This window comes from Streptococcus sp. 10F2 (assembly GCF_054331515.2).
Map to the genome: position 1 here is coordinate 1 of NZ_JBTGGE020000006.1, position 56,093 is coordinate 56,093.

Sequence of the window (56,093 nt, forward strand, 5' to 3'; positions counted from 1 at the left end):
TTTTTACGTTCTAAGTGACCGAGTTCTCGCTCTTGCTTTTCCCAACTGTATAAAGTATTGATGCTAATATTAAATAAAGCTGCTGTTTCTTTACGTGTATGTCCCTCTTTAACATATTCAAGGACACGTTTTCTAAAATCAATTCCGTATGCCATAAAAAATAGTATATCATATACAGTTTATAATCTAAAAGAGTATAAAAATTAAGGGCTCTTACCAAGCAAAGGCAGTGGTTGGTGCTAGTAAAGCGTTTAGGTAGTCGTTTGTTGGACAGAGGGTGACGGAGATACCCGCCATATCCAAGCTGCTCATGAAGCGCCCACTTTTGATGAGGGATGGATGGATTCCCTGGATATCTAGTAGTTGGAGTAGGTCATGGGTAAAGACTCCCATTTCTAATTCACTGGTAGTTCCCAGATTATTGATGAGAAGAATATAGGAATCTCCAGTTTTCCAATGAAAATGTAGTCGAAGCTTGTTGAGAATTTCGTTGGCTAGTTGCTCTGAACTTTCAAAAGCTTCTAGTCGGTAGCCTTCTTCTCCATGGATACCAATTCCATAGGAGATATGGTTTTTTGGTATGGTAAAAGTATTTCGTGTCTTTTCAAAGAGTGTACTTGTTTTGGAGGCAAAGCCAATGGTAGCTATTTGGCTGGATAGAGTTAATCCTAAACTTTCCAACTCTTGTAAGTTTGCTCCAGCTTGTGCGGCCTGTCCCAAGATTTTATGAAGAAGAATGGTTCCGGCGAGTCCCCTACCTCTGATATGGTACTTTTGTTTATTTTCAATTGAGATGTCATCGTGGGAGAGGATGTAGGATATTTGGTGGCCTGCTTGTCGAGCTTCTTGGATGGCACTCCTGAATTCAAGAAGGTCAGCAGGGAAATTTTTAATAATCAGAAAAATTCCCTGACCTTGGTCTAGAAACCGGATAGCTTCGAGGATTTCTGCTTTTTTGGGGGGAGTGAAGAGTTGTCCGTAAAGAGCTCCCGTCAGCATTCCTTCTCCCACATATCCCATATGGGCGGGTTCATGACCGGAACCGCCACCGGATAGAATGGGGATGAGTTTAGGGTCTCTCGCCTTCAGATAAATGAGAGGTAGCTTGGGATGCTTGGCTAAGTGTGGGTGTAAGGCAAGAGTTGTCTCGATATAGGCTGGAATAGCCTGATCTGTTTGATTTTGTATAGAGGTCATAATCATCTCCTATTTCAGTCCAGTGATTTCTGCTAAGATGTAGTCTGGATGGGGTTTGGGAATTTGGCCTTGGACCACTTGTTTGATGGTTTCTGCCAAGGCTAATGCTTGATAGTTTTTGTGAAAGCTGAGAAAGGTTTGGTCTGTAACGATACTAGGATGAGTAGGGTATTCTTTGAGGATTTTTTCGACAATGAGTTGGCAATAGTCTATGAAGTAGGTATAGAAATTATTTTGACCTTGAATCTCAAAAGCTTTTTGGTAAAAGGTTTCTTCCTCTTCGAGATAGCGGAACAATTCTTGGACGAGACGTTTTCCAGAAATGAAATCTAAATTGTCTGTGATTTGTTCTTTCAAGTCATTTTGGAAAATCCAATCTAGGAGTTGATGCTTATCTAGAAAGTGATTATAAAAGGTTTGCCGACGAATGCCTGCCTGATCCATGATGATGACAATGGATATTTTCTCGAAATCGTTTTCTGCTAGTAAATTTTTAAATGCTTTTGCGATACGTTTTTTTGTAATCAGGGATGATGCCATAGGATACCTCGCTTCTTCCTATTATTATTCTAGCAAATCTCCTTTTCGAACAGGGACAATTTTAGTATTTTGTCCCTTATCTTTTTTGCATTTTAAAATTATAATAAATGAAGAAAGTAAAGGAGGCTGATAGCTGATGAAAAAAATTATCAATGATCCACGGGCAGTAGTAGAAGAGATGATTCAAGGCTTGGTAGCAATCCATCCAGAGATTTTACATCGACATGAGGATTTTCAAGTTTTAGTGAGAAACTCGGAAAAATCAGGATGTGCTGGTCTAATTTCGGGAGGCGGATCTGGTCATGAGCCTTCGCATGCTGGTTTTGTTGGTCAAGGAATGTTATCAGCTGCGGTTTGTGGTGCTGTCTTTACATCGCCAACTCCAGACCAAATTTTAGAAGCTATCAAAGCTGCTGATGAAGGAGCTGGGGTTTTTATGGTTATTAAAAACTATTCTGGGGATATTATGAATTTCGAAATAGCTCAGGAGTTAGCAGAGCTGGAAGGAATTCAGGTTGCCAGTGTGGTAGTGGATGATGATATCGCTGTCGAAAATAGTTTGTATACGCAAGGGCGCAGGGGTGTAGCAGGGACAATTTTGGTTCACAAGATTTTGGGCCATGCAGCTCGTCAAGGCCAGAGTTTGACAGCTATTAAAGAGTTAGCGGATCGTATTGTTCCTCAGATCAAAACCATTGGTCTAGCTTTATCGGGAGCAACTCTACCGGAAGTTGGCAAGCCAGGATTTGTATTAGAGGATGATGAGTTTGAATACGGGGTCGGGATTCATGGAGAACCTGGTTATCGTAAGGAGCAGTTGAAACCATCAGCGAATCTGGCTCAAGAATTGGTTGATAAGTTGTTGGAAGACTTCCAAGCAGAAGTAGGTCAAGAATTTGCCTTGTTGATTAATGGTTTAGGGTCCACTCCTTTAATGGAGCAGTATATTTTTGCTCAGGATGTTATGAAACTTTTGGAAGCTAAAGGAGTCCGTGTATCCTTCCGTAAACTAGGAAATTATATGACTTCCTTGGACATGGCGGGTCTATCGTTGACCCTTATGCGTATAGAGCAGGAAGAAGAACTAGAGGCTTTAATGAGTCCAGTAGAAACGATTGCTTGGTAAGGAGGAGACTATGCAGACGGCAGATGCAAAAAAATGGATGCTTTTGTTTAATGAAAAAATACAAGACAAACAAGCCTTACTCAGTGATCTAGATACCCCTATTGGGGACGGTGATCACGGAGGAAATATGTCTAGAGGTATGCAGTCAGTAGTTGATGAATTGGAAACCCAGGACTTTGAATCAGCGGGTGCTCTCTTTAAGATGGTTGCAATGCAATTGTTGTCAAAAGTTGGAGGAGCTTCAGGACCTCTTTATGGATCTGCCTTTCTAGGATTAAGTCAGAAAATTGATAGTGATGACCTCGGAGGAGCGTTAGAAGCTGCTTTGGCTAATATCCAAAAAAGAGGCCAAGCTCAGCTAGGGGATAAGACCATGCTTGATGTTTGGATTCCAGTCTTAACAGACCTACAAGAGAATACCTTAACAGTTCAAAAAATCACAGACTATGTAGCAGCAACTAAAGATTTACAGGCTAAAAAAGGACGAGCTTCTTATGTTGGGGAGAGATCTGTGGGCCATGTGGATCCAGGTTCCTATTCATCAGGTTTGTTATTTGAAGCGATGCTTGAGGCGGAGGTGGTTTAATGGCCAACTTAGGAATTCTACTGGTTTCACATTCAAGTAAACTTGCGAATGGTTTGGCTGAACTGATTTCTCAAGTCACTTCGGACATCCCCTTCACCTATGTTGGCGGGACTCTTGATGGAGAAATTGGAACCAGCTTTGAAACTGTTTTCGAAGCAATTGAGCAAAATCCAGCCCAAAGACTCTTAGCATTCTATGACTTGGGGTCTGCTCGGATGAACTTAGAACTTGCGGCAGAAATGACCAGCAAAGATGTGCAGATTCAGTCAGTGCCAGTTGTTGAAGGGACTTACACAGCGGCTGCTCTTTTACAAGTAGGTGCCAGCGAGGAAGAAATCCTAGAACAATTAGAGGATTTGAATATTCGAAAATAATTTAAAAGAAGCTAGGTACAACCTTCATGATGATGTTCGGCCTAGCTTCTGTTTTTTTTATGATGCTCTGGTTTATTCTAGTGTCTGCTGTCTATTTGGCTTTTAAGTTTAAGATAATTATTTATTTGACAACGGGTTAAAACCTCATCTCAACCCTACTTTTATATTAGGAAATGAAATCAAAGAAAAAGTGAGAAGGAAATTTGCTTCTTAGGTATTGAACCTAATCCCTGTCTATTTAAAAAAGCGTATAATGAGATTTGAGAGGAGGTCTGTCTATGAAATTTTTAGTAGCCATTGATTCCTTTAAAGGATCTGCAACGTCGAATCAGTTGAACCAAGCTGCCAAGGCTGGGATTTTAGAAATATTACCAGATGCAGAAGTGATGACAATTCCCATCGCGGATGGGGGAGAGGGAACCTTGGATGCTCTGGCTCAGAGGTTAGATGGCTTTTGGGTGGATGTTGAGACGGTCGATTTATTGGAACGACCGATTGTGGCTTCTTACTTCATTAGTGGTCAAACAGCGTATGTGGAGTCGGCGCGTGTTATTGGAATTGATAAAATAACGCCATCATCAGAAACGGTGGAACGTGCGACAAGTGTGGGGCTATCCGTTCTATTGCGGGATGCTTTGTCACGGGGGTGTCAGGAGTTAGTCTTGACTCTTGGTGGGAGTGGCAGTTCGGACGGAGGCCGTGGTTTACTGAATGCGTTGACGGATGAGGAGCGTAGTCATCTCAGCCAGATTCGCTTACGGGGGTTAACGGATGTCTCTAATCCCTATGCTGGCTCTCAAGGGTATGCGGTGGTCTTTGGTCCTCAAAAAGGTGCCAGTCCGGAGCAAGTAAGAGCTATGGATTTAGTGGCTCAAGCTTTTGTCAAACAGATGAAACAGGAAACGGGAATAGATCTTCAGAAGATTCCAGGAACAGGAGCAGCAGGTGGTCTTGGAGGTGCTTTGGTACTCCTAGGTGGAGAATTGGAGGCTGGTTACCCTTTTATTGCTGAAAAATTAGGCTTAGCTCAAGCGATTCAGGGAGCGGATTTGATTTTCACAGGAGAAGGCCGTTTGGATCAACAGACTTTGAACGGGAAGGTTCCGATCGGAATCGCACAAATGGCAAAAAAAGCTGGTGTCCCTGTTATCGCTTTAGGTGGAAGTGTAGAAGAAGTTCAAGGATTTGAGGAGGCTTTCCTTGCAACCTTTTCTATTCAAAAAGAAGTTGTTTCTCTACAGCAGGCTATGGAAACTGAACGCACCCTAGTAAATCTTCAATCCCTTGTTAAAAATATCATCGCTGCTCGCTATCTCTTTTAAAAAAGGCAGAAGCTAACAAATCCTGTTGGCTTTTTGTCGTTAATCCTGACTTAGTTGTTTGGGCTAAGGTGGCACCTTCTTCCGAAAACATTTTTGAAAGGGAGCTAGAATTCTTGAAGTAATGAAAGTTGGAGTGAAAGCTATTTAATGACTATTTCATCACAGTGATCGGGAATTTTAATTAATGAAAATGAATCCGTTTTCAAAATTTATTGACAAATATTATTTAATATAGTATAGTTTGATATAGAAAGCACAATGGCGTGCAGTAATTGAATGAGCAACGAAGCTACAAGAAACAGTATTTCTTGTGGCTTATTTTTTTAGGAGGGGATATGAAACAGGTTATGATAGCTGCTCCATCTAGTGGAGTTGGAAAAACGACTGTGACCCTTGGCTTACTTCAGGCTTTAAAGAATCAGGGCTACAGGGTACAACCTTATAAAGTGGGACCAGATTATATTGATAGCGCTTACCATAGTCGGATTTGTCAGAGAGTTTCTCGGAATTTAGATCAGTTTATGATTGATGATCCGACACGCCTGTCGTACCTCTATCAGAAACAATTAGATGGAGTTGACGTAGCTTTGGTTGAGGGAGTAATGGGGCTGTTTGATGGCTTGGGAACTGATAAAGATTTTGCCTCCTCGGCCAGTATTGCCAAAATCCTGAAATTACCAGTTGTATTGGTCATTGATGGGAAGGCTACCTCTACTTCAGCGGCAGCCCTTGTTCACGGTTTTTCTACGTTTGATTCTGATCTCGACTTGGTTGGTGTTATTGTGAATCGAGTTGGCTCTCAGATGCATTTTGAGTTGATAAAAGGCGCGATTGAACGTTATACGGAGATACCTGTTTTAGGGTATTTGACTAAAAATCAGGAGCTAGTCTTGCCATCTAGGCATTTGGGTCTAATTCCTGATTTGGAATTGGATGCCATCGATCAACAGTTAGCTTATTTTGGTCAAGAGATTGAAAAGACTGTAGATCTGAATCGCCTGCTTGATGTGATAGAGCGTCCATTGACGAAGGCGAGTTTTTCTCTTCCGTCAACTGAGAAGAGTGCTCTACGTATTGGTTATGCATTAGATTCAGCTTTTCATTTTTATTATGAGGATAATCTGGAATTGTTGAGGGAGAAGGGAGTTACCTTAATTCCATTTAGTCCCCTAGCAGACAAAGAGTTACCGCCTGCTGATGCTTATTATTTTGGCGGTGGTTTTCCAGAAATATTTGCAGAAGAGTTAGAAGCCAATCACTCTTTTCGTAAATCTGTTTTCCGGGCACATGTTCAAGGAATTCCGATTTATGGAGAATGTGGGGGCTTAATGTACCTTGGTAAGGATTTGGAGAAAGATGGTCGGAAGTTTGAGATGGTCGGTATCTTCGATGGAAGCAGTAGGATGACTCAAAGACTTCAGCGTTTTGGGTATTGTCAGGCTAAAACCCTAGAGAGCAGTTTATTTGGTCCAGTAGGAACCTTATTAAAAGGGCATGAGTTTCATCATTCTACTTTTGAAACGAATGAGCCAACGATGCTGAATCTGGAAAAATATCGTGATGGTCAACAGGTTGCTGCTTGGTCAGGGGGCTATCAAAAAGGTCATACTTTTGCCTCTTATCTCCACCTTCATTTTTATCAACAACCAGAAATGGTGGATTCATGGTTAGATTGGATTGGTGAGGTTCATGCTTCAAACTGATTGGCTCATTTTGGGAGCCCTTATTCTAGATTGGCTACTTGGGGATCCTTATGATTGGCCTCATCCAGTAAAATGTATGGGGAATTATATCACATGGTTTAACAGTTTGCGGCATCGGATTCCAGTATCCGGGTACATATTTGGATTTTTCCTATGGATTAGTACCGTTGGTTTGAGTGTCTTTTTGACATGGTTGATTTTAGAAATTGCTAAATCTTTATCCGTCTATGTCTTTTCAATAGTGTGGATGTACTTAGCCTATACTTGTTTGGCAACTAAAAGTCTTGCATTAGAAGCTCAAAAAGTATACAGCACGTTATTGGAAGGAACGCTGCAAGAGGCTCGTCAACAGGTTGGAATGATTGTGGGGCGGGATACATCTGAATTAACTTCTGATGAAATCGTGAAAGCGACTGTTGAAACAGTTGCAGAAAACACAAGTGACGGTGTTATTGGTCCCTTATTTTTTCTAATTCTAGGAGGTCCCATTTGGGCAATTGGATACAAGGCTGTGAATACCTTGGATTCGATGGTGGGATATAAGACCGAAAAATATCGGGAAATCGGTTTTGTATCTGCTAAAATGGATGATTTGTTAAATTTGATTCCGGCACGTTTAACCTGGATATGTATGCTACTAGGAACCTGTCTTACAAATCTTGATTGGCAATCTGCTTGGAAAATTGGTTGGCGGGATCGTTATCAGCATGCGAGTCCAAATAGTGCCTTTTCGGAAGCTGTTGTGGCGGGGGCCTTGGGAATTAAATTAGGAGGACCGCATATTTATCATGGTCAATGGGTTGAAAAGCCCAGTATTGGTGAGGATAGGCGTCCTGCTCGAGCGAAGGATATCCTTGCCTCCGTTTACTTACTTTATCTAACAGTATGTATATTTTTTATATTCTATTTGCTCCTTCGTTTTTTCTTTGATTTTTAGGAGGTTCTATGACTTATATTAAGAATCCATCGTCTATCGAAGCAAAGAGTTTTCGATTAATTCAAGAACAGATTGACCGTGACTATCCGGGTTATCAGTTTCACAATGAGATGGAGGAGTCCATTATTAAGCGGGCTATCCATACTTCTGGAGATTTCGACTATCTTTTTAATTTGGAATTCTCTTCGGATATCTTGGAGAAGTTGATGTTTATTTTTCAAAATAAAGGAAAAATCATAACGGATTCTCCCTTATCTCTAAATGGGATAAACAAAAGGGTTTTAGATCAGTTAGAGGTATCCTATGAAAATCTATTGGAGCATGAGGTTATTGGTCGAGAACTACGGAGTGATGAGGAGGAACGGTTAGTTACAAAGATTCTGTCGATCTCAGATGAGAGACCGACTCTCTTGGCTTTGGGCACAGCGTCAGGAGTTCTAGAAGTACTATTACCTCATTTAGAGAAGAAGAAAACGTCTATTGAGGCTATATTGGCTTTAACGACAGGCTACTCCAGAGCACGGATGGATAAGGAATTGTTAACTGAGAGCACCTTTCCTTGGTTAAGGAGTCGTGGGGCTAAGGGAGGCTCTACAATTGTGGTTTCAACCATTAACGCGGTGCTCTATCAACTACAGCTGGTCGAGACGCAAGATTATAAACGTTATGCGACACCGGATAAAGAATTTTCTGTGGATACAGAGGCATCTGGAGACTATAAATATCAGCAATTAAATATTGGTGCAATTGATACGGGTGCGTTGACCAAGGCAATGGATCCTAGTCATGCAGCTATTGTTTCCAGAGTTATTAGTACTTCTGCGGATCAAGATTACGCGAATAATTTGGTGTTTAGCAAACAAGTTCTTGAAGCGATTCAATCTGTTATACGTCAGGGAGGCTATCTCTTTTCGGATACAACTATGGTATTGGCTGGACTAGACACAGAAGCTTTGGATAGCTGGGGAGTACGTTATGAGTGCTTGGTCAACCGACCGGAAATATTCGAAGAGGCCAAGCAAAAAAAGATTACTCGTTCAATGGCCGCAGTAGAGCACGCAGCTAAGATTGAAGGGCCTAAAATTTTTGTTTTTGGCAATGCTCCAACCTCAATATTTAAAGTGTTAGATATGGTTGAAGAAGGTCGCCTACATCCAGAAGCTGTTATTGGAGTCCCTGTTGGGTTTGTTGGAGCAGCTGAATCAAAACAGCAACTTCATGAAAGCGAGATACCATCCATTGCCGCATTAGGAGCTAAGGGAGGAAGTGGAATCGCAGCATCCATTGTCAATGCTATTCTGGAGCAAATGAAGTTGGAATAGGTGAAACTGATGGAAGATTATGTTTATGCCAATGGGAAGAAACTGAGAAAAGGTTATACCACAGGTACCTGTGCTACAGCGGCAAGTCTTGCTGCTACTCATATGATTCTACAACAAGAGTTGCTGGAAAAAGTGGAGGTAAAAACGGCTTCTGGTGTAGATTTGGTTCTACATGTGGAAGATGCCCAATTTTCTGATAAGTGGGCTCGGGCTGCTATTCGCAAAGATGGTGGAGATGATGCAGACGCTACTCATGGATTGCTGATATACTCTGAAGTCACGCTTAGAGAGGATTGTAACCTGATACAGATTGAAGGGGGAACAGGGGTTGGTCGTGTAACCAAGCCTGGATTAGCTCTGGAAATAGGAATGGCTGCGATCAATAAGACTCCTCGTCAGCAGATAGAAAAACAAGTTCGTGAAATTTTAGGGGCAGATTTAGGGGCAGATATTCTGATTTCAGTCCCTAAAGGAGAAGAAACTGCAAGGTTAACCTATAATTCACGACTAGGTATTGAAGGTGGTATATCAATACTTGGGACGACGGGGATTGTGAATCCGATGTCGGAGGATAGTTGGAAAGCAGCTATTACCGTCGAATTAACCATGCTTTTTAAAAATGGCTCAACTTCGGTGATTTTAGTTCCGGGAAATTATGGTGAAGATTTTGCTTGTACTATTTTAGGATTTTCCAAGCACAAAATAGTAAATATGAGTAATTTTATTGGACATGTTTTAAAAGAGGCCCAGCGGATTGGATTTGAGAGAATTCTGATGATTGGTCATATTGGTAAATTTGTCAAGGTTGCCTCAGGGACTTTTTCTACTCATAGCAAGGATGCAGACGCTAGGATTGAGACACTGATTGCGAATGTAGCGTTACTAGGGGCTCCCCTAGAGCTGTTAAGAGAGATAGATAGCTGCCTGACGACAGATGCTGCCTGCCAATTGATTGAGCAATATGGATTCCAAGAAGTTTACCAAGTCTTGGTAGACAAGATTCAAGCAAAATCTATGCGTCTATTGAGGAATCGAAATCCGCAGGTCACGATAGATGTTATTTTGTTTGGCTCTGCGAATACCTATTTAGCATCTAGTCAGCCCATGGAGAAGTTAATTGAGGAATGGTTATGATACGAGTAGTAGGAATTGGTCCTGGTGATTTACATTATGGTCTATTAGGTCAAGAGGCATGGTTTCAAGAGGCAGATTTGATTTTAGGCAGTCAGCGGCACTTAGACACCCTTCCCCAAAATTTCCGACAGAAGGGACAGGTTGCTCCTAAGAAACTGGCAGATTTGAAAGCTTACCTCCATCAACAGCCAGAGGGGAGGCGGATTGTCTTTTTGGTTTCAGGGGATCCATTGGTTTATGGATTGGGAAAATGGTTGACAGAGAACTTTCCGGGGCAGGTCTTATTGGAACCTGGGATTAGTTCAATGCAGTATTTAGCTAGTCGACTCGCTTTACCGATGAACGATGCTTATTTGAGTAGCAGTCATGCTAAGCAGCCGAATTTTGATTTTCTTCTTTCACTTCCAAAAGTGTTTTTGGTAACGGATCAACAACTTGGTCCTTATCAGATTGCACAAGAAGTGGTGAAGAGAGGATTAAGAAAAACGGTGGTTATTGGTGAAAATTTAAGTTATCCGGATGAAAAAGTTAGTATTTATTCTGCAGAACAGGTGGAAGATCGACCTTATAAGATGAATGTGGTGGTGATTATAGATGAAGGATTCGCTTTTTTTACGAACAAAAGTACCGATGACTAAGGAGGAAGTTCGGGCTATTACCTTGGATAAACTAGAATTGCGGGGAGCCAAGCGATTCCTGGATGTTGGTTCTGGAACAGGTAGTGTGAGCATCCAAGCGGCTCTGGAATTTCCAGATTTAGAAGTGACGGCAATCGAAAAAAATCCTGCTGCCCTAGATATTAGTCAACAGAATTTTCAGCATTTTCAGTGTCGAAACATACAATTATTGGAGGGGTTAGCTCCGATTCCAGTAGAGGGGAATTTTGATGCGATTTTTGTTGGTGGTTCCGGGGGGAATCTTCAAGAAATAGTCAGCTGGTCTCAGGAACTTTTGCTGCCGGGAGGTCGCTTAGTCTTGAATTTTATTCTGCTTGAGAATGCTTTGGAAGCGATAGGATATCTAGAGCATCTAGATTTTGTAGAAGTGGACATGATTTCGGTTCAATCTAGTCGTTGGACAGGGTTGGGAAAGGGGCACTATTTTAAACCTCAGAACCCAACTCTGATTATATCTTGTAGAAAGAAGGAAGAAACGGAATGAGTAAGGTACATTTTGTAGGTGCAGGTCCAGGGGATGTTGAATTAATTACTCTGAAAGGTTATAAGCAACTAGCAGCAGCAGATATTGTGATTTATGCAGGCTCATTAATTAATAAGGAGCTTTTGTCCTACTGTAAGCCCGAGGCAGCTCTCTATGATAGTGCCACAATGCATTTGATGGAGATTGTGGATGTGATGGAGGAAGGAACGAAGAAAGGGCTAGATGTCGTTCGATTACAAACGGGGGATTTCTCCATTTATGGTTCGATTCGAGAACAAACGGAGGAAATGAAAAAGAGAGGGATTGCCTTTGATTGCACACCTGGAGTCTCTTCTTTCTTGGGTGCCGCCTCTAGTATTGGTACGGAATACACGGTTCCGGAGGTTTCTCAGAGCCTCATTATTACGCGAATGGCAGGGCGGACCCCTGTTCCAGAACGGGAATCCTTGAGGCGGTTTGCTGAACATCGAACGTCAATGGCGATTTTCTTATCTGTTCAAGGGATTGAAGAAGTTGTGAAGGAGTTGTTAGTAGGAGGATATCCCTCTTCAACCCCTGTAGCGGTCATTTATAAAGCAACTTGGCCAGAAGAAAAGCAAGTGTTTGGAACTCTTGAAACCATTGCTCAGGCGGTGCAAGAGGCTGGAATCCGGAAAACTGCTTTAATTTTAGTGGGTGACTTTTTGGGAGAAGAGTTTTATTATTCAAAGCTCTACCATTCTCATTTTAGTCATGAATATAGAGAGGGAATCGAATGATCCCATTAAGAGGGAAGAAGTATGCCCTGGTTGCGATTACAGAGGCCGGTTGTCAATTGGCAGAGACACTAGAGTCTGCTATTGAGTTTGGATACGGAGCAGTTTATACGAGTCCTCGCTTGGCTACGGCTCATCGTAAAAACCTTTCAGAGAAAATTACAGCTGATATCGCAGTTCTCTTTCAAGAAGTTGATTACTTAATTTGTATTATGGCAACCGGAATTGTCATTCGTTCTTTGGCAGAGGTTATTCGAGACAAGGCTGCGGATCCAGCAGTTTTAGTGTTGGATGAGAAGGGGAGACATGTGATTAGTCTACTCAGTGGCCATCTAGGAGGAGCGAATCAACTTTGTCTTCAAGTGGCACAAGAGCTGGGAGCCTGTCCGGTTATCACAACAGCAACGGATACTCAAGGGGTACAAGCCTTAGATAGCTTAGCCCAATCTGTCAATGGTTGGCGTGATGATTTAAGACCTTTGGTGAAGGAGTTTAATGCTGCTCTTGCAGCTGGTCAACCAGTTTATCTTTATCAGGAAGAAGAATGGTTGGACGATTTGCGCGGTTTGACCTTGATTGAGGAAGGACAACTGGAAGAACATCTGCAGGCTGGTGATTTTGTAATTTATCTGGGCCAGGAGCGTGAGCTTAAGTCAGCTCCCCATTTAGCACAGATTCAGCCTAAACCCTATCTGTTGGGAGTAGGAGCTCGTAAGGGTCTTGCCTATGAAGATTTTGAGGAAGGTTTCTTGCTTTTTTGTCAAAAACAAAATATAAAAAAAGGTCAAATTGCTTTGTTAGCGAGTATTGATGTTAAAAAGAATGAAAGGGCTATCATTGAATTAGCTAAGGATATGGGGATTCCTTTTGTAACCTATAGCAAAGATGAGCTGTTAGAGGTGGCTGATAAGTATCCTCAATCTGAATTTGTAAAAAAACAAGTAGGAGTTGGAAGTGTAGCGTTGGCAGCTGCGGATTTGGCGAGTCAGGGTCAAGTATTGTCGGAGCGATTTTCTTGGAAAGGGGCAACTTTTGCCCTTGCGAAGTCATTTTAGAAAAGGGGAATAAGATGTTATATATTATTGGATTGGGACCAGGGAAAAAGGAATTGTTCTCCTTAGAAGCTTTGGAAGCGATTGAAGCTTGTGATATTATTGTTGGTTATTCAACCTACATGCGTCTCATTAAGGATTTGGTTAAGGATAAAGAACATGTGGCAACCGGGATGCGGCAAGAGATTGATCGCTGTAAGAAGGCGATTGAGTTGGCGGAGGAGACTGGTAAAAATGTAGGTGTTGTATCCAGTGGGGATGCAGGAGTCTACGGCATGGCAGGTTTAATTCTAGAGTTATTGGATGAATCGAGTGATTTAGAAGTTAAGGTCATTCCAGGAATTACAGCTAGTCTCGGTGCAGCAGCTAGTCTTGGTGCTCCTCTTATGAATGATTTTTGTCATATTAGTTTGAGTGATCTCATGACACCTTGGGAAATGATTGAAAAACGTCTTCATGCTGCTGGGATGGGCGATTTTGTCGTTTGTCTTTATAATCCTCGTAGCAAGGGAAGACCGAATCATTTAGCAAGAGCTTTGGATATTTTAGGACAGTATAAATCTCAAGATACGATTGTTGGAATCGGAAAAGACATTGGACGCTCCAAAGAGAAATTGATTCTGACAACGATTGGTGAATTAGATGAGAATCAAGTGGATATGACAACAATTGTCCTAATTGGTAATAAAGAAACGTATGTTAAACAAGGTCGTATGATTACTCCTCGAGGTTATAAATTATGAAAATTCTCTTATTAGGAGGAACCTCGGATAGTTTAAGGGTACTGGACTATCTAGGGGAAAGAGGGCATTCAGTTACTACGTCAGTAGTGACAGACTATGGTAGGATTTTAGCGGAGAAACATGGACAACCAGTGATTCAGGGCCGATTGACTGCCACCCAAATGGTTGAGTATATGAGGGAGCAGTCTGTGGAACTCTTGCTGGATGTCACTCATCCATTTGCAGACTTAGTTTCAAAAGAAGCTATGAAGGCTGCGAAGCAAGCAAAGCTTCCCTATCTTCGTTTTGAGAGACCAGCGACTGAGGATTTAAGTGGATCCATTCTTGTTCGTTCTTATCAAGAGGCTATTGATTGGATAAAAGAGCAAGGGCATCAAGTGGTTTATTTAGGGACAGGCAGTAAGACGTTGGGCCTCTTTGTAGAGGGAGTTCCTAGCTGTCGCTTTATTGCTAGGGTTTTACCTACTAGTCAAGTATTAGCTCATTGTGAATCCTTGGGTCTAGTGGCGGATCAGATTGATGCCTTAAAATCTCCGCTTAGTATAGAGCTTCAACGAGCCTTGTTAGAACGCTCTCAGGCAACGGTTTTTGTGACTAAGGAAAGTGGTCAGGTAGGAGGAATCCGTGAAAAAATAGATTTATGTGCAGAATTAGGAATGGAATGTTTGATTATCGGACGTCCTGAGTTAAGCTATCCTCGAATGGTTTCAACCTTAGAGGAATTAGAGGTCTATTTGGAAGAGAGGAGTTAGTATGAGTGGCTTTGTAAGTTTATTAGGAGCTGGTCCCGGAGATGAGGAACTTATCAGTGTCAAGGGAAAAAGACGCCTAGCAGAGGCAGAGGTTTTGGTTTATGATCGCTTAGTCAATCCTATTTTTCAAACATATGTACCAGAAGATTGCCAATTGATTGATGTTGGAAAAGTGGTTGGCAAGCCCTGTATTAAACAGGAAGAGATCATCGCTATTTTGATTGAAAAAGCCCAGCAAGGTTTGAGAGTTGTTCGTTTAAAAAGTGGAGATCCCTATATTTTTGGTCGTGGGGGTGAGGAAGCTTTGGCTTTACAGGAAGCAGGTATTTCTTTTGAGGTTGTTCCGGGGATTAGTTCCGCTACAGCAGCTCTTGCTTACGCTGGAATCCCTGTGACCCACCGGAATTTAGCAAGAAGTTTTCATGTTTTTACTGCTCATTTGGAGGATCCAAACCAAGATTTAGATTGGTCTGCTATCGCACAGCTAGAGGGAAGTTTGGTGTTCTTAATGGGGATGAAACATTTGGAAAAAATTCAACTAGGCCTTCTAGAAGCTGGTTATGATCCTAATAGCTCAGCGGCGATTGTTGAGTGGGGAACTTATCCTAAGCAACGAACCTTAACAAGTACATTAGAAAATCTTCTACATGAAGCTAGAGCAGCCCAATTTCAAGCACCGTGTATTATTGTCATTGGGGCTGTTGTTGACTTTAGGGAATCACTGAACTTTTTCGAATCTGGTCCATTATTTGGGAAAAAGATTTTAATTCAGGAATCGGAAAAAGGGAGATTACCACAGCTGCTTAAGGATGCAGGTGCAAACGTAGTTACCTTTCCTGCCAGAAATCAAGCTCAGGCATGTCCAGTTGACTTACCAGATTTTGCACAACTAACAGGCTTATTAGTGGCAGATTTAGCAAGCTGGTCATTTTTCCTCCAAGCGTTACAGGAGCAGTCCGTGGATATCCGGCAGTTAGGTCAGTTGAAGATAGCAGCTGTAGGGAACCACACTGCTCAGTCTATTGAAAAAACAGGGGTTATATTGGATGCCCAGGCAGCACATCTTGATGATGAAGGTTTTCAACGTGAATTGGAAGAAATGGGAAGTGATTGGTTAGTTTTAACCTCAGATAGCAAGCTAGCTTGGGTAGAGCAAGAGTACTCTTATCCGGTGATGATCACGCATCAATTGTCGAGAGGCAGTGAGGTGGATACCAGTCAATGGGATGATGTTGATGCGGTGTGTCTTCCAAATGTTTTAGCTGTTACAAACTTTCTTGAGATCAGCCAGGAAGGTGCTATTGATTGGGGAATTACGCCAATTCTTGTTATGGGAACAGCTGGGTATAACTATCTAGAGACAGCGGAACGGATGATTGTCCATCAGACTAGAGAGAATACCTTAGCTTCTCTTATTGAACTTTGCCAGGAGGTTTTAGAATGAAATCAGCCATTATAGCGGTAAGCTTTGGAACCAGTTATCCTGAGACGAGGGAGAAGACGATTGGTGCGTGTGAGGCTCGAATCGAAGAAGCCTTTCCTGACTATAATGTGTTTAGGGCTTTTACTTCTCAAAAAGTGATTCAGATTGTAGCCAAACAAGAGGGAATTCAGATTCCGAATGTTCAGGAAATTTTATCAGAATTAGCTCATAAAGGTGTTGAGGAGGTCTATCTACAGCCTCTCCATCTGATTGCTGGAGCAGAGTATGAAAAAATGCTAGAGCAAGCTCGGAAATTTGATACCGTCTTTAAAAAATTGGAGATTGGACGTCCACTTTTAGATTCTGAAGAGGATTTTCAAACAGTTGCAGAAATTTTGCTTCATGTGTATGGTCAGGATTCCCCTAAGCAGAGGAGTCTGTTGATGGGACATGGCAGTCAACATCCTCAACACAAATCATATGATCATCTTACGGACTATCTGCCAAAAGAAATGGTTCAAATAGCCTGTGTAGAAGGTAATGAAATAGATCCCCTTATGGCTCTCGAAGAGGAGTATCGAGCCGCAGGAGTTAAGCGGATTCTATTAGCTCCTTTGATGTTGGTGGCGGGTGATCATGCTAGTCATGATTTAGCTGGAGATGGGGAAGATTCTTGGGCAAGCTTTTTTAGAAATCATGGTTATGAAGTTGACATTCTATTACAGGGCTTGGGTCAAATTCCTGAGATTCAAGATCTTTATATTAGTCATGTTCAAGATTTGCTAGGAGGAGCCGTATGACTTGTTTTTATGGAATTGGAATTGGACCCGGTGATAGTGAACTCGTTACAGTAAAGGCGAGTCAATTACTAGGCCAGTTGGATATTCTCTATACGCCACAAGGAAAAAAAGGAGCTCAGAGTCTGGCCCTAAGTATTGCTCAGCCCTATTTGTCGGAAGAGGTAGAGATTAAGGTGAGACATTTTCCGATGACTCATTCTCTTGCTAAGAAGGAAAAAGAATGGATTCAAATTGCTCACGAAATTCAGGCTGATATTCTGGCAGGAAAAGAAGTTGGTTTTATTACTCTGGGAGATCCCATGGTTTATAGCACCTACAGTTATTTATTGAACTACCTAGCTCCAGAGGTTCCGACTAAAACGATACCTGGGATTACCTCTTTTACAAGTATGGCGGCAGAACTGGGACAACCTCTTGTACTAGATGAAGAATCGTTAGCTATTATTCCCGCGACAGCAGGTACAGAAAAAATTCGCCAAGCTCTTCAGATTCATGAAAATCTCGTTATCATGAAGGTAGCACCGAGATTGGAGGAGGTCCTTCTTCTTTTAAGGGAAGAAAATCTTCTCTCCAAAGCAAGTTTAGTGAGTCATGCTTCTCGCCCAGACCAAGTAATCATTTCGAATCTAGAGGACCTGGATCCCAATGCCTCTTTGAGTTATTTTACAAGTATGATTGTGAAAAAAACTCCGTTAAATTGAAAGTGGTGAAAACTATGAAAATGCTTCGTCTTTCTGTCCTTTTTGTATTGTTGTGTTGCTTCTGGATGAAGCCTGTTTCAGCTATGCATATTATGGAAGGCTATCTTCCACCAGCTATGGCAGCATTTTGGTTTGTATTGTTTATTCCTTTCTTTATTGCTGGCTTAGTGCAGATGAAACGTATGGTGGAAACAGAACAGCAAAGTAAGATATTTTTAGCCTTGGCAGGGGCATTTGTATTTATTCTTTCTGCTCTAAAAATTCCATCAGTAACAGGTTCAACTTCCCATCCGACCGGTGTAGGTTTGGGGACTTCCATGTTTGGTCCAAGTGTAATGAGTGTTTTAGGAGCTATTTGTCTCTTATTTCAAGCTCTTTTCTTAGCTCACGGTGGTTTGACTACATTAGGTGCAAATGCTTTTTCCATGGCAGTTGTAGGACCCTTTGTTGGTTATGCTTTTTATAAAATAGGACTCAAATTGAAATTACCAAAGACCTGGGCTATTTTCCTCTGTGCTTTTGTGGCGGATATGGCAACTTATTTGACGACATCACTCCAGTTGGCCTGGGCTTATCCAGATTCAATTAGTGGAATAATGGGCTCAGCCATTAAGTTTATGTCTGTATTTATGGTCACTCAGTTTCCGATTGCTGTGATTGAGGGATTATTGTCAGTTCTACTCTTCAATCTTCTAGCAGAAACGAAATCTATAAAGGGGGTATTTGAAGGATGAAAAAGCAAAATATGTTGCTAGTAGTCGCTTGCGTGGCTATTATTGGCTTATCTTTTTTATGGTCACCACAGGGAGCAGAGTATTCTGGAGCAGATAGTCAAGCTGAAACAGTCATTGAACAGGTGAATCCGGACTATCAGCCGTGGTTTCATTCAGTGTATGAGCCAGCAAGTGGAGAAATTGAAAGCCTGCTCTTTACACTTCAAGGTTCTATAGGTGCGGGAATTATTGCCTATTTCCTGGGCTATCAGAAGGGAAAACGGAGTGATGTTTCCCTTTGATCGTTACGCCTACCAGAATCGAATAGGCTTTCTAGATTCTCGTATTAAAGGTTTTATGTATTTGCTCTTATTGATAGCGGCATTTTCGAATAATAGAGGGATTCAACTTACTCTTTTGTTACTTTTACCTATTTTGACGTGTTATTTAGCGAAGCTTTCTTGGAAGACCTATCGTTTGTGGCTACTCTACCCCTTGCCTTTTATTCTGATGAGTTTTGTAACAATTCTCATCCAATATTCAAATAGTCCTTTGGATTTGACCGGCTCGATTCCTTTTTTGGGAGGCTTTCTTGGTTGGCAAGTTACTTCCTGGCCGATCATAGTTGCACTATTTCTCCGGATTTATACCAGCATTATGGCTAGCTACCTATTCATTGTATCTATTTCTTTTCATGATTTGATGAAGCTCCTAAGACAGCTTCGCCTCCCTCTTTTTTTAATAGAAATTATTGTTTTGATGCATCGTTTTATTTTTCTTTTACTAGAAGAATATATTTTGATGCGAGATACCCTAGATTTGAAATTTTCTTTTGGAAAATGGAATCAAAAAATTCAGATGACGGCCTTACTTTGGAAAACATTATTTATTCGGATGCTTGAAAAACAAGAACGGTTGCAGGAATTAATGGAATTACGTTTTGATAATCAGAGATAGAGGTTACGGATGGTGTTACAAGTAGAAGAGATGACAATCTGTTTTGATCAAAGTTTTGGAAATGTACTCCAAAATATTTCGATGGATTTTGGTCAAGCATCTATTACAGGTATCTTAGGGAGGAATGGTTCGGGTAAGTCAACTCTTATGAGAACTTTGATGGGCTTAAATCCATTGAAACAAGGGCGTATTCTTTATAATGGCAGAGAACTGGGGATAAGTAAAAAGGAATTGTATCGTTATCGCCAGGAGGTAGCCATGGTATTTCAAGATCCGGATCAGCAATTGTTTTCAACAATTGTTTGGGATGATGTAGCTTTGGCTTTAAGAAACTTGGGTGTTCCAGAGACAGAGTGTTCTTCTAGAGTGACGAAAGCCTTGGAAGCTATGGATATTCTGACTTTAAAGGATTATCCCATCGCCTATTTAAGTTATGGGCAAAAGAAGCGAGTTGCGATTGCTAGTATTTTGGCGTTACAGCCTCGCTACTTATTGTTAGATGAGCCTACTGCTGGTTTGGATCCAGAGGGACGGACTCAGATGTTAGCGTTGATTCAAAATTTAGCGCAAAAGGGCGTTAAGATTGTTTTGAGTAGTCATGATATGGATCTGATGTATGCTTGTTGTGATTATGCCTATGTTTTGGATCAAGGTCAGATCTGTTTAGCAGGGACCAAGGAAACCGTTTTTATGGCAAGAGAAAAATTGAGACAGGCAGGACTGGATTGTCCTTGGCTGGTTCGGCTTCATTTAGATTTAGGGCTTCCCCTATATCGCGATGAACAAGAATTTGAAAAAGAAAGTAGGAAAATTCAATGGCCCGATCACTCATGATTCAAGGAACCGCTTCTGATTCTGGGAAAAGTATTTTAGTTGCTGGTTTAGCCCGTCTATTAAACCAAGATGGCCTAAGGGTTGTTCCGTTCAAGTCACAAAATATGGCTTTAAATTCCTACATTACTTCAGTAGGTGATGAGATGGGGAGAGCTCAAGTTGTCCAAGCAGAGGCTGCAGGTCTTGAACCAGATGTTCGTATGAATCCGGTTTTATTAAAACCAAGCTCTGACCATCAATCCCAAGTCATATTTATGGGGAAGGTATTGGCCAATATGGATGCCCGAACCTATCATGACTATAAACTAGAATTACTTCCCAAAATAAAAGAAGTCTATAGTCAGTTGGAAGAAGAATTTGATGTCGTTTTAATTGAAGGTGCAGGAAGCCCAGCTGAAATAAATCTCAACCAACGAGATATTGTAAATATGGGAATGGCTAAGTTAGCTGATGCTCCGGTGCTACTGGTTGCAGATATTGATAAAGGGGGTGTTTTTGCTGCTATTTATGGCACATTGGCTCTTTTGTCAGATGAGGAAAGAGAGAGGGTTAAAGGTGTTATTATCAATAAATTCCGAGGAGACCTTGCTCTCTTACAGCCAGGTATCGAGCAAATTGAAGCCCTAACTCAAGTTCCAGTTGTGGGTGTTATTCCCTATCTAGATATGACTATCGATAGTGAGGATAGTCTCGCGCTTTTAGGTAAAAATCGGAAACGAGATGATTCCAAAGATTTAGACATAGCTGTGCTTGCCTTAAAACGAATGTCCAATTTTACGGATTTTCAAATTCTAGAACAAGAGCCGGATGTGTCTCTTCGTTATGTGATGCCAGGAGATGAGATTGGGACACCAGATCTTCTGATTTTACCGGGGAGTAAGAATACCTTGGAGGATATGCTCCTTTTAGAAAAAACAGGACGAGCAGAGGAAATTATACAAGCTTACGCCAACGGTTCTTCTATTTTTGGTATTTGCGGGGGTTATCAGCTGTTAGGAGAAACGATTTCAGATCCTTTGGCGATGGAATCAACCCTACAAAAAGTAAACGGTCTAGGACTTTTAGCAATTGATACTGTGATGCAAGATGAAAAACGAACTTGCCAGGTATTCGCACGACAAGGTGATTATGAATTGCGAGGGTATGAAATTCATTTGGGGGAAAGTTACCGAAAACCTGCTACAGCTGCTTTTGCAAGTATCATAGATGAATCTGAATCACAATCGGTTCGTTGGGATGGGGCAGTCAGTTTAGATGGACGAGTTCAGGGGACATATTTACATGGAATCTTTGACAATAGTAAGTGGTTACGAAGTTATCTAAATACCATTCGTGTGCAAAAAGGTTTAGAAGCACTTGAAGTCCCACATTTAGACTGGGCTGAAAAGAAAGAAGAGGAGTATGATAAGTTGGCTTCGGCTCTTCGTATCCATCTAGACATGGATCGCATTTATAAAATAATGGGATTAGAAAAAAGAGGATAAGAGCATGCGGATTTATACAGGATATGGGGATCAAGGGATGACGAGACTTTATGGCGGTCTGCGGTTATCTAAAAGTCACCTACGAGTGGAAGCTTATGGAACTGTGGATGAGGCCTGTTCTCTGGTCGGTCAACTGTTATCCCAAATGGCGGATTTTCCGGTATTTCTTGATTTAATAGCAGATGTACAAGACATTCAAGAACAGCTATTTGATTGTGGCAGTGATTTAGCGACCAGCCCTGGGGCTCGTCCCTATAAACAACATCAGGAGCAAATTCAATGGCTGGAGGGTCGGATTGATGCTCATAAAGATGTTCCCAAGCAAGTAGAAAGCTTTATTTTGCCTGGTGGACATTCTCTAGCCAGTCAGACCCATGTCATTCGTACAGTGATTCGACGTTTAGAAAGACGCATGGTTGCTCTTCAAGAAGAAGAGGATATAAACCCTTTTGGCTTGATTTATGTGAATCGATTGTCCGATTATTTTTTCGTTTTAGCTAGAATCATGAATCATCGTTTAAAAGTTGAGGAGAGGCTCTATCGTAAGAGCGGAAAAATCTTCTCAACGAAGGGGAAGGAGTCCTGAGATGTACCCTATTATGGTGAATCTCACCGGGAAGTCGGTTGTAGTAGTTGGTGGTGGACAGGTTGCAGTTAGGAAAGTAGAAGGATTGCTTCAAGCTGGGGCTAAGGTAACGGTGGTTAGCCCTGAACTTCATCCTAAGTTACAGATTGCGGATGTGATTTGGATTAACCGTGCTTATCAGAAAGGGGATTTAGATGATGCCTTTTTGGTATTTGCATGTACGAATCAGGATTTAGTGAATCAAGCTGTATATTGCGATGCTTTGCCTAGTCAATTAGTCAACAATACGGGTAATAAGTTTGAATCGGATTTTTATAATGTAGCCTGGGCAGACCTGGGAGATGTATCTGTTATGATTTCAACACAGGGGCAATCTCCGTCTCGGGCAAAACAACTCCGAAAAGAAGTGATTGCATTTTTGCGAGAGCATATGGAGGAATAGCTTATGTATCTTCTATCTGTCGGCCTAAGTCATGAGAAATCTGATTTAAGTCTGTTTGAAGAATGTCATTTTTCTTCAGCTGAATTAGAGCATGCTCTAATTCAGCTGAAAAAAGAAAAAAGTGTTTTAGAAAATCTCATTATTTCAACTTGTCACCGGACAGAGCTCTATTTAGTAGTGGATCAACTGCACACGGGGCGTTATTATGGGAAACGTTTTTTGGCACATTGGTTTCATAAAGAAATAGCGGAAATTGAACCTTACATAGAGGTACGAGAGGAAGAGCAAGCTCTTGAGCATCTTTTACAAGTTAGTGTGGGATTGAAGTCGAATATTATTGGGGAAACCCAAATTTTAGGTCAGTTAAAAGCTTGCTTTAAAATGGCCTTCGAGACTGGTACCACGGGGATTCTGCTAAATCACATCTGTCGCCAAGTTTTGACTTTCGCTAAAAAAATGCACCAAACTTATCAAATTGATGCTAGGCCTCAGTCACTTGGCCGGACTGTTTTTGAAATGTTAGAACATGCCAACAGAACTAAGGAAACGCTATTGATCATTGGTCTTGGTGAAATGGGGAGTTTAATAACGAGACACGCATTAGAGACCACAATGGAACGAATTATTTTGGTAAACCGAAGTCCGGAAAAGGCCCAGTCCTTTCTAGGGGATGAGCGGGTGGAGTTTTGGCCATGGGAGGACTTAGGAAAAGCTCTACAAGTGGCTAATATTGTTATTTCTGCAGCGGATGTGGGCCATCTGTATCTGGAGTCTTATCAATTTCAAGAAGGGAGTCTTGTCTTTGATCTGTGTCATCCTCGGACGGTGGCACAGGGGGGAGAACTGGAACTTTATTCCCTTCATCATATTAGTAATCAATTCGATCAACATATGGAGCAGAGGCAGGCAATTGCAGCAGATATTATACAAGACATGCAAGAGGAGCTACTAGCCTATCAGGTTTGGAAGGAGGAGTTGGAGGTTGTGCCAGTTTTACGAGAGTTACGAGCACAGGCTTTGGCGATCCAAGAAGGTGCACTTGCGAGTCTTGAACGAAAGTTTCCTGAATGGGGAGAGCGAGAACACAAACAGATTTCAAAACATATGAAGAGCATTTTAAATCAGTTTCTTCGACAACCCATTCTTTATATTAAAGAACTACCAAACTCGAATCAGAAGCAAGCAGACCTGGAATTGGTCAAGGAGTTATTTGGACTTGGAAAGGAGGACGGAGATGAAAAGAGTAATCCGCGTTGGGAGTCGTAAGAGTCGGCTAGCCCTTGCTCAGAGTCAATTGATCCTTAATCAATTACAGGCGGCTCATCCAGACTATCAGTTTGAAATTGTTCCCTATCAAACTCTGGGGGATCAGTTGCAACATGTTAGTTTGCAGAAAATTGGCGGAAAAGGTGTCTTTGTCAAGGATATTGAACGAGCTTTGCAAGAGGGGCAAATTGACTTGGCTATTCACAGCCTCAAAGATATGCCAGCCCTCCTTGCTGAAGGCACTTGTCTCGGGGCCATTTCAAAACGAGAAGATGTTCGTGATTGCCTCATCTTTCATGAATCTGGGATGACCTTGGATCAGTTGCCGGCCAATGCAGTTGTTGCGACTAGTAGTTTGCGACGCAAATTGCAGCTAGCACGTCTACGACCGGATTTAGAATATGTCGATTTAAGAGGCAATATTGATAGTCGGATTGAAAAAGTAAAAAGAGGTGATTATTCAGCCATTGTCTTAGCTGTAGCAGGTATAAAAAGGTTAGGTATCCTTAACCAGATCGAGGAAAGATGTCAATTTTTAGAGAGTGACCGCTTTATTCCAGCTGTCGCTCAAGCTGCCTTGGGTTTACAATGTCGTGAAGAAGATCAAGAGCTAAGAACCTTGCTTACGGCTGTTCATGATATTGAGACAGCTAGTTGTGTACAGATTGAGAGACAGGTTCTGGCTTTGCTTCAGGCAGATTGTACGTACCCTGTTGGAGCATTGGCAGTGAAAACGGATTTAGCCTATAAGTTAGAAGTGATGTTAGGACAAGAGTCGGGTGTGTGTGTGTACCAGACTGTTACCGGTCGCGAACCAGAAACACTAGCTTATCAAGCTCTTACAAATATGAAACAATGTGGATTTGATCTACGCCTATGAAAAAGATTGTGATTACCCGTCAGAATCCTCTAGCTGAGGAAGTTGCTTTGAGATGGTTTGCGGCTGATTACGAATTGGTTCATGCTCCCCTTATCCAAGCGCAGGCATTGGAATTAAGTCAAAGGACTCTCTTTAAGCTTGAAACAGCACAATGGCTATTCTTTACAAGTGCTCTAGGTGTTGAATTATTATCCTCGCTTGTGGACCTGCAACCTTACAAGTTGGCTAGTATTGGTTCTCATACCACGAAAGCTATTTTGGAAAAGGGTCTAACGGTTCACTTTGAAGCATCATCGGCTTATGCGAAAGATTTTGCCAAAGAGTGGTTGGGTTGTCAAAAAAGAGCGACGTCTATTGCCCTTCCACAATCGAGCTTATCGAATCCGTTATTAGCAGAGCAGTTACGTGCTCAGGGGCATTCCGTTTATGACTGGGTTTTATATGAAACCAGTTCGAATTCTGTAGGCCAATCCCAACTTGAAGGACTACTAAAAGTCACAGATGTTATCTGGACTTTTGCTAGTCCATCAGCTTGGTCGAGTTTTCGGGAAGTTGTGAGCACGGTTCCGGAAAGTCATAAAATTGCAGTCATTGGACAGACTACGGCAGCAGCAGTACGAGATGCTGGTTATACGGTTGATTATCTACCTACTATTCCAAGTATGGAAGCACTTATTGAAACTATCTATAAAAAAGAAAGGAACTAACTATGTTTCAACGACATCGTCGGTTACGCACAAGCAGTGCCTTACGAGATCTTGTAAGAGAAACACAACTATCCGTTGACGATCTAATCGCCCCAATTTTTGTCAAGGAGGCAATCGAGGGGAAAGAAGAAGTTTCTTCAATGCCGGGAGTTTTTCAACATTCTCTGGCCAGTTTAGGAGAAGAAATTGAGCTTATCCTCAGTCTAGGTATTAAAGCTGTTATCTTATTCGGCATTCCATCTGAAAAAGATGAGCGAGGAAGTCAAGCTTGGAATGACGAGGGGATTGTGCAGCAGGCTATTGCTCAAATAAAAAGACAAGCTCCTCACTTGATTGTGATTGCGGATACCTGTCTCTGTGAATTTACAAGTCATGGTCATTGTGGTTTATTGGATGGAAGTCTTGTAGATAATGATGCCAGTCTTGAAATCTTGGGCAAGGTTGCGTTAAGTCAGGTCAAGGCAGGAGCGGATATTATCGCACCATCAAATGCCATGGACGGATTTGTCGCTTATATTCGGCAAGTACTGGATGAGGCAGGTTTTCAAGCGATTCCTATTATGTCATATTCGATTAAATTTGCATCCAGTTACTACGGTCCGTTCCGGGATGCAGGAGAAAGTGCACCTGCTTTTGGGGATCGAAAAACGTATCAAATGGATCCTGCCAATCGGATGGAAGCTCTACGGGAAGCTCAGAGCGACCAGGAAGAGGGAGCGGATTTCTTAATGGTTAAGCCTGCCTTGGCTTACTTAGATATTCTAAGAGAACTTCGTCAACGTAGCTCTCTTCCCTTGGTCGCCTACAATGTTAGTGGTGAGTATGCCATGATTAAGGCGGCTGGGCAAAATGGCTGGATTGATGAGAAAGCGGTTGTTTTAGAAACCCTATTGGGGATGAAGCGGGCTGGTGCAGATCTAATCATTAGTTATTTTGCTAAGGATGTAGCTTCTTATTTACAAGATTAGGAGACAGTATGAAAACTTCAAAATCACAGGCTTATTTTCAGCAAGCTCAAGAGGTGTTTCCAGGTGGTGTGAATAGTCCAGTTCGATCATTCCAAGCGGTAGGAGGAGAGCCGCTTTGTATCGCGAAAGCTCAAGGTTCTTATATTGAAGATATCGATGGGAATCGGTATATTGATTATGTTTTATCTTGGGGGCCTATGATTTTAGGACATGCTCCCAAAACTGTTCTTGAGGCAGTTAATAAGAGTCTTTCGTTGGGAACTAGTTTTGGTGCTCCTTGTCAAGCAGAATTGGATCTAGGATTGCTTTTAAAAGAACGGCTTCCCTACTTAGAAAAAGTACGAATGGTGAACTCAGGAACAGAGGCTACTATGTCTGCGATTCGATTAGCGCGTGGGGTTACTGGTCGTAAGAAAATCGTCAAGTTTAGTGGTTGTTATCATGGTCACAGTGATTCCTTTTTAGTACAGGCTGGCTCAGGTGTAGCTAGCCTAGGTATGGCTAGTTCAGCAGGTATTTTACCGGAACTAGCTCAGGAAACCATTGCGCTACCATTCAATGATTTGGAAGCTCTAGAGGCTGTATTTGAAGCCTATGCTTCGGATATTGCTGGCGTCATTGTAGAGGCAGTTGCAGGCAATATGGGCTTAGTTCCAGGGACGTCTATCTTTCTACAAGGTATCCAGAAATTGTGTAAAAAAACAGGAGCTTTATTTATTGTTGATGAGGTAATGACCGGTTTTCGTGTTCATATCCAAGGTGCGGTTGGACTATTCGGCTTGGATCCAGATCTTGTTTGTTTAGGGAAGGTCATTGGCTCCGGTTTTCCTGTAGCAGCTTTTGGTGGGAAAGCTATTTGGATGGATCAAGTTGCTCCACTGGGACCTGTTTACCAAGCGGGCACGCTGTCAGGGAATCCAATAGCCATGACCGCAGGTTATGCTGGTCTATCAGCTCTGACATCCGAAGTATTTGAGGCAATCGTCGAAAAAACATCCTACTTGGTAGAAGGACTTCAGTCTTTGGTGGAGCAGTACCAAATGAAACTACAGGTTTTATCTATCGGTACGATGTTTGGATTTTTCTGCTCAGATAAACCGGTTACTAATTTTGAACTCAGTCAGGCTTCGGATCATGAACTCTTTGCCCAATTGTATAACCTCCTCTTGAATGAAGGAATATATCTAGCTCCATCGCCTTATGAAGCGAACTTTTTATCAGCTGCTCATACGTGGGAGGATATTCAAGAGACTTTAACGGCATTTGAAATGGCTTTTAAAACAATAAAGGAGGGCTGACCATGGAAATTAATCTGGTTATTGGCGGAGCAAAGAGTGGAAAGTCGGCCTTTGCTGAAAAGCAACTTGCCGAAGAAGACCAGGTTTGCTACGTTGCTACGGGAATGCTATTCCCAGACGATACAGAATGGTTAGAAAAAGTACAGCGTCATCAAAAAAGAAGACCAGCTAGCTGGGGAACTCAAGAACAGTATAGAGATTTAGCCTTGTGGCTAGAAAAAAATAACTATCAGCATTACTTGATAGATTCTGTGACAAGTATGACGAGTCAATGGTTACTGGAGGGAGAGGGAAAAACTCGAGTGATGATTGAACAGGATTTGAAAAAAGAATGGCAGGAAATTTTTCGAGTTCTAAATTCAAAGGAGGGTACTTGTTGGATTGTTACCGATGAAGTGGGCCTTAGCTTAGTTCCCGATTATCAATTAGGAAGGGATTTTCGGGACTTACTTGGACAAGTGAATCAGTGGATTGCTGAGGAAGCGGATCGGGTTTATCTTGTCATTGCAGGTTTGGTTCAAGAACTCAAATGATTCGGTCTTTGATTCTTTATACACAGTTGTTTAGTCGGATTCCCCTTCCTATTCCAATAGACCTTGTCTATTTAAGGCGTGGTGTTCTTGTTTTGCCCTTATATGGACTCTTGTTTGGTTTACTTGAGGCAGCTGTATTTATCGTTGTGGATGTTTTTTTACCGACCAGTTTGGCTTGGTTTTGTATTCTTTTCTTAGATGTTTTACTAACGGGTGGTTTTCATTTAGATGGTTTAGCGGACACAGCAGATGGACTCTTTTCCTCTCGTTCTCCTGATCGTATGCTGGAAATTATGAAGGATAGTCGAATTGGATCAAATGGTGTTTTGGCTTTGATTTTTTACTATGGATTTTTCCTGCTTGCGATTCCCTATCTTCCTGCTCCTCATTGGAAATTGGTTGTCTTTTTATCAATGATTGGAAAGACCGGGCTTTGCCTACAGCTTTTTCGGATTCGGTATGTGCGACAGACAGGAGGGACTACTTCTTATTTCCAAGGGACAAAGGATTTTGCCATTTATTTATCACAACTATATCCTTGTTTGATTTTGTTCCTGACCTATCAGCTAAGAGGTCTGATAGCCTTTACCTTTGTTCTAGTCGGGAATCTCTGCTATCGTCGATTTGTTTTAAAAAAAATAAAAGGGCATACAGGTGATACTTTAGGTGCAGCTGTTGAAATAAGCCAGATTCTGTTGCTATTGGGGTTGGTAATATGACAAAAATTTGCTATTTGATGCGTCATGGTCAGACGGTCTGTAATCAAGAGAAACGATTTTACGGCAGTTTGGAAAGCCCTTTGACAGATAAGGGATGTTCACAAGCTAAAAGAATGGCTCAACTGTTAGAAGCGCATGAGGTTGAACAAGTTTATGTTAGTCAGCTGAGTCGTTCACAGGAGACTGCCAGACTCGTTTTTCCGAACAGTTCGTTTACAGTTCTCCCTGACTTGAATGAAAAAGATTTCGGACTTTGGGAGGGAAAAACTGCGGATGAAATTGAACAGGCCTTTCCTGAGGAATGGAAACAGTGGCTAGAAGCCCCTCTTTGTTATACACCGCCAGAAGCGGAACCTTTTTCTCAGTTTAAAGAACGGGTTCAAGCATGTATGCAATCGATTCTAGCTACTCCTGCTCAGAGTCTAGCAATCGTCGCTCATCTAGGTGTTTTGCGAGTGATTTATCAAGCGTTCGTGGATTCTTCCAAGGATTTTTGGGATATTGACATTCCACAGGGACAGGTTTTGAGTATGAGACTTGATAAAGATTCTGGCTGGAAAATACTATTTTTAAAATAGGGAGATAACTATGAAAAAATTACTTTACTTAGCAATGGGTTTCTTGCTAGTCCTTGGATTAGTTGGTTGCCAATCTCAAGCTTCTAAGCAAAAAACTCCAGTATCAGAGAGCCTTACCTTGGCTTGGGGAGAAGATTTTGGTGATATAAATCCCCATCGCTATAACCCAGACCAATTTGTAATACAGGATATGGTGTACGAAGGTTTGGTTCGTTATGGGCAAGACGGGGCTATTGAGCCAGTTTTGGCAGAAAAATGGGATATCAGTCAGGATGGTAAGAACTACACTTTCCACTTACGAGATGCTCAGTATTCAGACGGCAGTCCGGTAACAGCTGAAAATATACGCCGAAATTTTGATACGATTTTTTCAGAGGAGAATAAATCAGAGCATACCTGGTTTGCCTTGACGGATCAGATTGACTCCTATCAGGCGATTGATTCCAAGACATTCCAATTAACATTAAAAGAAGCCTATAGTGCGACTCTTTATGATTTGGCTATGATTCGACCAATCCGCTTTTTAGGAGATGCTGGATTTCCAGATGGAGATAATACAAGATTGGACTCTATCAAAGAGCCGATTGGTACGGGACCTTGGGTTGTTGCAGATAAGAAAAGTAACGAGTATGTCCGCTTTAAACGGAATGACTCCTATTGGGGACCTAAGCCTAAACTGAAAGAAGTAACTGTTCGGATTATTCCGGATGCACAAACAAGACTTCTTGAATTTCAGGCAGGGGAGATTGATTTATTGTATGGGAATGGCTTAATCGATTTACACAGCTTTAAAAAATTCTCCCAAGATTCGGATTATCAAACGGCTGTTTCCTCACCAATGTCTAGTCGACTCTTGCTTCTAAATGCCAATGGAACTATTTTTGCAGACAAAAAACTTCGTCTTGCCATGCAGCAATTGATTAATAAGCAAGAAATTTCGAAGTCTATTTTCCAATCAACAGAGCAAGAAGCCGATTCACTTTTTGCAAAAACAACACCGCACACAGATGTTGAGTTGACCCCATATAGTTTTGCTCCGGATAAGGCTGAGAAGGAAATGGAAAATCAGGGTTGGAAGCTGGGTGAAGATGGTTTCCGTTATAAAGATGGTGAAAAATTGGTTCTGCGTTTACCCTATATTGCAACTAAGGCTACAGATAAGGATTTAGCGGAGTATATGCAAGCGTCCTTAAAACAACAGGGGATTGATGTTCAGTTACAAGCAATGGAAGAAGATGCTTACTGGGCCAACGCGAAGACCGGTAACTTTGATGCTATGTTTACTTTTTCATGGGGAGCACCGTGGGATCCACATGCTTGGATGACTGCCTTAACAGTCGATGCTGCACATGGACATCCGGAGAATATTGCTATCCAGAAGTTACCTTCGAAACAGACTTTGGATGAGGTAATCAAAAAGACGCTTATTGAACCGGATAACGAAAAGGTGACACAAGGTTATCACCAAGCTCTTCAAATTCTACATGATGAAGCGGTTTATATTCCATTGACTTATCAATCTGTACTATCGGTTTACCGTAAGGGTGAATTAGAGGGAGTCACATTTGCTGCAGAGGAAAATGCCTTTTCACTCAGTTCGATTCAAAAAGTACGTACGAAATAAGGGAGGTCAGATTTGACGAAAGGATTTATTCAGGTGATTGGGAAACAGCTGCTATCCTTTTTGAGTTCCTTTCTATTTCTCTCCTTGGTAACGTTTTTGTTAACAAAAGCTAGTCCCATTGATCCGGCGGAAAACTATCTTCGAGCATCAAACATTGTGATTACTGAAGAAAATCTGGCACAGGCTCGAGATTATTTGCAATTGAATCGTTCCACTATTTCTCAGTATATTTCTTGGTTGACTTCAGTACTAACAGGAGATTTTGGAATATCTTATATTTTAAAAATACCTGTATTACCACTTGTTTGGAGCCGCTTTTGTGACACCTTGTTGTTGGCTTTTCCTTCATTTTTATTGACGCTTTTACTCTCTTCTTTTTTGGGTATTGTCAGTGGTCTGAAAAAGGGTTCTTGGTTCGATAAAATTACATATGGGATGAGCTTATTGTTTGTGTCCATTCCTAATTTTTGGTTAGCCTATCTTTTGATGCTTTATTTAGGTGTCTATCTTGGTTGGCTACCAATCTCAGGTAGACAGGGGTGGTCAAGCTTGATTTTACCAAGCTTGACCCTGTCTCTACCGATGATAGGACAGTATACTGCTTTAATTCGCAAGGAAGTTCAGATTCAGTTAGAACAACCGCATGTTGAAATGGCTCGATTAAGAGGAGTTCGTGAAGGTCGCATTCTTTGGAATCATATTCTGAGAAATGCTGCTCCGACCCTACTTACAGGTTATTCTCTAGCGTTTATTTATTTACTGACAGGATCCTTGGTCGTTGAGGAAATTTTTTCCTGGAAAGGATTGGGGAGCCTATTTGTAGAGTCTCTACAGGCAATGGATGTACCTGTTATTCAAGCTTGTATGCTGCTTTTTGGATCCTTGTTTTTACTGAATCATTGCTTCCTTCGTCGAATGATAGGAATCATTGATCCTCGTCTTAGAAAACAAAACTAATATGGCAAAAGTAAAGTATATCCTGTTATGTTGGATGTTTATTCTTCTGATTATGGCACTTGGTTCGACTTGGTTAGCTCCTTTTGATCCCCAGGAACTTGACTTATCCGCTCGTTTGCTGGAACCAGGTCCTGTTCATTGGTTGGGGACAGATCAGTTGGGGAGAGATGTCTATTCGAGAGTGCTTTTTGGAGCACGGTATTCCTTGTTTTTAGCGCTAACGATTACCTTTTTAGAAAGTGCTTTAGGGCTTGGAATAGGTCTGGTAGTCGGCTGGTATCAAGGAAGAGTCAAAAGCTGTTTCCTTTGGTTTGCGAACGCTATTTCTGCCTTTCCAAGTTTTATGTTGGCTTTGGTTTTTGTTGCATTTTTTGGTCAAGGAATTCTCAACGTGATTATTGCGATTGTAGCAGTAGAGTGGTTTTATTATGCTCGATTTGCAATTCAGTTAGTTGAAGAAATCAAACAAATTGAATATGTGCAAGTTGCTCAAATGATGAATCTTCCTCTGAGAACAATTATTTTGAGGCATATTCTTCCTTTTGTATACAAACCTGTTCTTGTGTTGGCCTTGATGAATGTTGGCTCGATTATTCTTATGATTTCCTCCTTCTCCTTTTTAGGTTTGGGACTTCAGCCGACGATGCCGGAATGGGGAATGATGTTACACGATGCGCGTCCCTACTTTAATGGAGCAAGCTGGTTGATGTGGGCACCTGGTTTAGCAATTTTTGCAACAGTTGCCAGTTTCAACTATATAGGTGAATATTTTTCTGAAAGGATGAGTAGATGATGGAGCTTTGGATCAATCAATTAAGCATTAGTAATGGTGAAACAAATCTTCTCCACAATATTCAGGCTAGAATTCCATTAGGGGAACTTACGACGATTATCGGTCCCAGTGGAGCTGGGAAAACCGTCCTTGTTAAGAGTATTCTTGGCTCAATTCCACCTGGGTTTCAAGTGAGAGGAACGATTTTTTTAGATCAAGTAGATTTGTTACAAGATAAGGGCAGTTACTCTCAACAAGTGAGGGGGAAGCGAATCGGCTATCTTCCTCAAAATCCAATGGCTATTTTTAATCCTAGACAAAGGGTTATAGGACATTTTATAGACAGTTTAAAAAGTCACCAAAAAATAAGCAGGGAAGTTTGTAGAAAACTTGCGGGAGAAAAGCTTGAATTGGTCGGACTTGCTCATACTGACCGTTTATTGGATGCTTTTCCCTGGGAATTAAGTGGTGGGACACTGCAACGGATTATGCTGGCGATTCTCTTAGCACTCGAACCGTCAATTTTGATTTTAGATGAACCAACTTCTGCTTTGGATGCTTATCACACATCTCGAATTGTTAAGACCATAAAGGATTTGCTGGCAATGGGAAAAACCATTCTATTAGTGAGTCATGATTATGCTTTAGTGAGAGAATTAGGGGGCCATGTTCTAGTTATCGAGGAAGGGATTAGAAAAGAATTTGCCCCTATTGGGGAACTACTCTTGAATTCCCAATTTACCGATAGGTACGATTCTTTTTTACAGGATAGATTTGAAAGATTGGTGAAATAGAATGTTGGAATGTCGTCTTGTAAGTAAAAGTTTTCAAGGTTATAAGGTTTTGGAAAACTGTCAGTTTAGCCTGCAAAAGGGAGAAATTGTTGGTTTAATGGGTCCTAGTGGAACTGGGAAAACCTGTCTCGCAAGAATTTTAGCTGGTTTAGAAACTGCTGATCAAGGACAGGTGCTATTAGATGGCCAAGTCTATCACCGAAGAGAGAGCGGCTCTAAAATTCACTTGGTCTTTCAAGATGCTTTTCATGCCTTAAACCCTTTAATGACTGTAGAAGAGATTCTGCAGGAAGTGCTAGTAGATAAGAGTTCTTCCCAAGATATGCTTATAGGGATACTGAAAAAAGTTGGTCTAGCGCCGAACTTTCTTCAAAAAAGAGCGAGGGAGATGAGTGGGGGTCAATTACAGAGGATTTGTATTGCAAGGGCGATACTATCCAAAGCTCAAGTGATTATTTTCGATGAATCTTTGAGCGGTTTAGACCCAAGTATTCAAAGACAACTCTTAGCCCTACTTTTTGAGTTAAAGGAAGAAAGGCACCTATCTTATTTGTTTATATCCCACGATTTTAATCTGTGTCAGGCAATCTGTGATCGGGTTCTTACCTTATTTGGAGGAAAAATTATCGAAGAAATCAGAGATTTTCAAATTCCAATTTCTGTTTCTCACCCAGTTACACAGACTCTTATTCAAAAAATAGGTTATCCCAACTATTCTAACTGTCGATTAAAAAAAGCAGTTATGGCAACAATGGAGGAAAATTATGAAAAACACATTTGATACAAGAAAGCTTTATTTTGGATTTCCAGTTTTTTTTCTAGGTTATAAAGATGAAATTCATGGATACAATATTACCACCTCAAGCTCAGTCTATTCTCTAGGGAGAATGGTTGTTATTGGAATGCGAACGAAAAGTAATTCGATGCAACATATCTTAAAAACAGGAGAGTTCACGATTAATGTACCGCAAAAAGATTTATTAGAAGAGGTGGAGGTAGCAGGGTTTAATAGTAAAAAAGATAAATTTGATTTGACTAAATTAGCCTATAGCCTAGCTCAAACGGTAGATGCCCCGTTAGTCGATGCCTGCCCTATTTCGATTGAATGTAAGGTCGTTGACAAAATGGAATTTGGTGCCTTGACCAATGTAGTAGCTGAAGTGACTCGCAGAGTAGTGGATGAACAGTTTGTGGATGCAGATGGTTATTTTAGAAACGACCAATTTAATCCTGTTCTATATATTGGTGATGGACACGAACGTCTTTATCGAAGCTTGGATGACGAAAATGTAAAAATGGGAAGTCTAATTGAGAACTGGCGACAAAACAATATGTAGTCCTGTTGGATAGGAGAAGGTAGTTGAAGAGTTAGGGCTTTGTTTTGGTCTTAGAAAGGATTTATGATGAAGGTAGAACATGGTGGAAATCGATTATACCAGGCCCAAAAGTGGGGAGTGGATCTGCAAACCTGTATCGATTTTTCTGCAAATATTAATCCTTTGGGGATTTCCCCTAGAGTGCGAGAGTGTTTGATTCAGAATCTCAATCATCTGATACATTACCCTGATCCGGATTATCAACTGGCTCGTCAAGCCGTGGCTACCTATCATAACCTTTCTACCGAACAGGTTTTATTGGGAAACGGAGCTATCGAGCTGATTTATCAGTTAGCCCGTTGTTTAAAACCTAAAACAGTAGTGCTACCTAGTCCAACATTTATGGAATACGAACAGGCTTTTCGGGAAGTTTCAAGTGACATTAACTATATTGAGTTACGACCGCCACATTTTGAATACCAGTTGGACTCTTTAATGGCGAATCTTGCTCATCTAGATTCAGGAGATGCCTTCATTCTCTGTAACCCTAACAATCCCACTTCGTCTTTGATGAAGAAAGTTGATTTGCTAGCGCTTGCGGAGGAATGTACTAGGAAAGGAGTTTTTCTCCTATTAGATGAAGCTTTTATGGATTTCTTAGAGGATGCGGAAAGTTTGATACCAGAGTTAGCACGATTTTCTCAGTTGTTCATTTGGCGTTCCCTGACCAAATTTTATGCGATTCCAGGATTACGATTGGGTTATTTGGTATCAAGTCATCAGAAAATGATGAAGCTTTTGAGAGATACTCAAATTCCTTGGATGGTTAATACCTTAGCTCTCTCCATTTTACCTGTGTTATTAGAGGATGAAAGCTACCGTCAAAAGACACTTGAATATATTGCAAGGGAGAGGTCTTTCCTGACTTCCTCGCTTCAAGAGTTTGCAGAGCTAACAGTAGGTTCCGCACATGCGAATTATATTTTTATACACTATCATGGAAAACTGGATTTAGAAGCTGAGTTGGGAAAACTGGGAATCTTTATTCGTTCCTGTCAGAACTACCATGGACTAAATCGATCTTACTATCGTTTGGCTGTCCGTCGCCATGAAGAAAACCAAGTATTATTAGCAACCTTGAAAAGCTTGCTTGGGAAGGAGAAATCATGACAAGACAAGTTTGGGCTCGCTGTCCTGGTTCCTGCGGAGAATTATTTCAAATCCCTTATCAAGGTCAGGAGTTACTGCTGTCTTATGCTATCGATCGTTATGCAACGGTGAAAATAAGAAAACAGACATGCGGAGAAACAGGAACTCCCGTGATGCCCAAAATGGCTCAAGCTCTGCAACAGTTTGAACAAGGTAAGAAGCTACAGATAGCACATATGACAAACATTCCCCTATCAAAAGGGTGTTCAAGCAGTACCGCGGATATTTTGGCAGTTTTTCAAGCTTGCTCTTATTATCAAGGCAGACGATTGAGTGCAGATGAGGTGACGCGACGTGCATGTCGGATTGAACCGACAGATTCTCTGGCTTTTAGAAATTGGACGGTTATCAATCCGCTAACCGGTCAGGTAGTTTGGGAAACAGACTGGCAACCGACTCTAGGAGTTTATATCCTAGAGCCCTGTGAGAGGGTGGATACCCTAGAAATAGAGAGACAGCCTAAAAGTTCAACCTACTCCCTAGAAAGTGCAGCAGAAATTTTCCCCCTCTTCCAAAAAGCTTGTCAAGATAGAGATGTTGAGTTATTGGGCTACTTAGCAACTCTTTCTGGGACATTAAATAACCAGCGTTTGCCTAAACCATTTTTCAAAGAACTCGAAATTCTAGTCCAATCCTTTGGTTTTTTGGGGATAAATGTAGCCCATAGTGGTACAGTACTGGGAATATTACTCAGGCCAGAGCAAAAAGCAGATTTGGAAGCATTTGAACATCAGATTATGAACCATTCCATAGGTCAGTATTATACAAAACGGTATTATTCATCGATTCATTTCAAAGGAATAGAGCTAGGGGAGGATGACGGATGAAGAAATTAAAGGATATCCTAGAACAGATTCAGCCTGTTTCTCAGCAGGAACTACAAGAAGGTCAACTTCTCTGTGACAGGTTAGCCAAACCATTTGGATCATTAGGACAACTGGAATCAATTTATGCACGCCTATTTGCCATTTTTTCTAAAGAAATCAATTTATCGAAGAAGGTTGTTCTGGTTTATGTTGCAGATAACGGAGTTGTTGAGGAAGGTGTTTCTTCAAATCCTCAAGAAACAACGGCGCAGGTTGCTCTTAATATGAAAGAAGGTAAGTCTGGGGTCTGTGTTTTGTCACGATTTGTGGGAAATGCTGTCAAGGTAATCGATATTGGTTGTAAGAAAGATCTTGGGGACATCTCTACTCAAAAAATTCGGTATGGGACTGGCAATATTCGTAGAGAGGCCGCAATGAGCCTGGGCGAAGCAGAGGCTGCAGTTATGGTTGGTTTTGAGGCGGCTAGGGAAATGATTGATGAAGGATTTACAGTTCTTGGGACTGGTGAAATGGGAATTGGAAATACTACTACATCTGTTGCGCTGATAGCAGCATTGTTAGAGTTAGACCCGCAGGAATTAACAGGTTATGGTGCAGGTCTAACTGAGACAATGCGGAGCCATAAAGTACAAGTCATTCAAGACAGCCTAGCCTTGCATTCTAAAATGAGAGATCCTTTAGAAGTAGCCAGTTGCCTTGGTGGTTTGGATATCTTAGGGATTGCAGGGACCTTTTTAGCTGCAGCTTATTATCGAGTTCCCTGTGTGATTGATGGAGTAATCTCCATCGCAGGGTTATTGCTTGCCTCCAAACTAAACACAGCAGTTTTGGACTATGCCTTTGCTTCGCATTGTTCTAAAGAACCTGCTTTTCAAGTTGTGGCAAATGCTTTAGGGCTAAGTCCTGTACTTGATTTAGAGATGCGATTGGGAGAAGGAAGTGGCTGTCCTTTAGCCTTTCAACTTATGGATACAGCAGTCTACACCATTGAGCAGATGCCGACCTTTGAAGACTGTTTGTTAAAGTCAGAGGATTATATTGATATTCGATAAAAGAAGCCTTTTTGAAATCGTTCTTAGCAACATCCGCTATCTAGGAATAATTAGAAAAGAGAGTGATGAACATCGTTGGTCCTTATTAACAAAGATTAAAAAGATAGAGAAAGTCCACGCTAGATTTCTAATTCTAGCGTGGGCTTTCTCTATCTTGGTTGTGCATATTTTATGAGCTACTTGGTTTGCTCTAACTGTTGAAGATCTGCAGGTAAGTTTACGATAAAGCAACTGCCTTGTCCGACTTGGGATTCCACCTGAATCTGACCTTGATGTTGGTGGACAATTTGGCGGACCAGGGAGAGGCCGAGGCCGATTCCTTGGTCTTGATTTTTGTTGCGGTCTTGAGAGATCTGGTAGAATTTTTCCCAAATGTGGTCGAGTTGATCGGTTGGGATTCCAGATCCATTGTCGCTGATACGCAGGCTTGCCATTTTTTCATCGGCCTTTAATTGAATGTGGATCCAATCTGATGTGAATTTTCGGGCATTGGAGAGGAGATTATCCAGCAAGCGTTGTAGTTGGGTCGCATGCCCTCGCAGTTGAATGCTAGACTGGATATCAATGTCGATTGTGATGCCCTCTGTTTCCAACATTCGTCGAAAATCAGAGGCTTTTTCTTTCACTAAGAGGGAAAAGTCGAGTAATTGGGTTTCCACTGGATGTCCTTCCTCCAGGCGTGCTAGCTCGAGGATTTGCTCTACTAAATTTTTCATGTGCAGAGCTTGACGGTGAATAATGCCGTTAGATTCCTGTGCTTCTTCAAGTGTCTGCGCGTAATCTCGTCCGTATTGGCTTTCTGAGAGGATGACGGTCAGCGGGGTGCGTAGTTCGTGAGAGACATCATTGGTGAGTTGCTGCTCCCGTTTAAAAGTGCTCTCGACTGTCTCGAGCATATGATTAATGGTTGCCGCTAATTGTGTGAGTTCGTTATTTTGTTGGCTTTGAGGGATTCTTTGGGAAAAATCTTGGCTGAGTCGAATGCGATTGGCTGTTTGGCCAATTGCCTCAACAGGCCGAAAGGCAGTTTTTAAGATGCGATAACCTCCCCAACTGACGATAGCAATCAAAAACGGGGCAATTCCGGCAAGGGTAAGGAGAAACAACTGCAATTCTGGATTACTATTACCTTGACTTGTGACTGCTCGGAGCCAGTGATTGGATCCGGGAATTTTTGTGTCAACGTAATAGTAGTTATGCTGGTTACCTCTGCTTTCTAGTACTTGTCCATTCGAGTAGGGAAGGCTACTGTCAAAGTCGCTAGGAAAAAAAGATTGTAGGGACTGATTCCTGTCATTGTAGATGGAATAGTAGATCCCGTCATCAAAGCCCTCGAGGTCGTCTTCATCTTCTGCCAAGTTTTGAGCTGTTTCAATCGCTTCTTCTTGTAAGAAGGACTGGTCAACAGACGTAGCGAACGAGCTCGTAAGGAGCAGGGCCAGTCCGAAAAAGCCAAGGAGAATGAGGAGAATAAAGCCAGAGTACCAGGCATTAACCCTGCGAATAATAGAGGTATTAGACCGTTTGAACGGGGACTTAAAGAATGACATAACCGAGCCCTCTTTTGGTTTGAATGAAGGAATCCTTGGAGGATTCTTGGAGTTTGCGGCGGATATTCTTAATCAGCACTTCAATATTATTGGAATCACCTTCATAGTCGAAATCCCAAACGTGTTCGCGGATCCGGTCGCGTGAGAGGACTTGTCCTCGGTGACTCATCAGGTAAGCTAGAATTTCGTATTCTTTAGCAGTGAGGGGAATCAGTTGGTCAGCCTTCCAGACTTGTTGGCTGGTCAAATCAAGGGAGACGGAGCCGATTTGAATGAGAGAGGAGGTGACGTTGGCTTGTTCACGACGTGTGATTGCTCGCAGACGAGCTAGAAGTTCAGGAAATTCGAAGGGTTTGACTAGGTAATCATCTGCTCCTAAGTCCAGTCCTCGAACTTTATCTTCTAGGCTATCCTTGGCGGTTAGAAAGAGTACGGGAGTTTGCTTGCCCTGCTGGCGGAGAGTTTGAATAAGAGTAAAACCGTCCATTCGAGGCATCATGACGTCTACTACTAAAGCATCATAATTCGTTGTTGCTAAGTAATCCAAAGCTTCTTCTCCGTCATATGCTGCATCAACACTGTAGGCCTGGGTCTTGAGTAGTTTAACTAAGCTACGATTTAAGTCTAATTCATCCTCAACGATTAATAGTTTCATTCCGATCTCTTTTCTTTTTTCTCCAGTATAACAGAAGGGGTGAGAAAAACTCTTTCACAAATGTTGTTCGTGAAAGAGTCTTTATTTCAAACTATCCTCGCTCTTTTATTAGGTTTGCGTGCGGGGATTAGTAATCGCTGGGAGCTTCAGTCATGCTCAGATTTTTGGAATCTACTAAAATTTCCTGGAAGGTATCCCCATTTAGGATTTCGACTTGATAGGTAACAGCTTTGCTAGTGTTTTCAAGGCTGATATCCAAGATTTTTGCGGAAGGATATTCCTTTAGGAGAGCTTTTTCAACATCGGCGATGCTTTTTTCAGGTTTGGCTTTAAGTTTATCATCGGCTTCTAAGGGCTCTTCTGATTTACGAATAATTTTTCCACTATCAGCATTGAGTTCTAATTCAATTTCTTGATTCTTACTTTCGATGCGAACTTCATAAATGACTTGATTTTTTTCACGGTCTAGACTAATGTCGGTCACGGTTCCAGAACCGGCTGCTTTGAGTGCCGCCTTGGCTGCTGCTTCAAAGTTGAGTTTGGGATTTAATTTCATGATTTGCTGAAGAACTTGGTCTCGGTTGTCTCCCTGATCCCAATCATCATCATCTTCCCAGTCCCAATCAAATTGATCGTCCATCGCTTGAACCGTCTCAATGACTCTTGGGGCATTTCCTGTAGCATAGATGGTAGCAGCTCCTACAGCCCCACTTCCAAGAACCAGTGCAGAAGTCAGAAGCAACCATTTGTTCTTTAAAATTGTTTTCATAAAGTAAATTCCTCTTTTCATTTGGTATGCTTTTAGTATAAAAGAAAAAAATGAAGCGAAGATGAAGAGGAAGAATTTTTTTCAAAAAAGGATGTATCTATGAAATTAGTAGCAGTAAAACCTGAAGAATTTGAGTTGTTTGTGAAAGCCAATCAGGAGGCCTTTAATTATGGAGCCTTAGAGGAATTTGGGGTATGTGATCAGCATTTTGAAGAAGAGGGTCAAATTATCTCACGAGCGACGGTTCTAGAGTCACTCAAAACGGGTCAGGCCTATTGGATTGAGGTTAAAGGAGACAAGCAAGGAGGGGTTGTTGTTCAGCTAGAGAAAGAGCGAGGAGATTTGGATTTACTTTTTATTTCACCTCGAGTACACAGTAAGGGACTAGGCTTTCAAACATGGACTCAAATTGAAAAGATGTATCCCGAGATTGAAGTTTGGGAAACCACAACTCCTTATTTTGAAACAAGGAATATTCACTTTTATGTGAATAAGTGTGGCTTTCATATTGTTGAGTTCTTCAATCACTACAATCCCAATTCACAATTTGACGATGAGGAGAGTCGAATTCCCTTTTTCCGTTTCGAAAAGCGGATGAGATAATTCAGCTATCTCCTACTTTGAAAGTGTTTTTTTAGAAAAAATTCTGAAAAAGGGCTTGACACCTTTTTCAAAATAGTTTATTATACCCTTAACCTTAAAAATGGAGAAAGGAAAACTACGGTATGTTGAGAACTAGCCAAGCAACAGCAGTGAATCATACATATTTCTACAGCTACTTTTAGATAGTGTTTGTAGCCTGGTTTCATGGATACAAACACGACAACGTTTCGTTTGTATCTATGTAGCTGTGGTAGTTTTGACTGTACCTGCATAGATGATATATCTAGGTGGCAGGTCAAATCAGTCTGTTTCTTCATACAGTTGAATTGAAAAGGGGCCGTTTAGATAGCAGAAACGGTCCCATTTTTTGTATCCACACTCTGATTTAAGGAAAAGAAAAAAGAGGAGAACATTTATGCGATTTAAGAAGTTTTTGGTAGGCTCGGTAGCCTTTTTGTCCACAGTAGCCCTAGCAGCTTGTTCAACATCAAGTAGCAATAACGGAGAGACAAAAGTCGGAATTATTCAATACGCTGAGCATGATGCCCTAACGGCAACGCGTGAAGGCTTTATGGAAGCTCTTGAAAAAGCAGGATACAAAGAAGGCGATAATCTAACTGTAGATTTGCAAAATTCTCAAGGAGATCAAGCGAATCTCCAGACGATGGTTGAACAGCTTGCAGGAAAAAATGATGTTAACTTTGCGATTGCGACACCAGCAGCTCAATCCCTTTTGAGTGTTGACAGTGAAACACCATCGGTCTTTACAGCTGTGACGGATCCTGTATCTGCAGGTTTGGTAGATTCGATGGAAAAACCTGGTGGAAATATGACAGGTTCTGTTGATGCGAGTGACGTTAAAGGTCAACTGGATATGCTGCTCAAAGTAGTACCAGATACAAAAACAGTAGGGATTTTCTACAATTCCAGCGAGGTGAACTCTGAGGTTCAGGCCAAAGAAGCGGAAAAAATCTTGAAAGATAAGGGCATCAAGGTCGTTACGAAAACTGTCACAACAACCAATGATGTCCAACAAGCTGTAACTTCTCTTGCAGGTCAAGTGGATGCCATCTACTTCCCAATTGATAATACTGTCGCTTCGACTGCTAGCACTATTGGTGATGTCTTGAAAGAAGCAAAAGTCCCTGCCATGGGTAGTGACAATGCTGTGATTGATGCAGCCCTCTTTACCTACGGTGTTGATTACCATGCGATTGGTGTTCAAGCAGGTGAATTAGCTGTTGACATTCTTAAAGGAGAAAAACCAGCAGATTTGGCTGTGAAAACACCTGAAAAAGCAAGCATTGCAGTTAACGAAGAGATGGCGAAGGTTCTTGGAATTGATTCTGAAACAATCAAAGCATTAGAGAAATAGAAGGAATATAGATATTTATGAAAAAAATCGGAAAGTATTTACTGACCACCTCATTACTTGGTCTAGCGGTTCTGGGCTTGGCGGCTTGTTCGAGCACTCAGAGTCAGTCTGGAAATGCTAATGGCGTTAAGGTTGGAATCCTCCAGTACATGGAACACGATTCCCTTACAGCAGCTCGTGAAGGATTTGAAGCCGAATTGGCAGATAATGGTTACAAAGCAGGTGATCAGCTAACCTTAGATTACCAAAATGCTCAAGGGGATCAAGCGAATCTACAGACGATTTCGGAACAACTCATTAACAATAACGATCTAGTTCTCGCTATTGCGACACCAGCAGCACAAAGTTTGGCGACGGCTTCTACAGATACACCAGTTCTTTTTACGGCTGTTACGGACCCGCTTTCTGCAGATTTGGTGGAATCGATTAAAAAACCAGGTGGCATGTTAACAGGGACTAGTGACCAGGCTCCAATTGACAAACAGGTGGAGTTATTAGGGCAAGCCGTACCAGAAGCAAAAACAGTTGGTATTCTTTATAACACGAGTGAGCGAAATTCTGAAGTGCAGGTCGAAACAGCTCAACCACTTCTTGAAAAAGCAGGATATAAAGTGGTCTTGAAAGGTATTTCCAATACTAATGATGTTCAAGATGCGGTGACAAGCTTGATGAAGGATGTCGATGCTGTCTTCATTCCGACTGACAATACTGTGGCTTCAACGATGACCATGATTGGGGAACTTTCCGTAGCTAATAAGGTGCCTGTTATCGGTGGCTCTACTGATATGGTGGATGAGGGAGGACTTCTCACTTATGGAACCAACTATGAGGCTCTTGGTCGTCAGACAGCTAAGATGGCTTTGAAGATTTTGGATGGAGCGTCACCAGCTGATACAGCAGTTGAGTATCCTGAAACGGTCAGTCTTCATGTCAATGAAAAGATGGCTAAGAAATTGGGAATTGATACTAGTAAGCTAGCTGTAAAAGACTAATTGAAATGATTAGAGAAGTGGGATTGTTGTCCCAACCTCTTTAAAAGGAGTAGAACGTGGATCTTATTTTATCAAGTGTATCACAAGGTCTCCTTTGGTCTATCATGGCCATTGGAGTCTACGTGACTTATCGGATTTTGGATATTGCAGATTTGACAGCTGAAGGGGCCTATCCTCTTGGTGCAGCTGTAGCTGCAACTAGTATCGTGGGAGGGATGAATCCTCTGCTTGCGACCCTTTTGGCATTTGTAGCAGGAATGGGAGCCGGTTTGGTATCTGGGCTTCTCCACACCAAGATGAAAATTCCAGCTCTTTTGACAGGGATTGTTACCTTAACGGGATTGTATTCTATTAATTTAAAAATATTAGGAAAAGCCAATGTGGCGCTTCTTCGCCAGGAGACTCTAGTGACTCAATTGCAGGGGTTGGGCTTGAGTAAAACAACAGCTGTTCTGATTATTGGTAGTCTCTTTGTCGCAGTTGTGATTCTCTTGTTGACTCTGTTGATGAATACTCAAATTGGATTGGCCTTGCGATCTACAGGGGATAACATTCCTATGAGTGAGGCTAATGGTATTAATGTAAATCGCATGAAAATCTATGGATACATGCTCTCCAATGGTTTGATTGCTCTTTCTGGTGCTCTCTTGACACAAAACAATGGTTTTGCAGATTTGAACTCAGGGACTGGTACCATTGTTATTGGATTGGCCTCTGTTATCATTGCAGAAGTAATCCTTCGCAATTTGCGTATTGGCTGGCGTCTTCTCTCTGTGGTTTTAGGATCTATCATCTACCGTCTCATTATCTTGGCAATTTTGGAAATCCCAGGTATGGATGCTGATTTGGTGAAACTCTTCTCGGCAACTCTCTTGGCTGTGGTGCTCTTTGTTCCAGAAATTCAAAAGAAATTGCGCGTGCGTAAGATTAATGTGACAGACAAAAGGGCATAGGAGGGAAGCAAGATGACAAGTATTTTATCCATTCAAAATATTCATAAGACCTTTGAAGCTGGGACTATCAATGAAAACCACGTTCTCCGAGGAATGAATCTGGATGTCCAAGAAGGAGATTTCATTTCTATTATCGGAGGAAATGGAGCCGGAAAATCTACCCTCATGAATACCCTAGCCGGAACTTTAATGGTCGATTCTGGAGATATCTTATTAGAGGGTCAGTCTATTAAGACTATTCCAGCAGCTAAGCGGGCAGTTGATATCAGCCGTGTTTTCCAAGATCCAAAAATGGGAACCGCTTCTCGCTTGACCATTGAAGAAAACATGGCAGTTGCTTATCGTCGCGGTCAAAAACGTGGTCTTAGCTGGGGAGTAAAGGATTCTGAACGTCAAATTTTTAAAGAAGCTCTTAAAGAATTAGGCTTAGGACTTGAAAATCGGATGAAGGTCGATACTCAATTCCTATCTGGGGGTCAACGCCAAGCCTTGACACTTCTCATGGCTTCCTTGGTTAAACCCAAGGTTCTCCTTTTGGATGAACATACGGCTGCCCTAGATCCGAAAACCAGTGATATGGTTATGGACTTGACGAAAAAAATTGTTGAAAAAGATAAACTGACGGCTTTGATGATTACCCATAATATGGAAAATGCCATTGAATACGGAAACCGTTTGGTCATGCTTCACCAAGGACGAATTGTTGTTGATGTTAAGGGTGAAGAAAAAGCGAACTTGACCGTTCAAAACCTACTTGACCTCTTCCATAAAAACAGTGGTCATGCCTTGGTTGATGATGAAATGATGCTGTAATTCCATCAAAACTCTGTTATCGATTGTCCCTTCGTTTATTACCACTGGCTTGTTTTCGAAGCTGATGGTAGATTTGCTGGAGGAGCAACAAAAAGACCTGAATCGCTTAAAAGCGATTCAGGTCTTTTTTTCTTTTCCGAAGAAAAAGGGTGGGGTATATTGACTGAGAATTTGGAAGGTTTCTTGCGCTTTGTCAGGATTTTCACAGATGATGAGGCAAACGTCATCTCCACAGACAGTAGCGACGATTTGACTGAGAGCCATATTGTCTAAGATAGAGCCAAAAGCTTGGGCTTGTCCGGGGAGACTTTTGAGGATGACTTGGTGTTGAACCACGCGCATAAGTAGCAAGGAGTCTTCCATATAAAAACGCAGGCGTTGTTCCAAATTGTTGTTCGAAAGACTGACAGCTTGGTAGTAACTGCTGCCATTATTATTGATTTTGACGAGATTGAGATCCTTGATATCACGAGAAAGGGTGGCTTGGGTAACTTGGATTCCATTATCCCGAAGGCGTTCCTGTAATTGATCTTGGGTATGGATGTGTTCTTGACTAATCAAGGAACGAATCAATTGTTGGCGTAGAGTTTTTTTATACATGGGTTCTCCTTTCTGACATATCTAGTATAGCAAAAATTTTGAAAGGGGAAACAAAAGGGCGAGGTCTGTTCATGATATAATAACAGGTAAAAGGGGGAGCTTATGATTTCAAAAACAGATTATGACTACCTAAGATCTTTAGATGATTTTCGTTTTTTCCCAGCCTATGAATTTGATCAATTGGCAAGACAAACAAAGTTAAGACGGGCTAGTAAAGGACAGCGTCTCTTCTTTGAAGGGGATGTACGAAGTCATCTCTTTTGTGTGCAATCTGGCTATGTGAAGATTGAGATGTCTGATCATTCAGGAGCTTTTTACTACATGGATTTTATCCAGCATGGAACTATTTTTCCTTATGGGGATTTATTTTCAGAAGAATTGTATCATTTTTCAGCTTTGGCGATGACGGATGTTGTCTATTATGAATTGCCCGTTACTCTGTATGAGGAGTATTCGTTAGGGAATCCCAAACAAATGAAACATTTATACCAAAAGGTATCTAAGTTACTAGAGCTACATGAATTACGGATTCGAAATACAGTGACTTCCAATGCTAAAGATCGGGTTATTCAATCCTTAGGCATCCTCTTTTTGGAGATGCTGGAATCCGATGAGCGTACGCTTCCATTTAAGTTGACAACACATGAATTGGCTGATATGAGTGGGACAACCCGTGAGACGGTTAGCCGAGTGCTCAAGGAACTCAAGGAGGAGCAGAAAATCAAGGTGTCAGGCAAACATGTCTCTTACCTGGATCGTGATTATTTTTATCAATATACAAAATAAGGGGATGGCTTGCCATCCCCTTATAATAATGTCAAAATTTATAACTATTCATTGCTTACCCTTGAATGAAAAAAGCTATAACTTTTTCTATGAATTATGAATAAATATACAATTAACCCTGAAAAAGTGTGATTAAAACGACTTTCCTATTGTCGATTTTATCCGAAAAAGATTCTGGTAATCGCTTACAATAATAGTACAACAACAAAGAAAAGAGGTACGCATATGGTCCAAGAACAACCTATTAAGGTTTTTTCCGAAATTGGTCGTCTGAAAAAAGTGATGCTCCATAGGCCAGGTAAGGAGCTGGAAAACCTCATGCCGGACTATTTAGAGCGCATGTTGTTTGATGATATTCCATTCTTGGAAGAAGCGCAACGGGAACACGATGAATTTGCTCAAAAATTACGGGATGAAGGAGTCGAAGTTCTCTATCTGGAACAACTGGCAGCAGAATCCCTTGTAAATACTGAAGTTCGTCAAGCTTTCATTGAAGACTATATTGCGGAAGCAAATATTCGAGGACGGGCAACGAAGAAGGCAGTTAAGGCTCTATTAGAAGCTATTGAAAGTCCGAAAGATTTGATTGACAAAACCATGGCTGGAGTGCAAAAAGCAGAGTTGCCAGAGTTAAGTGAGGAAGAGCGTGGATTGACAGACTTGGTTGAGTCGGACTATCCATTCGCAGTTGATCCAATGCCTAACTTGTATTTTACGCGTGATCCATTCGCTACCATGGGACACGGGGTTTCGCTCAACCATATGTATGCAGAAACACGGAACCGTGAAACGCTTTATGGCAAGTACATCTTCCAACATCATCCTATTTACGGTGGAAATAAGGTTCCTTTGGTTTACTCACGGGATGAAACCACTCGTATTGAAGGTGGGGATGAATTAGTCCTTTCTAGAGATGTCTTGGCAGTAGGGATTTCTCAACGGACAGATGCAGCTTCGATCGAGAAGCTTTTGATGAATATCTTTGAAAAGAATCTTGGTTTCAAGAAAGTGTTAGCTTTTGAATTTGCCAATAATCGTAAATTCATGCATTTGGATACTGTTTTTACCATGGTTGACTATGATAAATTCACGATTCATCCTGAAATTGAAGGAGATTTGAAAGTTTATGCAGTGACTTATGAAGATGGTCAGCTGCATATCGAGCAAGAATTTGGAGAATTGGATAAGGTTCTAGCGGATGCTCTTGGTGTAGAATCAGTTGACTTGATTCGCTGTGGTGGTGACAGCTTAGTGGCTGCAGGGCGAGAACAATGGAATGATGGCTCTAACACACTGACCGTTGCCCCAGGTGTCGTGGTTGTTTATAAACGGAATACCATTACCAATGCTATTTTAGAATCGAAAGGGATTCGCTTGATTAAGATTGGTGGAAGTGAATTGGTTCGTGGACGTGGTGGACCTCGCTGCATGTCGATGCCATTTGAGCGGGAAGATTTAGCTTAAATTGCTTCCATTGTAAAGTCTGAAGTTGTCGGACAGAATTAAGAAATAGAAAGGAACAAATATGTCACAAGTATTTCAAAACCGTAGTTTTTTAGCAGAAAAAGATTTCACTCGCGCTGAACTGGAATATCTTATTGATTTCTCGGCTCATTTGAAAGATTTGAAAAAACGTGGAATTCCTCACCGCTACTTAGAGGGAAAAAATATTGCTCTTTTGTTTGAAAAAACGTCTACTCGTACTCGTGCAGCCTTCACCGTTGCTGCTGTAGACCTGGGTGCACATCCAGAATACCTTGGGGCCAATGATATTCAATTAGGTAAAAAAGAATCCACAGAAGATACAGCTAAGGTTCTTGGGCGTATGTTCGATGGAATTGAATTCCGTGGCTTTAGTCAAGATATGGTAGAAGAATTGGCAGAACATTCAGGTGTCCCAGTTTGGAATGGTCTGACAGATGCTTGGCATCCAACTCAAATGTTAGCAGATTACTTGACTGTAAAAGAAAACTTTGGACGTTTAGAAGGGATTAATCTTGTCTACTGTGGAGACGGACGTAACAACGTTGCCAATTCTCTATTGGTAACAGGTGCAATCTTAGGTGTAAATGTTCGTATTTTCTCTCCAAAAGAACTTTTCCCAGCTCCAGAAGTTGTGGACTTGGCAGAGGGATTTGCCAAGGAATCTGGTGCTCAGATTTTGGTAAGTGATAAGGCTGAAGAAGCTATCCCGGGTGCAGATGTTCTTTACACTGATGTATGGGTGTCAATGGGAGAAGAGGATAAATTTAAAGAACGTGTTGCATTGCTTCAACCTTACCAAGTAAACATGGACTTGGTAAAACTTGCAGCGAATGATGATTTAATTTTCTTGCACTGTTTACCTGCTTTCCATGACACGAATACTGTGTATGGGAAAGATGTTGCGGAAAAATTTGGTGTCGAAGAAATGGAAGTGACAGACGAAGTCTTCCGTAGCTCACATGCTCGGCACTTTGATCAAGCTGAAAACCGGATGCACACCATTAAAGCCGTTATGGCTGCGACCTTGGGAAATCTCTTTATCCCTAAAGTGTAATCGTTTAACCAATCTTTAGAGGGCGAGGCTGGTCTTAGCCTGGTCCTCTTTTTTAAAAGAAGGAGAATCATTCATGTCAAATCGTAAAATTGTTGTCGCTTTGGGAGGAAATGCTATTCTATCCTCAGACCCATCTGCAGCAGCACAAAAAGCAGCTTTGGTAGAAACTGCGAAACATTTGGTAAAACTAATCAAAAATGGGGATGAATTGATTATCACTCATGGGAATGGACCACAAGTTGGAAATTTGTTGCTTCAAAATTTGGCGGCAGATTCTGAAAAAAATCCAGCCTTTCCCTTGGATTCTCTAGTAGCTATGACGGAGGGGTCCATTGGATTCTGGTTACAAAATGCTTTGGAAAATGAATTGACCAAAGAAGGGATTGAAAAAGAAGTGGCCTCCGTCATTACTCAAGTGGTAGTGGACAAGGCCGATCCAGCTTTTGAAAATCTCTCCAAACCAATTGGTCCCTTCTACACAGAAGAAGAAGCGAAAATGGAATCTGAGAAAACAGGTGCAACCTTTAAAGAAGACTCTGGGCGTGGTTGGCGGAAAGTTGTTGCTTCTCCAAAACCAGTCGGTATCAAAGAAATTGGTACAATCCGCACTTTATTAGAAGTGGGAGGGATTGTGATTGCGGCTGGTGGGGGTGGTGTCCCAGTGGTTCAAGAAGAAGATGGTACTTTAACGGGTGTTGAAGCAGTTATTGATAAAGATTTTGCTTCTCAGACGTTGGCAGAACTAGTGGATGCAGATTTATTTATCGTCTTGACTGGTGTTGATTACGTCTTTGTCAACTACAACAAACCAGACCAACGGAAACTAGAGCAAGTAACCGTTGCAGAGTTGGAAGACTACATCCAGCAAGAGCAATTTGCCCCAGGTTCGATGTTGCCTAAAGTTCAAGCAGCCATTGCCTTCGTTAACCATAGACCAGAGTCTAAGGCAGTCATTACATCCTTAGAAAATCTTGGAGCTCTAATTGAAAATGATAGCGGAACAATCATCGTGAAAGCTTAAGAAACTTCTAATCAATAATAGTTTGACATGAGATGGGTTAGTAAGTGATGGAGTGAGGAGAGTGCATTGAGCGATTGTCCTAAAGGATCAACTTCTCATCACACTCCTCTTATCTATCTGTTATCAAGTATCTATAAGCAAGGGTTTCAGGATGAATTGTATCGGAACATTCTGGCTACAATTTCACTTGAAAACGGCTCAATTTAGACAGATTATGGGAGGTTTTGTGATGGGGGAAAAAGAGAAAAAAGGTTTTACATTGCCTTCATCTTATACAATATTGATGCTCATTATTGCTCTTATGGCGGTGATGACATGGATTATTCCTGCTGGTCACTATCAAGTGGATGATGGTGGGAATTTGGTGGCAGGTACCTATGAGAGGGTTGCTCAAAATCCACAAGGGGTTTATGATGTATTTATGGCTCCCGTTCGTGCCATGCTTGGTCATGGTGCAACAGACGCAGCGATTAGCGTAGCATTCTTTATCATTATGGTTGGTGCATTCTTGGGAGTTGTGAATGAAACAGGTGCACTTGATGTGGGAATCGCTTCGATTGTTAAACGTTTCGAGGGTCGTGAAAAATGGTTGATTTATGTTCTGATGCCGCTGTTTGCATTAGGAGGTTCAACCTATGGCATGGGGGAAGAAACGATGGCCTTCTACCCACTTCTTATTCCAGTGATGATGGCAGTTGGTTTTGATAGTATTACTGGCGTAGCGATTATTTTACTAGGTTCTCAAATCGGTTGTTTGGCTTCTACCGTAAATCCGTTTGCAACAGTTGTCGCTTCTGATGCTGCAGGTATCAGCGTTGCGGATGGAATGGTCTGGCGTTTAGTATTTTTTGTTGTTACGCTTTTGATGGGTGTCATCTTTGTTGCTAATTACGCTGAGAAAGTGAAAAACGATCCAACCAAGTCTCTGGTTTATAAGCAACGTGAAGCGGATAGGAAGTATTTTAATGTCACAGCAAGTCAAGAAGTGAATGCGGCATTGACACCAGCTCAAAAACGTGTTCTATGGGTATTTGTGTTCACATTTATACTCATGATTTGCAGCTTTATTCCATGGGAAGATTTGGGTGTGACAATCTTTGTGCAGTTTAATGATTGGTTGATTGGTCTTCCAATCATCGGTCAGGCTGTTGGCTCTTCAACAGCTGCTCTAGGTACTTGGTATTTCCCAGAAGGTGCCATGCTTTTTGGTATCGCAGGTATTGTCGTTGGTCTTGTTTATGGGATGAGTGAAGAACGTTTGGTAAAAGCGTTTATGTTTGGTGCAGCGGACATTTTTAGTGTAGCCTTAATCTGCGCCATTGCGCGTGGAATTCAGGTTATTATGAATGATGGTATGATTACTGCGACTATTCTTCACATGGGCGAAGCAGGATTGAAAGGTTTGTCTCCGCAAGTATTTATCGTGTTGACTTACCTCTTTTATCTTCCAATGTCTTTCTTGATTCCATCTACATCGGGTCTTGCAGGTGCTTCTATGGGAGTTATGGCACCACTTGCAGAGTTTGTAAATGTACCAGCGAGTTTGGTTATCACAGCTTTTCAAGCTGCATCAGGTGTTTTGAACTTGGTTGCTCCAACATCAGGAATTGTAATGGGGGCCTTGGCACTGGGGCATGTTGAAATTGGTACTTGGTATAAATTTGTAGGGAAGTTTATTGCAGGTATTGTCGTCGTCTCTGTAGCTATTTTGGTCATTGCGACCTATTTCTAATTGAAATTCTGAGTCAGGTTCTATCTTTCAAACAGATGAAACAGTTGGCTCAGTTTTTCCTTTTGTATGATTGAAAGGGGAAATCATGAGAGCAAATTTTATTCGGTCATCCCATAAAGAGGCCTGCATTCAGGCTATCCAAGAACTGGTTGCTTTTCCTTCTGTTTTACAGGAACATCAAGCGGACACTCCGTTTGGTCAAGCAATCCAGCAGGTTCTTGAGCATACTCTGGCTTTGACGGAAAAAATGGGGTTTAAAACATACTTAGATCCGGCTGGCTATTACGGCTATGCTGAAATTGGACAAGGTGAAGAACTATTGGCCATTCTTTGTCATCTAGATGTTGTGCCGGCTGGTGATCTTAGTCAATGGCAGACACCGCCCTTTGAGGCTGTGGTACAGGGAGATTTTATTATTGGGAGAGGCGTTCAGGATGATAAAGGTCCTTCGATGGCAGCTTTATTTGCGGTTAAAGCCCTACTGGATGCAGGAGTCCAGTTTCATAAACGGATTCGTTTTATTTTTGGGACAGACGAGGAGACCTTATGGCGTTGTATGAACCAGTACAATCAGCTGGAAGAAGTTGCAACAATGGGATTTGCACCTGATTCGTCCTTCCCCTTGACCTATGCTGAAAAGGGATTGTTACAGGCTAAATTACTTGGGCCAGGTCATCCTTCTTTGAGTGTTGAAGCTGGGACAGCCTATAATGTAGTACCTGCCAAAGCTAGCTATTCTGGCCATCTATTAGCAGGAGTTATTGCAGAATTGGAAGAATTAGGATTTGACTACGAAATCGATGATGATCAAGTTATGGTTCTCGGCCTCGCTCGGCATTCGAAAGATGCTGCTGAGGGTGTCAATGCCATTGTTCGTTTAGCAAAGGCTTTGGAGCGTTTTGAGGGGCACCCAGCCCTAGACTTTATTGTGAATGGAATTGGTGAAGATGCTACAGGTTTCTCATTGTTGGGTGATGTGACGGATGAGCCTTCGGGAACACTCAGTTTCAATATTGCAGGCTTAACAATTAGTGCAAAAAAATCAGAGATTCGTTTAGATATTCGTATTCCTGTAACAGTGGATAAAGATGCTTTAGTTTCTACATTAGAAACCAAAGCGCAATCCTATGGTTTGTTGTATGAAGAATACGATTATCTAGCTCCTTTGTATGTACCACTAGACAGTCAGTTAGTTTCCACGCTCATGTCTGTTTACCAAGATAAGACAGGGGATTTGGTGAGTCAACCGATTTCCTCTGGTGGAGCTACCTTTGCTCGTACGATGCCGAATTGCGTGGCCTTTGGTGCGTGCTTTCCAGGCACAGAGCAAACAGAGCATCAGGAAAATGAGCGAATGCCATTAGAAGATCTCTATCAGACAATGGAGATTTATGCGGAAGCAGTCTATCGCTTAGCTGCAGAATAAGCATGGTCAGTGTTGTTTCTCTTTAGATTCCTTAGTGGATGATATTTTTGAAAGAAGTAGATTGCGTCAGTCTACTTCTTTCTTTTATAATAAAAGATAAAAGGAGAAGAGCCTATGGATATTCAAGCATTTGGGGTTGAAGAATGGTTAAACATCTGGGAGAAGGATGCGGTTTATGATATTGCGGGCTCATCTATTGCTTCCCTGACTTTAGATGAGATTCTGGAAATTGGGGATACGGGTAAGGAAGTTCTGTTAGAGCAGCTTTTTGCGAAAAAAATGAACTATGGTTGGATTGAAGGATCTCCGGAGTTCAAAAAAGAAGTGGCTAGACTGTATCAAAAAGCCCAGCCTAATCAAATTCTTCAAACAAATGGGGCTACTGGGGCTAATTATTTGGCACTTTATGCGCTCGTGGAGCCGGGAGACCATGTGATTTCTATGTACCCAACTTATCAGCAATTGGTGGATATTCCACGTTCCTTTGGAGCTGAAGTGAGCCTTTGGAAGATTCAAGAGGAGAATCAGTGGCTGCCCTCCTTGGAGGAGTTGAGAAGCTGGATTCGTCCAGATACTAAGTTGATTTGTATCAATAATGCGAATAACCCAACGGGTGCTGTTATGAATCGGAACTATTTGGAAGAATTGGTGAAGATGGCGCGTGAGGTGGGTGCCTATATTCTGTCGGATGAGGTCTATAAACCGCTAGAACTGGGGCTAGATGTACCACCGATTTTTGATCTCTATGAGAAAGGGATCTCTACTAACAGTGTCTCTAAAACTTATTCTGTTCCTGGGGTTCGTGTCGGTTGGATTGTTGCCAATGATGAATTGTCTGATAAATTCCGGAAGTACCGTGATTATACTATGATTTCTGCGGGTGTCTGTGATGATTTCCTAGCAACACATATCTTGCGCCACAAGGACCTTATTTTGGAACGTAATCGCTCGATTGTCTGTGCTAACTTGGAAATTGTTAGAAAGTGGGTGGAGCAGGAACCACGGGTATCAGTAATACTCCCTCGGCATGTCTCTACTTCCTTTATCAAACTGAATATTCCAGAGGAGACGGAGACTTTTTGTATCCGCTTATTGAAGGAGACCGGTGTGCTATTAGTTCCAGGGAATCGCTTTGATATGCCGGGCTATGCCCGCCTAGGTTATTGTACTCAGACCGAGATTTTGGAAAAGGGGTTAGAACTTCTTTCTCAGTTTTTACGGCAGTTTGATGAGTGAGGCTCAGAATCTTAGGAATTTTCGTATTTTTAGAATTGAAAGAGAGATTGGTCTGCCCAGTTTTGCTTTTGGATGTAGGAGAATCAGAATTGTTCCGAAATTGAAAATAAAGTGGTATGATAGAGGATAAGTTTTCAGAAAATATGGAGGAAGTAAGATGAAAAAACCATTAATTGGTATAGCAGGAAGTGTATTGCTGACAAAGTATGGTTCTTCTGAAGGTTACCGCCGTGCTTATGTTAATGAAGATTATGTTCAATCTGTTCTCCAAAATGGGGGAATCCCAGTCATTATCCCTATTGTAGATAGTTTAGAAGCCATCGAGGCCTATGTTGAACAAATTGATGCTTTGATTCTATCTGGCGGTCATGATGTGACTCCTCAATACTATGGAGAAGAACCCAAACCTAAAATTGGTCAAACCTGGGAATTGCGGGATTGGTTTGATTCAACCTTGCTAGAGAAGGCCTTGGAGAAAAAGATGCCGGTTTTGGGAATTTGCCGTGGTATGCAAGTTATGAATGTTTTCCATGGTGGAAGTTTGTGGCAAGATTTATCTTATATGGAGAATCTTGAAGTTCGGCATATGCAAGGCAATATGCCCCATCAGACAACCCATTTAGTAGATGTCGAAGAAGGCAGCAAACTCTACGAGATGATGGGACAAGAAAAGCATGTAATGGTTAATACTTACCATCACCAGGCAGTGCGAGAGCTTGGGGATGGTTTCAAGGTGACAGCGGAATCAGCGGATGGAGTGATAGAAGCTATTGAAAATGATGCTTATCCGTTTTATGTGGGTGTCCAGTGGCATCCAGAAATGTTGCATCAGTCAGTTCCGATTATGAATAACTTATTTGCTGGTTTGATTGAAGCTAGCCAACCCTAGTTCTTACTCT

61 protein-coding genes and 1 pseudogene are annotated in these 56,093 nt (G+C 41.6%); 55 read left to right on the forward strand and 7 right to left on the reverse strand.

Annotation, left to right across the window (positions count from 1 at the left end; translation table 11 throughout):
• The 3 genes from ACXM1Q_RS02435 to dhaS form a co-directional block, all read right to left on the reverse strand.
• Window positions 1-155: helix-turn-helix domain-containing protein (locus ACXM1Q_RS02435; protein ID WP_458515953.1), on the reverse strand; the 155-nt coding region annotated here is incomplete at its 3' end.
• A 58-nt stretch (window positions 156-213) separates the two neighbouring features.
• Window positions 214-1,197 carry a DhaKLM operon coactivator DhaQ gene (dhaQ, locus tag ACXM1Q_RS02440; RefSeq protein WP_458515837.1) on the reverse strand — a complete coding sequence of 328 codons (984 nt, stop codon included), beginning with the start codon at window positions 1,195-1,197 and terminating at the stop codon, window positions 214-216.
• A 9-nt stretch (window positions 1,198-1,206) separates the two neighbouring features.
• A complete protein-coding gene (gene dhaS / locus ACXM1Q_RS02445) occupies window positions 1,207-1,737 on the reverse strand; it encodes a dihydroxyacetone kinase transcriptional activator DhaS (protein ID WP_458515839.1) in 531 nt (176 codons plus the stop codon).
• A 136-nt stretch (window positions 1,738-1,873) separates the two neighbouring features.
• Here dhaS and dhaK point away from each other — a divergent pair, with 136 nt between their 5' ends.
• The 42 genes and pseudogenes from dhaK to cobT all read left to right on the forward strand — a co-directional run bounded on the left by dhaK (window position 1,874) and on the right by cobT (window position 38,144).
• Entirely contained in the window at window positions 1,874-2,863 is a 990-nt protein-coding gene (dhaK, locus tag ACXM1Q_RS02450; RefSeq protein ID WP_458515841.1) for a dihydroxyacetone kinase subunit DhaK, read from the forward strand.
• Between the two features lie 10 nt (window positions 2,864-2,873).
• Window positions 2,874-3,449: a dihydroxyacetone kinase subunit DhaL gene (gene dhaL / locus ACXM1Q_RS02455; protein WP_458515843.1), complete on the forward strand. Its 576-nt coding sequence runs from the start codon at window positions 2,874-2,876 to the stop codon at window positions 3,447-3,449.
• A complete protein-coding gene (gene dhaM, locus ACXM1Q_RS02460) occupies window positions 3,449-3,823 on the forward strand; it encodes a dihydroxyacetone kinase phosphoryl donor subunit DhaM (protein WP_135036098.1) in 375 nt (124 codons plus the stop codon). Before dhaL ends, dhaM begins: the two co-directional genes overlap by 1 nt.
• Window positions 3,824-4,101: 278 nt before the next feature.
• Complete coding sequence (locus tag ACXM1Q_RS02465; protein WP_458515846.1) at window positions 4,102-5,145, forward strand: glycerate kinase family protein; 1,044 nt, start codon at window positions 4,102-4,104, stop codon at window positions 5,143-5,145.
• Between the two features lie 335 nt (window positions 5,146-5,480).
• Window positions 5,481-6,848 (forward strand): cobyrinate a,c-diamide synthase, encoded by a 1,368-nt coding sequence (locus ACXM1Q_RS02470; protein ID WP_458515848.1) that lies wholly within the window; start codon window positions 5,481-5,483, stop codon window positions 6,846-6,848.
• A complete protein-coding gene (gene cbiB / locus ACXM1Q_RS02475) occupies window positions 6,835-7,785 on the forward strand; it encodes an adenosylcobinamide-phosphate synthase CbiB (protein ID WP_458515850.1) in 951 nt (316 codons plus the stop codon). The genes ACXM1Q_RS02470 and cbiB overlap by 14 nt, the downstream gene beginning before the upstream one ends.
• A gap of 8 nt (window positions 7,786-7,793) precedes the next feature.
• Window positions 7,794-8,402 (forward strand): annotated as a pseudogene (locus ACXM1Q_RS02480) (precorrin-8X methylmutase); the annotation flags it as partial.
• A 75-nt stretch (window positions 8,403-8,477) separates the two neighbouring features.
• A complete protein-coding gene (locus tag ACXM1Q_RS02485) occupies window positions 8,478-9,107 on the forward strand; it encodes a precorrin-8X methylmutase (RefSeq protein ID WP_458515955.1) in 630 nt (209 codons plus the stop codon).
• A gap of 6 nt (window positions 9,108-9,113) precedes the next feature.
• Complete coding sequence (gene cbiD, locus ACXM1Q_RS02490) at window positions 9,114-10,241, forward strand: cobalt-precorrin-5B (C(1))-methyltransferase CbiD (RefSeq protein ID WP_458515957.1); 1,128 nt, start codon at window positions 9,114-9,116, stop codon at window positions 10,239-10,241.
• The gene (locus tag ACXM1Q_RS02495) at window positions 10,232-10,879 is read left to right on the forward strand and encodes a cobalt-precorrin-7 (C(5))-methyltransferase (RefSeq protein WP_458515852.1); all 648 of its coding nucleotides are present in this window, start codon (window positions 10,232-10,234) and stop codon (window positions 10,877-10,879) included. Before cbiD ends, ACXM1Q_RS02495 begins: the two co-directional genes overlap by 10 nt.
• Window positions 10,836-11,402, forward strand: a complete 567-nt coding sequence (locus ACXM1Q_RS02500; protein WP_458515854.1) for a decarboxylating cobalt-precorrin-6B (C(15))-methyltransferase — start codon at window positions 10,836-10,838, stop codon at window positions 11,400-11,402. The genes ACXM1Q_RS02495 and ACXM1Q_RS02500 overlap by 44 nt, the downstream gene beginning before the upstream one ends.
• Window positions 11,399-12,160 (forward strand): cobalt-precorrin-4 methyltransferase, encoded by a 762-nt coding sequence (locus tag ACXM1Q_RS02505; RefSeq protein ID WP_135036079.1) that lies wholly within the window; start codon window positions 11,399-11,401, stop codon window positions 12,158-12,160. Before ACXM1Q_RS02500 ends, ACXM1Q_RS02505 begins: the two co-directional genes overlap by 4 nt.
• Window positions 12,157-13,212: a cobalt-precorrin 5A hydrolase gene (locus ACXM1Q_RS02510; RefSeq protein WP_458515857.1), complete on the forward strand. Its 1,056-nt coding sequence runs from the start codon at window positions 12,157-12,159 to the stop codon at window positions 13,210-13,212. Before ACXM1Q_RS02505 ends, ACXM1Q_RS02510 begins: the two co-directional genes overlap by 4 nt.
• Before the next feature lie 14 nt (window positions 13,213-13,226).
• Entirely contained in the window at window positions 13,227-13,952 is a 726-nt protein-coding gene (gene cobJ, locus ACXM1Q_RS02515) for a precorrin-3B C(17)-methyltransferase (protein WP_135036073.1), read from the forward strand.
• Complete coding sequence (gene cobK / locus ACXM1Q_RS02520) at window positions 13,949-14,704, forward strand: precorrin-6A reductase (protein ID WP_458515859.1); 756 nt, start codon at window positions 13,949-13,951, stop codon at window positions 14,702-14,704. Before cobJ ends, cobK begins: the two co-directional genes overlap by 4 nt.
• A 1-nt stretch (window position 14,705) precedes the next feature.
• Window positions 14,706-16,148 (forward strand): uroporphyrinogen-III C-methyltransferase, encoded by a 1,443-nt coding sequence (gene cobA / locus ACXM1Q_RS02525; protein WP_458515861.1) that lies wholly within the window; start codon window positions 14,706-14,708, stop codon window positions 16,146-16,148.
• Entirely contained in the window at window positions 16,145-16,927 is a 783-nt protein-coding gene (locus ACXM1Q_RS02530; RefSeq protein WP_458515863.1) for a sirohydrochlorin cobaltochelatase, read from the forward strand. Before cobA ends, ACXM1Q_RS02530 begins: the two co-directional genes overlap by 4 nt.
• Entirely contained in the window at window positions 16,924-17,628 is a 705-nt protein-coding gene (locus ACXM1Q_RS02535; protein ID WP_458515865.1) for a cobalt-factor II C(20)-methyltransferase, read from the forward strand. Before ACXM1Q_RS02530 ends, ACXM1Q_RS02535 begins: the two co-directional genes overlap by 4 nt.
• A gap of 14 nt (window positions 17,629-17,642) precedes the next feature.
• The gene (locus ACXM1Q_RS02540; protein ID WP_458515867.1) at window positions 17,643-18,362 is read left to right on the forward strand and encodes an energy-coupling factor ABC transporter permease; all 720 of its coding nucleotides are present in this window, start codon (window positions 17,643-17,645) and stop codon (window positions 18,360-18,362) included.
• On the forward strand, window positions 18,359-18,643 hold the full coding sequence (locus tag ACXM1Q_RS02545) for an energy-coupling factor ABC transporter substrate-binding protein (RefSeq protein ID WP_135036055.1): 285 nt from the start codon (window positions 18,359-18,361) through the stop codon (window positions 18,641-18,643). The genes ACXM1Q_RS02540 and ACXM1Q_RS02545 overlap by 4 nt, the downstream gene beginning before the upstream one ends.
• Window positions 18,630-19,298 (forward strand): energy-coupling factor transporter transmembrane component T family protein, encoded by a 669-nt coding sequence (locus ACXM1Q_RS02550; RefSeq protein WP_458515869.1) that lies wholly within the window; start codon window positions 18,630-18,632, stop codon window positions 19,296-19,298. The genes ACXM1Q_RS02545 and ACXM1Q_RS02550 overlap by 14 nt, the downstream gene beginning before the upstream one ends.
• A gap of 12 nt (window positions 19,299-19,310) precedes the next feature.
• Complete coding sequence (locus tag ACXM1Q_RS02555; RefSeq protein ID WP_458515959.1) at window positions 19,311-20,132, forward strand: energy-coupling factor ABC transporter ATP-binding protein; 822 nt, start codon at window positions 19,311-19,313, stop codon at window positions 20,130-20,132.
• Entirely contained in the window at window positions 20,114-21,616 is a 1,503-nt protein-coding gene (locus tag ACXM1Q_RS02560) for a cobyric acid synthase (RefSeq protein WP_458515871.1), read from the forward strand. Before ACXM1Q_RS02555 ends, ACXM1Q_RS02560 begins: the two co-directional genes overlap by 19 nt.
• Window positions 21,617-21,620: 4 nt before the next feature.
• Entirely contained in the window at window positions 21,621-22,202 is a 582-nt protein-coding gene (locus ACXM1Q_RS02565; protein WP_458515873.1) for a cob(I)yrinic acid a,c-diamide adenosyltransferase, read from the forward strand.
• A 1-nt stretch (window position 22,203) separates the two neighbouring features.
• Window positions 22,204-22,644 (forward strand): precorrin-2 dehydrogenase/sirohydrochlorin ferrochelatase family protein, encoded by a 441-nt coding sequence (locus ACXM1Q_RS02570; RefSeq protein WP_458515875.1) that lies wholly within the window; start codon window positions 22,204-22,206, stop codon window positions 22,642-22,644.
• A 3-nt stretch (window positions 22,645-22,647) separates the two neighbouring features.
• Entirely contained in the window at window positions 22,648-23,910 is a 1,263-nt protein-coding gene (hemA, locus tag ACXM1Q_RS02575) for a glutamyl-tRNA reductase (protein WP_458515877.1), read from the forward strand.
• Window positions 23,879-24,790 (forward strand): hydroxymethylbilane synthase, encoded by a 912-nt coding sequence (gene hemC / locus ACXM1Q_RS02580; RefSeq protein ID WP_458515879.1) that lies wholly within the window; start codon window positions 23,879-23,881, stop codon window positions 24,788-24,790. Before hemA ends, hemC begins: the two co-directional genes overlap by 32 nt.
• Window positions 24,787-25,497, forward strand: a complete 711-nt coding sequence (locus ACXM1Q_RS02585; RefSeq protein ID WP_458515881.1) for a uroporphyrinogen-III synthase — start codon at window positions 24,787-24,789, stop codon at window positions 25,495-25,497. Before hemC ends, ACXM1Q_RS02585 begins: the two co-directional genes overlap by 4 nt.
• 2 nt (window positions 25,498-25,499) lie before the next feature.
• Complete coding sequence (gene hemB, locus ACXM1Q_RS02590) at window positions 25,500-26,465, forward strand: porphobilinogen synthase (RefSeq protein ID WP_458515883.1); 966 nt, start codon at window positions 25,500-25,502, stop codon at window positions 26,463-26,465.
• An 8-nt stretch (window positions 26,466-26,473) separates the two neighbouring features.
• Window positions 26,474-27,763, forward strand: coding sequence for a glutamate-1-semialdehyde 2,1-aminomutase (hemL, locus tag ACXM1Q_RS02595; RefSeq protein WP_458515885.1), 1,290 nt, complete (start codon window positions 26,474-26,476; stop codon window positions 27,761-27,763).
• Between the two features lie 2 nt (window positions 27,764-27,765).
• The gene (cobU, locus tag ACXM1Q_RS02600) at window positions 27,766-28,296 is read left to right on the forward strand and encodes a bifunctional adenosylcobinamide kinase/adenosylcobinamide-phosphate guanylyltransferase (RefSeq protein ID WP_458515887.1); all 531 of its coding nucleotides are present in this window, start codon (window positions 27,766-27,768) and stop codon (window positions 28,294-28,296) included.
• Window positions 28,293-29,015 (forward strand): adenosylcobinamide-GDP ribazoletransferase, encoded by a 723-nt coding sequence (gene cobS, locus ACXM1Q_RS02605; protein ID WP_458515889.1) that lies wholly within the window; start codon window positions 28,293-28,295, stop codon window positions 29,013-29,015. Before cobU ends, cobS begins: the two co-directional genes overlap by 4 nt.
• Complete coding sequence (locus ACXM1Q_RS02610) at window positions 29,012-29,593, forward strand: histidine phosphatase family protein (protein ID WP_458515891.1); 582 nt, start codon at window positions 29,012-29,014, stop codon at window positions 29,591-29,593. The genes cobS and ACXM1Q_RS02610 overlap by 4 nt, the downstream gene beginning before the upstream one ends.
• Window positions 29,594-29,603: 10 nt before the next feature.
• On the forward strand, window positions 29,604-31,217 hold the full coding sequence (gene nikA / locus ACXM1Q_RS02615) for a nickel ABC transporter substrate-binding protein (RefSeq protein ID WP_458515893.1): 1,614 nt from the start codon (window positions 29,604-29,606) through the stop codon (window positions 31,215-31,217).
• A gap of 12 nt (window positions 31,218-31,229) precedes the next feature.
• Window positions 31,230-32,174, forward strand: coding sequence for an ABC transporter permease (locus tag ACXM1Q_RS02620; protein WP_458515895.1), 945 nt, complete (start codon window positions 31,230-31,232; stop codon window positions 32,172-32,174).
• Window position 32,175: 1 nt separating this feature from the next.
• Entirely contained in the window at window positions 32,176-32,967 is a 792-nt protein-coding gene (locus tag ACXM1Q_RS02625) for an ABC transporter permease (protein WP_458515897.1), read from the forward strand.
• A complete protein-coding gene (locus ACXM1Q_RS02630; RefSeq protein WP_458515899.1) occupies window positions 32,964-33,740 on the forward strand; it encodes an ATP-binding cassette domain-containing protein in 777 nt (258 codons plus the stop codon). Before ACXM1Q_RS02625 ends, ACXM1Q_RS02630 begins: the two co-directional genes overlap by 4 nt.
• 1 nt (window position 33,741) lies before the next feature.
• Window positions 33,742-34,521: an ABC transporter ATP-binding protein gene (locus ACXM1Q_RS02635; RefSeq protein ID WP_458515901.1), complete on the forward strand. Its 780-nt coding sequence runs from the start codon at window positions 33,742-33,744 to the stop codon at window positions 34,519-34,521.
• Window positions 34,505-35,077: a flavin reductase family protein gene (locus tag ACXM1Q_RS02640; protein WP_458515903.1), complete on the forward strand. Its 573-nt coding sequence runs from the start codon at window positions 34,505-34,507 to the stop codon at window positions 35,075-35,077. The genes ACXM1Q_RS02635 and ACXM1Q_RS02640 overlap by 17 nt, the downstream gene beginning before the upstream one ends.
• Window positions 35,078-35,140: 63 nt before the next feature.
• Entirely contained in the window at window positions 35,141-36,226 is a 1,086-nt protein-coding gene (gene cobD, locus ACXM1Q_RS02645) for a threonine-phosphate decarboxylase CobD (RefSeq protein WP_458515905.1), read from the forward strand.
• Complete coding sequence (locus tag ACXM1Q_RS02650; RefSeq protein WP_458515907.1) at window positions 36,223-37,092, forward strand: GHMP family kinase ATP-binding protein; 870 nt, start codon at window positions 36,223-36,225, stop codon at window positions 37,090-37,092. The genes cobD and ACXM1Q_RS02650 overlap by 4 nt, the downstream gene beginning before the upstream one ends.
• The gene (gene cobT / locus ACXM1Q_RS02655) at window positions 37,089-38,144 is read left to right on the forward strand and encodes a nicotinate-nucleotide--dimethylbenzimidazole phosphoribosyltransferase (protein WP_458515909.1); all 1,056 of its coding nucleotides are present in this window, start codon (window positions 37,089-37,091) and stop codon (window positions 38,142-38,144) included. Before ACXM1Q_RS02650 ends, cobT begins: the two co-directional genes overlap by 4 nt.
• Window positions 38,145-38,320: 176 nt before the next feature.
• Here the strand turns inward: cobT and ACXM1Q_RS02660 are convergent, their stop codons facing one another.
• From ACXM1Q_RS02660 to ACXM1Q_RS02670, 3 genes are all read right to left on the reverse strand, one after another.
• Window positions 38,321-39,694, reverse strand: coding sequence for a sensor histidine kinase (locus ACXM1Q_RS02660; protein WP_458515911.1), 1,374 nt, complete (start codon window positions 39,692-39,694; stop codon window positions 38,321-38,323).
• On the reverse strand, window positions 39,681-40,349 hold the full coding sequence (locus tag ACXM1Q_RS02665; RefSeq protein WP_458515913.1) for a response regulator transcription factor: 669 nt from the start codon (window positions 40,347-40,349) through the stop codon (window positions 39,681-39,683). The genes ACXM1Q_RS02660 and ACXM1Q_RS02665 overlap by 14 nt, the downstream gene beginning before the upstream one ends.
• 127 nt (window positions 40,350-40,476) lie before the next feature.
• The gene (locus ACXM1Q_RS02670) at window positions 40,477-41,118 is read right to left on the reverse strand and encodes a PepSY domain-containing protein (RefSeq protein WP_458515915.1); all 642 of its coding nucleotides are present in this window, start codon (window positions 41,116-41,118) and stop codon (window positions 40,477-40,479) included.
• Window positions 41,119-41,217: 99 nt separating this feature from the next.
• Between ACXM1Q_RS02670 and ACXM1Q_RS02675 the strand changes: the two genes are divergently transcribed.
• The 5 genes from ACXM1Q_RS02675 to ACXM1Q_RS02695 all read left to right on the forward strand — a co-directional run bounded on the left by ACXM1Q_RS02675 (window position 41,218) and on the right by ACXM1Q_RS02695 (window position 45,854).
• The gene (locus ACXM1Q_RS02675) at window positions 41,218-41,721 is read left to right on the forward strand and encodes a GNAT family N-acetyltransferase (protein ID WP_458515917.1); all 504 of its coding nucleotides are present in this window, start codon (window positions 41,218-41,220) and stop codon (window positions 41,719-41,721) included.
• A 415-nt stretch (window positions 41,722-42,136) separates the two neighbouring features.
• Complete coding sequence (locus ACXM1Q_RS02680) at window positions 42,137-43,096, forward strand: ABC transporter substrate-binding protein (protein WP_458515919.1); 960 nt, start codon at window positions 42,137-42,139, stop codon at window positions 43,094-43,096.
• A 17-nt stretch (window positions 43,097-43,113) separates the two neighbouring features.
• Window positions 43,114-44,088 (forward strand): ABC transporter substrate binding protein, encoded by a 975-nt coding sequence (locus ACXM1Q_RS02685; protein ID WP_458515921.1) that lies wholly within the window; start codon window positions 43,114-43,116, stop codon window positions 44,086-44,088.
• 56 nt (window positions 44,089-44,144) lie between these two features.
• Entirely contained in the window at window positions 44,145-45,041 is an 897-nt protein-coding gene (locus ACXM1Q_RS02690; RefSeq protein WP_458515923.1) for an ABC transporter permease, read from the forward strand.
• Window positions 45,042-45,053: 12 nt separating this feature from the next.
• On the forward strand, window positions 45,054-45,854 hold the full coding sequence (locus ACXM1Q_RS02695) for an ABC transporter ATP-binding protein (protein WP_458515925.1): 801 nt from the start codon (window positions 45,054-45,056) through the stop codon (window positions 45,852-45,854).
• Between the two features lie 117 nt (window positions 45,855-45,971).
• On the opposite strand, the gene ACXM1Q_RS02700 is transcribed toward ACXM1Q_RS02695, so the two are convergent.
• On the reverse strand, window positions 45,972-46,454 hold the full coding sequence (locus tag ACXM1Q_RS02700) for an arginine repressor (RefSeq protein WP_458515927.1): 483 nt from the start codon (window positions 46,452-46,454) through the stop codon (window positions 45,972-45,974).
• 102 nt (window positions 46,455-46,556) lie between these two features.
• Between ACXM1Q_RS02700 and ACXM1Q_RS02705 the strand changes: the two genes are divergently transcribed.
• From ACXM1Q_RS02705 to ACXM1Q_RS02740, 8 genes are all read left to right on the forward strand, one after another.
• Complete coding sequence (locus ACXM1Q_RS02705) at window positions 46,557-47,240, forward strand: Crp/Fnr family transcriptional regulator (RefSeq protein WP_458515929.1); 684 nt, start codon at window positions 46,557-46,559, stop codon at window positions 47,238-47,240.
• A gap of 225 nt (window positions 47,241-47,465) precedes the next feature.
• On the forward strand, window positions 47,466-48,704 hold the full coding sequence (gene arcA / locus ACXM1Q_RS02710; RefSeq protein ID WP_458515931.1) for an arginine deiminase: 1,239 nt from the start codon (window positions 47,466-47,468) through the stop codon (window positions 48,702-48,704).
• A gap of 61 nt (window positions 48,705-48,765) precedes the next feature.
• Window positions 48,766-49,779, forward strand: a complete 1,014-nt coding sequence (gene argF / locus ACXM1Q_RS02715) for an ornithine carbamoyltransferase (protein ID WP_458515933.1) — start codon at window positions 48,766-48,768, stop codon at window positions 49,777-49,779.
• Between the two features lie 73 nt (window positions 49,780-49,852).
• Window positions 49,853-50,800 (forward strand): carbamate kinase, encoded by a 948-nt coding sequence (arcC, locus tag ACXM1Q_RS02720; RefSeq protein ID WP_458515935.1) that lies wholly within the window; start codon window positions 49,853-49,855, stop codon window positions 50,798-50,800.
• A 229-nt stretch (window positions 50,801-51,029) separates the two neighbouring features.
• Window positions 51,030-52,532 carry a YfcC family protein gene (locus tag ACXM1Q_RS02725; RefSeq protein WP_458515961.1) on the forward strand — a complete coding sequence of 501 codons (1,503 nt, stop codon included), beginning with the start codon at window positions 51,030-51,032 and terminating at the stop codon, window positions 52,530-52,532.
• An 85-nt stretch (window positions 52,533-52,617) separates the two neighbouring features.
• Window positions 52,618-53,958 carry a dipeptidase gene (locus ACXM1Q_RS02730; protein ID WP_458515937.1) on the forward strand — a complete coding sequence of 447 codons (1,341 nt, stop codon included), beginning with the start codon at window positions 52,618-52,620 and terminating at the stop codon, window positions 53,956-53,958.
• 114 nt (window positions 53,959-54,072) lie between these two features.
• The gene (locus ACXM1Q_RS02735) at window positions 54,073-55,194 is read left to right on the forward strand and encodes an aminotransferase (protein ID WP_458515939.1); all 1,122 of its coding nucleotides are present in this window, start codon (window positions 54,073-54,075) and stop codon (window positions 55,192-55,194) included.
• Between the two features lie 157 nt (window positions 55,195-55,351).
• Window positions 55,352-56,083 carry a gamma-glutamyl-gamma-aminobutyrate hydrolase family protein gene (locus ACXM1Q_RS02740; protein ID WP_458515941.1) on the forward strand — a complete coding sequence of 244 codons (732 nt, stop codon included), beginning with the start codon at window positions 55,352-55,354 and terminating at the stop codon, window positions 56,081-56,083.
• The last annotated feature ends 10 nt before the right edge of the window (window positions 56,084-56,093 follow it).

Coding starts and splice junctions, on each gene's coding strand:
- ACXM1Q_RS02505 (WP_135036079.1), top strand. CDS start 11,399: ATGAGTAAGGTACATTTTGTAGGTGCAGGTCCAGGGGATGTTGAATTA.
- ACXM1Q_RS02740 (WP_458515941.1), top strand. CDS start 55,352: ATGAAAAAACCATTAATTGGTATAGCAGGAAGTGTATTGCTGACAAAG.
- ACXM1Q_RS02705 (WP_458515929.1), top strand. CDS start 46,557: ATGATTTCAAAAACAGATTATGACTACCTAAGATCTTTAGATGATTTT.
- ACXM1Q_RS02630 (WP_458515899.1), top strand. CDS start 32,964: ATGATGGAGCTTTGGATCAATCAATTAAGCATTAGTAATGGTGAAACA.
- ACXM1Q_RS02530 (WP_458515863.1), top strand. CDS start 16,145: ATGAAATCAGCCATTATAGCGGTAAGCTTTGGAACCAGTTATCCTGAG.
- argF (WP_458515933.1), top strand. CDS start 48,766: ATGTCACAAGTATTTCAAAACCGTAGTTTTTTAGCAGAAAAAGATTTC.
- ACXM1Q_RS02695 (WP_458515925.1), top strand. CDS start 45,054: ATGACAAGTATTTTATCCATTCAAAATATTCATAAGACCTTTGAAGCT.
- arcC (WP_458515935.1), top strand. CDS start 49,853: ATGTCAAATCGTAAAATTGTTGTCGCTTTGGGAGGAAATGCTATTCTA.
- cbiB (WP_458515850.1), top strand. CDS start 6,835: ATGCTTCAAACTGATTGGCTCATTTTGGGAGCCCTTATTCTAGATTGG.
- dhaS (WP_458515839.1), bottom strand. CDS start 1,737: ATGGCATCATCCCTGATTACAAAAAAACGTATCGCAAAAGCATTTAAA.
- ACXM1Q_RS02550 (WP_458515869.1), top strand. CDS start 18,630: ATGTTTCCCTTTGATCGTTACGCCTACCAGAATCGAATAGGCTTTCTA.
- ACXM1Q_RS02635 (WP_458515901.1), top strand. CDS start 33,742: ATGTTGGAATGTCGTCTTGTAAGTAAAAGTTTTCAAGGTTATAAGGTT.
- ACXM1Q_RS02470 (WP_458515848.1), top strand. CDS start 5,481: ATGAAACAGGTTATGATAGCTGCTCCATCTAGTGGAGTTGGAAAAACG.
- ACXM1Q_RS02565 (WP_458515873.1), top strand. CDS start 21,621: ATGCGGATTTATACAGGATATGGGGATCAAGGGATGACGAGACTTTAT.
- dhaQ (WP_458515837.1), bottom strand. CDS start 1,197: ATGACCTCTATACAAAATCAAACAGATCAGGCTATTCCAGCCTATATC.
- hemA (WP_458515877.1), top strand. CDS start 22,648: ATGTATCTTCTATCTGTCGGCCTAAGTCATGAGAAATCTGATTTAAGT.
- cobS (WP_458515889.1), top strand. CDS start 28,293: ATGATTCGGTCTTTGATTCTTTATACACAGTTGTTTAGTCGGATTCCC.
- ACXM1Q_RS02495 (WP_458515852.1), top strand. CDS start 10,232: ATGGTTATGATACGAGTAGTAGGAATTGGTCCTGGTGATTTACATTAT.
- ACXM1Q_RS02725 (WP_458515961.1), top strand. CDS start 51,030: ATGGGGGAAAAAGAGAAAAAAGGTTTTACATTGCCTTCATCTTATACA.
- ACXM1Q_RS02570 (WP_458515875.1), top strand. CDS start 22,204: ATGTACCCTATTATGGTGAATCTCACCGGGAAGTCGGTTGTAGTAGTT.
- cobT (WP_458515909.1), top strand. CDS start 37,089: ATGAAGAAATTAAAGGATATCCTAGAACAGATTCAGCCTGTTTCTCAG.
- nikA (WP_458515893.1), top strand. CDS start 29,604: ATGAAAAAATTACTTTACTTAGCAATGGGTTTCTTGCTAGTCCTTGGA.
- ACXM1Q_RS02735 (WP_458515939.1), top strand. CDS start 54,073: ATGGATATTCAAGCATTTGGGGTTGAAGAATGGTTAAACATCTGGGAG.
- ACXM1Q_RS02465 (WP_458515846.1), top strand. CDS start 4,102: ATGAAATTTTTAGTAGCCATTGATTCCTTTAAAGGATCTGCAACGTCG.
- dhaM (WP_135036098.1), top strand. CDS start 3,449: ATGGCCAACTTAGGAATTCTACTGGTTTCACATTCAAGTAAACTTGCG.
- ACXM1Q_RS02610 (WP_458515891.1), top strand. CDS start 29,012: ATGACAAAAATTTGCTATTTGATGCGTCATGGTCAGACGGTCTGTAAT.
- ACXM1Q_RS02545 (WP_135036055.1), top strand. CDS start 18,359: ATGAAAAAGCAAAATATGTTGCTAGTAGTCGCTTGCGTGGCTATTATT.
- ACXM1Q_RS02665 (WP_458515913.1), bottom strand. CDS start 40,349: ATGAAACTATTAATCGTTGAGGATGAATTAGACTTAAATCGTAGCTTA.
- ACXM1Q_RS02730 (WP_458515937.1), top strand. CDS start 52,618: ATGAGAGCAAATTTTATTCGGTCATCCCATAAAGAGGCCTGCATTCAG.
- ACXM1Q_RS02560 (WP_458515871.1), top strand. CDS start 20,114: ATGGCCCGATCACTCATGATTCAAGGAACCGCTTCTGATTCTGGGAAA.
- cobK (WP_458515859.1), top strand. CDS start 13,949: ATGAAAATTCTCTTATTAGGAGGAACCTCGGATAGTTTAAGGGTACTG.
- cobA (WP_458515861.1), top strand. CDS start 14,706: ATGAGTGGCTTTGTAAGTTTATTAGGAGCTGGTCCCGGAGATGAGGAA.
- hemL (WP_458515885.1), top strand. CDS start 26,474: ATGAAAACTTCAAAATCACAGGCTTATTTTCAGCAAGCTCAAGAGGTG.
- cobD (WP_458515905.1), top strand. CDS start 35,141: ATGATGAAGGTAGAACATGGTGGAAATCGATTATACCAGGCCCAAAAG.
- ACXM1Q_RS02670 (WP_458515915.1), bottom strand. CDS start 41,118: ATGAAAACAATTTTAAAGAACAAATGGTTGCTTCTGACTTCTGCACTG.
- ACXM1Q_RS02675 (WP_458515917.1), top strand. CDS start 41,218: ATGAAATTAGTAGCAGTAAAACCTGAAGAATTTGAGTTGTTTGTGAAA.
- ACXM1Q_RS02585 (WP_458515881.1), top strand. CDS start 24,787: ATGAAAAAGATTGTGATTACCCGTCAGAATCCTCTAGCTGAGGAAGTT.
- ACXM1Q_RS02680 (WP_458515919.1), top strand. CDS start 42,137: ATGCGATTTAAGAAGTTTTTGGTAGGCTCGGTAGCCTTTTTGTCCACA.
- hemB (WP_458515883.1), top strand. CDS start 25,500: ATGTTTCAACGACATCGTCGGTTACGCACAAGCAGTGCCTTACGAGAT.
- cobJ (WP_135036073.1), top strand. CDS start 13,227: ATGTTATATATTATTGGATTGGGACCAGGGAAAAAGGAATTGTTCTCC.
- hemC (WP_458515879.1), top strand. CDS start 23,879: ATGAAAAGAGTAATCCGCGTTGGGAGTCGTAAGAGTCGGCTAGCCCTT.
- ACXM1Q_RS02625 (WP_458515897.1), top strand. CDS start 32,176: ATGGCAAAAGTAAAGTATATCCTGTTATGTTGGATGTTTATTCTTCTG.
- ACXM1Q_RS02685 (WP_458515921.1), top strand. CDS start 43,114: ATGAAAAAAATCGGAAAGTATTTACTGACCACCTCATTACTTGGTCTA.
- ACXM1Q_RS02660 (WP_458515911.1), bottom strand. CDS start 39,694: ATGTCATTCTTTAAGTCCCCGTTCAAACGGTCTAATACCTCTATTATT.
- arcA (WP_458515931.1), top strand. CDS start 47,466: ATGGTCCAAGAACAACCTATTAAGGTTTTTTCCGAAATTGGTCGTCTG.
- ACXM1Q_RS02650 (WP_458515907.1), top strand. CDS start 36,223: ATGACAAGACAAGTTTGGGCTCGCTGTCCTGGTTCCTGCGGAGAATTA.
- ACXM1Q_RS02500 (WP_458515854.1), top strand. CDS start 10,836: ATGAAGGATTCGCTTTTTTTACGAACAAAAGTACCGATGACTAAGGAG.
- ACXM1Q_RS02535 (WP_458515865.1), top strand. CDS start 16,924: ATGACTTGTTTTTATGGAATTGGAATTGGACCCGGTGATAGTGAACTC.
- ACXM1Q_RS02700 (WP_458515927.1), bottom strand. CDS start 46,454: ATGTATAAAAAAACTCTACGCCAACAATTGATTCGTTCCTTGATTAGT.
- dhaL (WP_458515843.1), top strand. CDS start 2,874: ATGCAGACGGCAGATGCAAAAAAATGGATGCTTTTGTTTAATGAAAAA.
- ACXM1Q_RS02510 (WP_458515857.1), top strand. CDS start 12,157: ATGATCCCATTAAGAGGGAAGAAGTATGCCCTGGTTGCGATTACAGAG.
- ACXM1Q_RS02540 (WP_458515867.1), top strand. CDS start 17,643: ATGAAAATGCTTCGTCTTTCTGTCCTTTTTGTATTGTTGTGTTGCTTC.
- ACXM1Q_RS02640 (WP_458515903.1), top strand. CDS start 34,505: ATGAAAAACACATTTGATACAAGAAAGCTTTATTTTGGATTTCCAGTT.
- dhaK (WP_458515841.1), top strand. CDS start 1,874: ATGAAAAAAATTATCAATGATCCACGGGCAGTAGTAGAAGAGATGATT.
- cobU (WP_458515887.1), top strand. CDS start 27,766: ATGGAAATTAATCTGGTTATTGGCGGAGCAAAGAGTGGAAAGTCGGCC.